General features: G+C 71.5%; 48 protein-coding genes (1 of these 48 running past the window's edge). 29 read left to right on the top strand and 19 right to left on the bottom strand.

The window, feature by feature from the left end:
* From ispG to VF092_17240, 3 genes are all read left to right on the top strand, one after another.
* A protein-coding gene (gene ispG / locus VF092_17250; protein ID HEX6749049.1) for a flavodoxin-dependent (E)-4-hydroxy-3-methylbut-2-enyl-diphosphate synthase crosses the window boundary here: on the top strand, window positions 1-999 show its 3' portion. 252 nt of this gene lie to the left of the window's left edge; only the last 999 of its 1,251 coding nucleotides appear in the window; its start codon lies beyond the left edge, outside the window; it ends in the stop codon at window positions 997-999.
* Between the two features lie 113 nt (window positions 1,000-1,112).
* Window positions 1,113-1,391 carry a hypothetical protein gene (locus tag VF092_17245; GenBank protein ID HEX6749048.1) on the top strand — a complete coding sequence of 93 codons (279 nt, stop codon included), beginning with the start codon at window positions 1,113-1,115 and terminating at the stop codon, window positions 1,389-1,391.
* Window positions 1,379-1,780: a PIN domain-containing protein gene (locus VF092_17240; protein HEX6749047.1), complete on the top strand. Its 402-nt coding sequence runs from the start codon at window positions 1,379-1,381 to the stop codon at window positions 1,778-1,780. Before VF092_17245 ends, VF092_17240 begins: the two co-directional genes overlap by 13 nt.
* 101 nt (window positions 1,781-1,881) lie before the next feature.
* Here VF092_17240 and VF092_17235 read toward each other — a convergent pair whose 3' ends face one another.
* Window positions 1,882-2,763, bottom strand: coding sequence for a hypothetical protein (locus VF092_17235; GenBank protein ID HEX6749046.1), 882 nt, complete (start codon window positions 2,761-2,763; stop codon window positions 1,882-1,884).
* Between the two features lie 345 nt (window positions 2,764-3,108).
* Between VF092_17235 and VF092_17230 the strand changes: the two genes are divergently transcribed.
* Complete coding sequence (locus VF092_17230) at window positions 3,109-4,089, top strand: HAMP domain-containing sensor histidine kinase (protein HEX6749045.1); 981 nt, start codon at window positions 3,109-3,111, stop codon at window positions 4,087-4,089.
* A complete protein-coding gene (locus VF092_17225) occupies window positions 4,086-4,487 on the top strand; it encodes a response regulator (protein ID HEX6749044.1) in 402 nt (133 codons plus the stop codon). The genes VF092_17230 and VF092_17225 overlap by 4 nt, the downstream gene beginning before the upstream one ends.
* Window positions 4,488-4,795: 308 nt before the next feature.
* Here VF092_17225 and VF092_17220 read toward each other — a convergent pair whose 3' ends face one another.
* A complete protein-coding gene (locus VF092_17220) occupies window positions 4,796-6,103 on the bottom strand; it encodes an erythromycin esterase family protein (GenBank protein ID HEX6749043.1) in 1,308 nt (435 codons plus the stop codon).
* A 408-nt stretch (window positions 6,104-6,511) separates the two neighbouring features.
* On the opposite strand from VF092_17220, the gene VF092_17215 reads away from it, so the two are divergent.
* Entirely contained in the window at window positions 6,512-7,795 is a 1,284-nt protein-coding gene (locus VF092_17215; protein ID HEX6749042.1) for a hypothetical protein, read from the top strand.
* Window positions 7,796-7,883: 88 nt separating this feature from the next.
* Here VF092_17215 and VF092_17210 read toward each other — a convergent pair whose 3' ends face one another.
* The gene (locus VF092_17210) at window positions 7,884-9,476 is read right to left on the bottom strand and encodes an alpha-amylase family glycosyl hydrolase (protein ID HEX6749041.1); all 1,593 of its coding nucleotides are present in this window, start codon (window positions 9,474-9,476) and stop codon (window positions 7,884-7,886) included.
* Between the two features lie 200 nt (window positions 9,477-9,676).
* Here VF092_17210 and VF092_17205 point away from each other — a divergent pair, with 200 nt between their 5' ends.
* Window positions 9,677-9,961 (top strand): hypothetical protein, encoded by a 285-nt coding sequence (locus tag VF092_17205; GenBank protein ID HEX6749040.1) that lies wholly within the window; start codon window positions 9,677-9,679, stop codon window positions 9,959-9,961.
* Between the two features lie 101 nt (window positions 9,962-10,062).
* Window positions 10,063-10,338, top strand: coding sequence for a hypothetical protein (locus tag VF092_17200; protein HEX6749039.1), 276 nt, complete (start codon window positions 10,063-10,065; stop codon window positions 10,336-10,338).
* 100 nt (window positions 10,339-10,438) lie between these two features.
* Here VF092_17200 and VF092_17195 read toward each other — a convergent pair whose 3' ends face one another.
* Together VF092_17195 and VF092_17190 are read right to left on the bottom strand one after the other, a co-directional pair.
* Window positions 10,439-12,184 (bottom strand): DEAD/DEAH box helicase, encoded by a 1,746-nt coding sequence (locus VF092_17195; protein ID HEX6749038.1) that lies wholly within the window; start codon window positions 12,182-12,184, stop codon window positions 10,439-10,441.
* Window positions 12,185-12,473: 289 nt separating this feature from the next.
* Window positions 12,474-13,013, bottom strand: coding sequence for a hypothetical protein (locus VF092_17190; GenBank protein ID HEX6749037.1), 540 nt, complete (start codon window positions 13,011-13,013; stop codon window positions 12,474-12,476).
* Window positions 13,014-13,808: 795 nt separating this feature from the next.
* On the opposite strand from VF092_17190, the gene VF092_17185 reads away from it, so the two are divergent.
* The 3 genes from VF092_17185 (at window position 13,809) to VF092_17175 (ending at window position 22,676) form a co-directional block, all read left to right on the top strand.
* Window positions 13,809-13,976: a hypothetical protein gene (locus tag VF092_17185; GenBank protein HEX6749036.1), complete on the top strand. Its 168-nt coding sequence runs from the start codon at window positions 13,809-13,811 to the stop codon at window positions 13,974-13,976.
* A gap of 199 nt (window positions 13,977-14,175) precedes the next feature.
* A complete protein-coding gene (locus tag VF092_17180) occupies window positions 14,176-17,319 on the top strand; it encodes a hypothetical protein (GenBank protein ID HEX6749035.1) in 3,144 nt (1,047 codons plus the stop codon).
* Window positions 17,320-17,792: 473 nt separating this feature from the next.
* Window positions 17,793-22,676 carry an NAD-glutamate dehydrogenase domain-containing protein gene (locus VF092_17175; GenBank protein HEX6749034.1) on the top strand — a complete coding sequence of 1,628 codons (4,884 nt, stop codon included), beginning with the start codon at window positions 17,793-17,795 and terminating at the stop codon, window positions 22,674-22,676.
* 217 nt (window positions 22,677-22,893) lie between these two features.
* Here the strand turns inward: VF092_17175 and VF092_17170 are convergent, their stop codons facing one another.
* On the bottom strand, window positions 22,894-23,583 hold the full coding sequence (locus VF092_17170) for a hypothetical protein (protein ID HEX6749033.1): 690 nt from the start codon (window positions 23,581-23,583) through the stop codon (window positions 22,894-22,896).
* Window positions 23,584-23,633: 50 nt separating this feature from the next.
* Window positions 23,634-24,224, bottom strand: coding sequence for a TetR/AcrR family transcriptional regulator (locus tag VF092_17165; protein HEX6749032.1), 591 nt, complete (start codon window positions 24,222-24,224; stop codon window positions 23,634-23,636).
* Window positions 24,225-24,355: 131 nt separating this feature from the next.
* On the opposite strand from VF092_17165, the gene VF092_17160 reads away from it, so the two are divergent.
* The 10 genes from VF092_17160 to VF092_17115 all read left to right on the top strand — a co-directional run bounded on the left by VF092_17160 (window position 24,356) and on the right by VF092_17115 (window position 39,482).
* On the top strand, window positions 24,356-25,234 hold the full coding sequence (locus VF092_17160; GenBank protein ID HEX6749031.1) for an NAD(P)-dependent oxidoreductase: 879 nt from the start codon (window positions 24,356-24,358) through the stop codon (window positions 25,232-25,234).
* Window positions 25,235-25,661: 427 nt separating this feature from the next.
* A complete protein-coding gene (locus VF092_17155) occupies window positions 25,662-26,948 on the top strand; it encodes a hypothetical protein (protein HEX6749030.1) in 1,287 nt (428 codons plus the stop codon).
* A gap of 21 nt (window positions 26,949-26,969) precedes the next feature.
* Window positions 26,970-27,494 (top strand): hypothetical protein, encoded by a 525-nt coding sequence (locus VF092_17150; GenBank protein HEX6749029.1) that lies wholly within the window; start codon window positions 26,970-26,972, stop codon window positions 27,492-27,494.
* Between the two features lie 17 nt (window positions 27,495-27,511).
* Window positions 27,512-29,044: a hypothetical protein gene (locus tag VF092_17145; GenBank protein HEX6749028.1), complete on the top strand. Its 1,533-nt coding sequence runs from the start codon at window positions 27,512-27,514 to the stop codon at window positions 29,042-29,044.
* Window positions 29,045-29,062: 18 nt separating this feature from the next.
* Window positions 29,063-32,470 (top strand): hypothetical protein, encoded by a 3,408-nt coding sequence (locus VF092_17140; GenBank protein HEX6749027.1) that lies wholly within the window; start codon window positions 29,063-29,065, stop codon window positions 32,468-32,470.
* Window positions 32,467-33,174 (top strand): hypothetical protein, encoded by a 708-nt coding sequence (locus tag VF092_17135; protein HEX6749026.1) that lies wholly within the window; start codon window positions 32,467-32,469, stop codon window positions 33,172-33,174. Before VF092_17140 ends, VF092_17135 begins: the two co-directional genes overlap by 4 nt.
* An 80-nt stretch (window positions 33,175-33,254) precedes the next feature.
* The gene (locus tag VF092_17130) at window positions 33,255-35,024 is read left to right on the top strand and encodes a hypothetical protein (GenBank protein HEX6749025.1); all 1,770 of its coding nucleotides are present in this window, start codon (window positions 33,255-33,257) and stop codon (window positions 35,022-35,024) included.
* A gap of 4 nt (window positions 35,025-35,028) precedes the next feature.
* The gene (locus tag VF092_17125; GenBank protein ID HEX6749024.1) at window positions 35,029-35,697 is read left to right on the top strand and encodes an OmpA family protein; all 669 of its coding nucleotides are present in this window, start codon (window positions 35,029-35,031) and stop codon (window positions 35,695-35,697) included.
* Window positions 35,694-37,877 carry a hypothetical protein gene (locus tag VF092_17120; protein ID HEX6749023.1) on the top strand — a complete coding sequence of 728 codons (2,184 nt, stop codon included), beginning with the start codon at window positions 35,694-35,696 and terminating at the stop codon, window positions 37,875-37,877. The genes VF092_17125 and VF092_17120 overlap by 4 nt, the downstream gene beginning before the upstream one ends.
* Before the next feature lie 204 nt (window positions 37,878-38,081).
* The gene (locus VF092_17115; GenBank protein ID HEX6749022.1) at window positions 38,082-39,482 is read left to right on the top strand and encodes an NAD-dependent succinate-semialdehyde dehydrogenase; all 1,401 of its coding nucleotides are present in this window, start codon (window positions 38,082-38,084) and stop codon (window positions 39,480-39,482) included.
* Window positions 39,483-39,570: 88 nt separating this feature from the next.
* On the opposite strand, the gene VF092_17110 is transcribed toward VF092_17115, so the two are convergent.
* Window positions 39,571-39,921, bottom strand: coding sequence for a hypothetical protein (locus VF092_17110; protein ID HEX6749021.1), 351 nt, complete (start codon window positions 39,919-39,921; stop codon window positions 39,571-39,573).
* Window position 39,922: 1 nt separating this feature from the next.
* The gene (locus tag VF092_17105) at window positions 39,923-40,414 is read right to left on the bottom strand and encodes a hypothetical protein (protein HEX6749020.1); all 492 of its coding nucleotides are present in this window, start codon (window positions 40,412-40,414) and stop codon (window positions 39,923-39,925) included.
* 281 nt (window positions 40,415-40,695) lie between these two features.
* Between VF092_17105 and VF092_17100 the strand changes: the two genes are divergently transcribed.
* Window positions 40,696-42,228, top strand: coding sequence for a PAS domain S-box protein (locus VF092_17100; GenBank protein ID HEX6749019.1), 1,533 nt, complete (start codon window positions 40,696-40,698; stop codon window positions 42,226-42,228).
* Between the two features lie 90 nt (window positions 42,229-42,318).
* On the opposite strand, the gene queD is transcribed toward VF092_17100, so the two are convergent.
* The 3 genes from queD to VF092_17085 all read right to left on the bottom strand — a co-directional run bounded on the left by queD (window position 42,319) and on the right by VF092_17085 (window position 44,914).
* Window positions 42,319-42,681, bottom strand: coding sequence for a 6-carboxytetrahydropterin synthase QueD (gene queD, locus VF092_17095; protein HEX6749018.1), 363 nt, complete (start codon window positions 42,679-42,681; stop codon window positions 42,319-42,321).
* A 258-nt stretch (window positions 42,682-42,939) separates the two neighbouring features.
* Window positions 42,940-44,439 (bottom strand): fused MFS/spermidine synthase, encoded by a 1,500-nt coding sequence (locus tag VF092_17090; GenBank protein HEX6749017.1) that lies wholly within the window; start codon window positions 44,437-44,439, stop codon window positions 42,940-42,942.
* Window positions 44,429-44,914 carry a flavin reductase family protein gene (locus VF092_17085; protein ID HEX6749016.1) on the bottom strand — a complete coding sequence of 162 codons (486 nt, stop codon included), beginning with the start codon at window positions 44,912-44,914 and terminating at the stop codon, window positions 44,429-44,431. The genes VF092_17090 and VF092_17085 overlap by 11 nt, the downstream gene beginning before the upstream one ends.
* A 150-nt stretch (window positions 44,915-45,064) precedes the next feature.
* Here VF092_17085 and VF092_17080 point away from each other — a divergent pair, with 150 nt between their 5' ends.
* On the top strand, window positions 45,065-46,054 hold the full coding sequence (locus VF092_17080) for a hypothetical protein (protein ID HEX6749015.1): 990 nt from the start codon (window positions 45,065-45,067) through the stop codon (window positions 46,052-46,054).
* A 209-nt stretch (window positions 46,055-46,263) separates the two neighbouring features.
* Window positions 46,264-47,157 carry an Hsp33 family molecular chaperone HslO gene (hslO, locus tag VF092_17075; GenBank protein ID HEX6749014.1) on the top strand — a complete coding sequence of 298 codons (894 nt, stop codon included), beginning with the start codon at window positions 46,264-46,266 and terminating at the stop codon, window positions 47,155-47,157.
* Between the two features lie 141 nt (window positions 47,158-47,298).
* On the opposite strand, the gene VF092_17070 is transcribed toward hslO, so the two are convergent.
* Window positions 47,299-47,772, bottom strand: coding sequence for a redoxin domain-containing protein (locus VF092_17070; protein HEX6749013.1), 474 nt, complete (start codon window positions 47,770-47,772; stop codon window positions 47,299-47,301).
* Between the two features lie 434 nt (window positions 47,773-48,206).
* A complete protein-coding gene (locus VF092_17065) occupies window positions 48,207-48,671 on the bottom strand; it encodes a hypothetical protein (GenBank protein HEX6749012.1) in 465 nt (154 codons plus the stop codon).
* 313 nt (window positions 48,672-48,984) lie between these two features.
* Here VF092_17065 and VF092_17060 point away from each other — a divergent pair, with 313 nt between their 5' ends.
* Window positions 48,985-49,128 carry a hypothetical protein gene (locus tag VF092_17060; protein ID HEX6749011.1) on the top strand — a complete coding sequence of 48 codons (144 nt, stop codon included), beginning with the start codon at window positions 48,985-48,987 and terminating at the stop codon, window positions 49,126-49,128.
* A 533-nt stretch (window positions 49,129-49,661) separates the two neighbouring features.
* The gene (locus VF092_17055) at window positions 49,662-50,435 is read left to right on the top strand and encodes a transglycosylase SLT domain-containing protein (protein ID HEX6749010.1); all 774 of its coding nucleotides are present in this window, start codon (window positions 49,662-49,664) and stop codon (window positions 50,433-50,435) included.
* A gap of 176 nt (window positions 50,436-50,611) precedes the next feature.
* Here the strand turns inward: VF092_17055 and VF092_17050 are convergent, their stop codons facing one another.
* The 4 genes from VF092_17050 to VF092_17035 all read right to left on the bottom strand — a co-directional run bounded on the left by VF092_17050 (window position 50,612) and on the right by VF092_17035 (window position 54,320).
* Window positions 50,612-50,848, bottom strand: a complete 237-nt coding sequence (locus VF092_17050; protein HEX6749009.1) for a ferredoxin — start codon at window positions 50,846-50,848, stop codon at window positions 50,612-50,614.
* A 118-nt stretch (window positions 50,849-50,966) separates the two neighbouring features.
* On the bottom strand, window positions 50,967-51,827 hold the full coding sequence (locus VF092_17045) for an alpha/beta fold hydrolase (protein ID HEX6749008.1): 861 nt from the start codon (window positions 51,825-51,827) through the stop codon (window positions 50,967-50,969).
* 131 nt (window positions 51,828-51,958) lie between these two features.
* Complete coding sequence (locus VF092_17040; protein ID HEX6749007.1) at window positions 51,959-52,258, bottom strand: hypothetical protein; 300 nt, start codon at window positions 52,256-52,258, stop codon at window positions 51,959-51,961.
* 229 nt (window positions 52,259-52,487) lie between these two features.
* On the bottom strand, window positions 52,488-54,320 hold the full coding sequence (locus VF092_17035; GenBank protein HEX6749006.1) for a DegV family protein: 1,833 nt from the start codon (window positions 54,318-54,320) through the stop codon (window positions 52,488-52,490).
* Between the two features lie 415 nt (window positions 54,321-54,735).
* Between VF092_17035 and VF092_17030 the strand changes: the two genes are divergently transcribed.
* The 3 genes from VF092_17030 (at window position 54,736) to VF092_17020 (ending at window position 56,927) form a co-directional block, all read left to right on the top strand.
* Entirely contained in the window at window positions 54,736-55,368 is a 633-nt protein-coding gene (locus VF092_17030) for a hypothetical protein (protein HEX6749005.1), read from the top strand.
* Between the two features lie 218 nt (window positions 55,369-55,586).
* Window positions 55,587-56,123 (top strand): outer membrane beta-barrel protein, encoded by a 537-nt coding sequence (locus VF092_17025; protein HEX6749004.1) that lies wholly within the window; start codon window positions 55,587-55,589, stop codon window positions 56,121-56,123.
* Window positions 56,124-56,390: 267 nt separating this feature from the next.
* Complete coding sequence (locus VF092_17020) at window positions 56,391-56,927, top strand: outer membrane beta-barrel protein (GenBank protein ID HEX6749003.1); 537 nt, start codon at window positions 56,391-56,393, stop codon at window positions 56,925-56,927.
* Between the two features lie 82 nt (window positions 56,928-57,009).
* On the opposite strand, the gene VF092_17015 is transcribed toward VF092_17020, so the two are convergent.
* The gene (locus tag VF092_17015) at window positions 57,010-57,372 is read right to left on the bottom strand and encodes a hypothetical protein (GenBank protein ID HEX6749002.1); all 363 of its coding nucleotides are present in this window, start codon (window positions 57,370-57,372) and stop codon (window positions 57,010-57,012) included.
* Between the last annotated feature and the right edge of the window lie 299 nt (window positions 57,373-57,671).

The following is a 57,671-nucleotide window of genomic DNA, read 5'->3' as shown; positions in this document are numbered from 1 at the left end:
ATCGTGGGCGACTTCCACTACAACGGCCACCTCCTGCTGGCCAGGTACCCGGACTGCGCGGCGGCGCTGGCCAAGTACCGCATCAACCCCGGCAACGTGGGGGCGAAGCGGCACGACGAGAACTTCGCCGCCATCATCGAGAAGGCGCTGGAGTTCGGGAAGCCGGTGCGCATCGGCGTCAACTGGGGCTCGCTGGACCAGGCGCTGCTGACGGAGATGATGGACGCCAACGCGCGCCGTCCCGAGGCCGAGCGCGAGGACGCGAAGACGGTGATGATGCAGGCGATGGTGGAAAGCGCCATGCGCTCCGCCGCGCTGGCCGAGCGGCTGGGGCTGCCGCACGACCGCATCATCCTGTCGGCGAAAGTCTCCGGCGTGCAGGACCTGGTAGCCGTCTACGGGATGCTGGCGCCGCTTTCCGATTACCCGCTCCACCTCGGCCTGACCGAGGCGGGGATGGGGACGAAGGGGATCGTGGCCTCCACCGCGGGGCTGTCCATCCTCCTGCAGCAGGGGATCGGCGACACCATCCGCGTCTCCCTCACCCCGAAGCCGGGCGGCGACCGGACCGAGGAGGTGCACGTCGCGCAGCAGATCCTGCAGTCGCTGGAGATCCGCTCGTTCACGCCGCAGGTCACCAGCTGCCCCGGCTGCGGCCGGACCACGTCGACCTACTTCCAGAAGCTGGCCGAGGAGATCCAGGGCTACCTGCGCGACCAGATGCCCGTGTGGCGCGAGACGCACCCCGGCGTGGAGGAGATGAAGGTGGCGGTGATGGGGTGCGTGGTGAACGGCCCCGGCGAGTCGAAGCACGCGAACCTGGGGATCTCGCTCCCCGGCACCTTCGAGGAGCCCAAGGCGCCGGTGTACGTCGACGGCGAGCACGCCGTCACCCTCCGCGGCGACCACATCGCCGAGGAGTTCAAGCGCATCCTGGACGATTACGTCGAAAGCCACTACCCGGCGAGGCAGCGGGAGCCGGTCGCGGCGGGCGTGTAGCGCGCATCGAAGCCATATGCTGGAGAAAAGCCTCGGGCGCGGTCGAGCCCGAGGCTTTTTCAGTAGACATCAGAGCGAAAATCTGATATTCTGATTAGCGAGAGGAGGATCTGATGTCGAAGAGCGCTTCGGTCACGGACGTCGCCCGCAACTTCTCCGACTACATCAACCGCGTCGCGCATCGTGGCGAGCGGTTCGTGCTGATGCGTGGAGGAAAGGCGGTTGCCGAGCTTCGGCCCGTGCCCACGGGTCGGCGAGTCAGCGAGCTCGCGGAGATCTTTGCCTCGTTGCCACGGCTTGGCGCAGACGAGGCGGAAGCGTTCGGGAGGGATATCGACGCGGCTCGCGAGGAGCAGAATTCCGTTCCCGTACGGGATCCGTGGGAATCCTGATCGATACGAGCGTCTTCATCAGGGCCGAGCGTGCGGGGATCGAGGTGCTCGACCCCCTGCGCTCGAATCCCGACGATACCCTGCTCCTTTCCGTGATCACGGCGAGCGAGCTGCTGCACGGCGTATGGAGGGCGACGGACGCGGGCGTTCGGGCGAAGCGGAATGCGTTCGTCGAGGCGGTGTTTCGCGAATTCCCGATGGTCGACATAGACGTAGCCGTCGCGCGCGTCCATGCGCAGATCTGGGCGGAGCAGATGGCCACGGGGCGCATGATCGGCACGCACGACCTCTGGCTGGCAGCCACGTGCATCGCGCACGGTTTCCGGATCGCTACCGCGAACGTACGCGAGTTCGCGCGCATCGGGGGCCTCGAGGTCCAGGCCTTGTAGATGGATTTTGCACGTGCCGTGGAGAGGACCAGCATTGCGCCCCCGCCGGCTCGGCCGGCGGGGGCGCTCGCATCCACAATCTGCCGTCGCCGCGGCGTGCGTCAGTCGGCGCGGCGGCGGACGGTGACGGGGCCGTCGAGGCGGATGGTGGCCGTGGCGCCGGGGTCGACCACCGTGTCGACCGTGGCCGTCGCTCCCGCCGTGGCGGCACCGGCGGCGGCGCCGATCACCGCGCCGACCACCGCGCCGCGGCGGTTGCGGCCGATCACGCGCCCGATCACCGCGCCCGCGGCGGCCGGCGCGGCCACCTTGGCGATCCGCTCGCCCCGGCTGTCCAGGTTCACCTGCCGCGTCACCGGGTTCGTCACCACGCTGGCGTCGATCGGGTAGTGCTCGCCGGCATAGGAGACGGAGGTGAACGCCAGCCCCAGGTGCCCGCGCTCGGCGCTGGTGATCCGCCCCGTCACCGTGGCCCCGGCGGGGATGACCGTGCGGCCGAGGTCGTCCACCAGCGCGTCGGTGAGCGTTGCGGTGAAGGTGGAGCCCACGCCGTCCGTCCGCGCGCTCACCTGCCGGTCGAAGCTGACCGCGAAGGTCTGCCCCGCGGCCGCGGTGCGCGTGACGTACTGCGGCGCGGCGGGCGCGGGCGCCTCGGCCACCGGCGCCGGCTCGGGCTCGCGCTCGGGCGGCGGCGGGGGCCGGCGCGTCTGCCGCTGCGGCCGGGTGGGCGCCGCGGGCTCCGGCTCGGGCGCGGGCGCCGGCGGGGTGGCGGCGGGCGGCTCGGCGGTCACCGGCACGTCGGCGATCTGCGCGGGCGCGGCGGGCGTGTCGGGGCGCAGCGCGATGTCGAGGTCGCGCTCCAGCGCGCGCTGCTCGATCTTCTGGCGGTCGGAAGTGTCCTCTCCGCGACGGTCGCAGGCGACCAGAAGAGTGGACGCCGGCAGCGCGACGAGCGCCGCGGCGGCGAGGGTGCGGATCTGCATGAGGGGGCTCCTGAGTGGCGTGACGCCTTGAATCTGCGGGTGCCGGGGGGCTTCCGTCCAGCCTTCCGCCCTCGCGCTCCGCATCCCGTAGAGGGGGCAACGCCCGTGCCGACCCTCAGAGCGCTCTCCGGCACTCTCCCGCATCCCGCCGCCCGCCGCGGAAACAGGTGACGCGGAGACGCCCGCGGTCGTCAGGGCCGAGGTCGTCGCCCGGCGATACGAGCCCATGGGACCGGGAGGCGCGGCAGCTCCCGGCGGAGCGGTGGAGGGGGAATGATCTCCTTGCAGCGGCCGGAGGCCGGGTCTAAGTTGTTTGATTCATCAGTTCCCGCATCGGCGTCCGTCATGACCGACCTTCGACTGCAGATCCACGGCGGCCGCGAAGCCGAGGCCCGGCTCCGCGAGGTGCTGGCCCGCGAGGGCTTCCGCATCGTAGAGCCGCCGAAGCCGGAGGCCGGCCAACCCGTGCTGGTGGTGGAGCCCGAGGGGCACCACCACCAGCACGCGCACGGCCGCCACGAGACGTCGCGGAAGATCGAGGAGCTCGAGCGCACGGTGCTGGAGCTGCGCAACCTCGACGTGGCCAAGAGCCAGTTCCTGACCAACGTCTCGCACGAGCTGCGCACCCCGCTCACGGCCATCGTCACCTACGGCGAGATCCTGCGCGACGGGATGCTGGGCGAGATCACGCCGCGCCAGCGCGAGGCCATCGAGAGCATGATCGGCTCGTGCCGGCAGCTCCTCGCCATGATCGAGGAGATCCTCACCTACGCCAGGACCAACGCGCAGGCCATCTCCATCCAGCCCTCCGCCTTCGCCATGGACGAGGTGGTGCGCTCGGTGTTCGAGATGAACGCCAGCCTGGTGGAGCGGAAGGGGCTCTCGTTCGAGACGGAGATGGCGCCGGAGCTGCCGCGCGCGTACGCCGACCGCGACAAGGTGGCGCACGTGCTGGGCAACCTGATCGGCAACGCCATCGACTTCACCCCCGACGCGGGGCTGGTGCGGGTGGTGGCGCGGCGCTCGGCGCAGGACGCGCGCTGGATCGAGGTGGGCGTGGAAGACACGGGGATCGGCATCGACCCCGCGCACCACGAGCTGATCTTCCAGGAGTTCGCGCAGGTCGACGCCAGCCGCGCGCGCATCCACCACGGCACGGGGCTGGGGCTGGCGATCGCGCGCCAGTTCGTGCGGCTGCACGGCGGCCGCATCTGGGTGGAGAGCGAGCTGGGCGAGGGGAGCCGCTTCTACTTCACGCTGCCCAGCGTGGAGGTCGGGAACGCCGAGGCGGCGCGGTCGCCGGTCGCGGAGGGCGCGGCGGCGTGACGGAGCCGGCGCGGCGCCTGGTGCTGGTGGTGGAGGACAGCGACGCGATCCGCACCGCCTTCACCATCCTGCTGGAAGAGAGCGGCTACGACGTGGCCGCCGCCCCCAACGGCGCCGAGGCGGTGAGGTTGGCCGCCGAGCGCACGCCCGACCTCGTTCTCCTCGACCTCGGCCTCCCCGACATTCCCGGCGTGGAGGTGGCGCGGCAGCTCAAGGCCGCGCCGCGGACGCAGAACACCCCCGTCGTGGCGCTCACCGGCCGCGACGACGACGGCGACCGCGAGGCGCTCCGCGCCGCCGGCTGCGCCGCCTACCTGGTCAAGCCCGTCGACACCCAGGCGCTCATCCGCGCCCTCCCCGGCTACATCGAAGCATCGAGCGCCGTCGCGGAGGGTTGAGCCCGCCGGCCGCGTCCCCGGACAGGCCGAATGAGGTTCGGCGAGGTGGGGGTGTATGCGAGTGAACTCGCGGCTACAACGACACACAGTCCGCCTTCGCGGACTTCGGAGGCGGGGCGGCATCGTCCCGTATCCCCGAACACCGGCAAACCAAGCCCCGCGGCGATGCTGCCGTGGGGCTTCTGCGTTTGGTCCGCACCGGGAAGTCCGCGAAGGCGGACTGCGTGTGGTTGTAGCCGCGGCTTCAGCCGCATCGTCCCACACGAAAATCCAGATCTCCCGCACGATTTTCCTTGCGGGAACGGACCTCACATCCCGCTCGGATACGTCTCCGGCACCTCGTGGTCGGGGACGGGGGCCATGTGCAGCGGGTGCAGCGCCTGGCTCCGGTCGATGTACAGCATGGCGTCGTAGCGGTAGGGCATCACCGTGGGCACGTAGTTGCCGTACGCCTCGCGCTCGGGGCGGTAGACCACGCCGATGGCTCGGTGGCCGCGGCGCTCCAGCGCGCCGGGCACCTCGTCGAACCCCTCCAGCATCAGCAGCTTGTCCTCCGCCGACGCGCGGTGGAAGAGGTCCTCCCAGCTCCCCGCCTTCGCCTGCGGCACGGCGATGCGCTCCATCGGCGCGCCCCACTGCTCGCCGGCGATCACGCTTCCCTCGTAGCTGCTGAACCCGGCGATCACCACCTCGTCGCCGTACGCCTCGCGCGCGAGCTGGCCGATGTTCACCATCCCCGCGCGCGCCATGTCGGTGGCGCGCGCGTCGCCCACGTGCGTGTTGTGCTCCCACACGATGGCCTTCGCACCGGGGCCGTGGTGGCGGAGGAGCCGGTCCAGCGTCTCCATCATGTGCGTGTCGCGCACGTTCCAGCTGGCCGCGCCGCCGCGGATCATCGCGCGGTAGTAGCGCTCGGCGTTCTGCGCCACCAGCGCGTTCTGCTCGGCGTTGAAGTACGCCTCGGGACCCTCGCGGCGGAAGTCGGGCCCCTTGCGCCGCAGCTCGGCGAGCGCGTGGATCACCTCCTCCTCGCAGTCGGTGGGGACCATGGCGGTGGCCCACGCGTACTCCTGCACGTCGTCCTCGTACGGGTCGAAGCAGCCGTACGCCCGCCGCGCGCGCTCGGCCAGCGCGGGGTCCACGCGCTCCAGGTAGCGGGTGACGACGTCGATCGACTCCCACAGCGAGTACACGTCCAGCCCGTAGAACCCCACGCGCTCGCCGTCCGGGCGCCCGTGATTGAACTCGCGCAGCCACTCGGCCAGCTCGGCCACCTCCTCGTTGGCCCACATCCAGGTGGGCCAGCGGCTGAAGGCGTGCAGCACCTCGCGCGCGTCGGCGCCGGGCGCGTCCCAGTCCTTGGCGTAGAGGTTGAGGGTGTAGCAGTCCGGCCAGTCGCCCTCCACGGCGATGAAGCCGAAGCCCTTCTCGGAGATCAGCCGGCGGGAGATGCGGTCGCGCCACGTGTAGTACTCGCTGGTGCCGTGGCTGGCCTCGCCCAGCAGCACCACGCGCGCGTCGCCGATGCGCTCCAGCAGCGGGTCGAGGTCGGATTCGTCCTCGAGCGGCAGCGCGCGCTCGCGCACGCCCTCCACCAGCCGGTCGTCGTCCGCCATCGCCATCCTCCCGTCTCGATCATCCAGCGAATCTCACGCGGAGACGCGGAGTCGCGGAGAACTCACCGCGCCACGCAACTCCTCCGCGTCTCCGCGGCTCCGCGTGAGACATCCCGTGCTCCACGCGCGAAATCCGCAGGTTCTACGCCGAACCGCGCCCGACCCGGACCGCGCGGGAGATGGAGGAACGCCTCGCCGCGATCGCGACGCGGAAATCCGTTGCGAGGAACACCCTTTCCCGACACTTGACGTAAATCATTTGATAGCATAGCTTTGCGGTCCACAATCGCACCTCCGTTCGTGCGAATCGGTACCCTTGCGACTTCCGGTGAACAGATGAAGACGTGGATGGCCCTGCTGGGTCTTGCCGTGTTTGCGGCCGGCTGTTCCGACGTCACGGAGCAGCCCATGGCGTCCTCGATCGAGAAGCCCCGCGCCGCTGTCTGGGGCGTGGACAACGACGGCGACGGGATCGACGATGGCGTCGAGGCCGACCTGGCCGACACCTACGCGCCGGTGCTGTACATGCCCAATCTCATCTCCCGCGCCGAGGCGGGGAGCGTGTGGGGCGACTGGACGTGGCCGGCCAACGTGGAGTGGTATCTGTCGAACGTGCAGATGCGCTTCCACCACAACAACTGCCCTGACCACCAGATCCTGAACCAGGGTACGATCACCGTCTCGAACGTGACCGCCCAGCGCCACCAGAGCACGGGCTCGTTCTGCCTGCACTCGGGCACTACCTACGGCTCCAACGGCGACGGCGGGTGGAACAAGGACCAGACGTTCTTCCTGCAGGCCACGAATGACGACGTGACGCACCCGGGCGTGCGCGACCCGTCGGGATGGAAGGTGTACACGCACGTGTACCGCAACAACCTGGGCGGATACAGCATCCAGTACTGGTTCTTCTACGCGTACAACGACTTCATCTCCGCCTACAACCACGAGGCGGACTGGGAGCACATCACCGTGCAGCTGAACGGCAGCCAGCAGCCGGTGACACTGATCTACGCGGCGCACTACAGCCCCAAGACGTGGCAGGCGTACCAGATCAGCTGGTACAACGGCAGGCACCCGCAGGTGTGGGTGGCCGACGGGTCGCACGCCAGCTACGCCAGCGAGGGCGAGTGCGACAGCGCCTACCCCGAGGGGACGAACGAGAGCTGCTGGACCAACCCGGACCAGCGCTGGTTCACCTGGAGCGGCGGCAAGGGCTACGACGCCGGGCTGCAGGGCGGCGGGCTGGTGAACGTGGGCGAGATGCCGGTATCGGGCACGAACCTGCGCCCGATGCCCGGGCAGGAGTGGCTCCGCTACGGGGGCCGGTGGGGCGAGATCGGCACCGAGGAGCTCGTGAAGGATGAGGACACCAGCGGGCCGCAGGGTCCTGGACAGCACGGTCCGGACTGGAACGGCGACATGGTCGGGGGGTGCGGCGAGGCGTCGTGCACGCCGGTGCAGGCCGCCTACATCAGCCACTTCACCGGCGCGGACTGCACGGGGACGGAGAGCTACTACACGGCGTACTTCAACTACGACGGCGTACGGCGCTCCTGGGACGGCAAGGGCCTGGCCGGCACCACGCTGCGCACGGTGACCAACCGCTCGTACAAGGACAGCAGCGGCGCGTGCTACAACGCTTGGCCGAGCGGCAACACCCTGTCGAACTTCGTCACCATCTACCGGTGATGTAGGGGACAGGGGACGGGGAGATGACGAGCGGGGGTGGGCGTCCGTCGGGGCGCCCACCCCCGCTTCTTCGTCCCGTGATGCCGATCTATCCGAGCCGCACGATCACCCCTTCGTCCCCGCGCAGTTCGATGCGGCCGCGCACGGGTGCGGCACGGCGATCCGGATCGGTGGCGAGGACGATTTCTCCGTCGCCATCGAAAGTGAGCGTGGCAGGGGACGGGCCGAGGTTGAGGGCGACGAGGAAGCACGACCCGTCGTGCTCGCGGAGGTAGGCAAGCACGTCACCCGCGGCGTCGACGGGCGACCACGCGCCGACGGAGAGGGCGGGCTCGGCGCGGCGCAGGGCGACCAGGCGCTGGTGCAGCGCCAGCAACGACGCGGGGTCGCAGCGCTGCGTCTCCACGTTGGTCTCGCGGTAGTCGGCGGCCACGGGGAGCCACGGCTCGGCGGCCGAGAAGCCGGCGTGCGGCGCGCCGCTCCACTGCATCGGCGTGCGCTCGGTGTCGCGGCCCAGGCCCAGGCCGGGGACGTTCTTCTCGAACGGGTCCTGCACGCGCCCGGGCGGGATCGGCACGTCCGCCATCCCGATCTCGTCGCCGTAGTAGATGGTGGGCGTGCCGCGCAGGGTCAGCAGCAGCATCGCCGCCACGCGCGCCTGCGCCGCGCCGACTCTCGTGGCCACGCGATGGCGGTCGTGGTTGCCGAGCACCCAGTTGGGCCACGCGCCGGGCGGCAGCATCTCCTCGTATCTCCGCACCGCCGCGTCGATCTCCCGCGCGCGCCAGGGAAGCTCAAGCAGCTGGAAGTTGTACGGGAAGTGGCATCCGGCGCCGCTGTCCCCGTAATACATCATCACCCGCTCCGGCCGGTTGTAGATCTCTCCGATCAGCACGCGGTCGTCGCCGTAGCCGTCCACCACGCGGCGCATGCGGGCGATGACGTCGTGCACCTCCGGCCGGTCGCCCGACCACTCGCGGAGCAGCGACAGGAAAGGGTCGTCGCCCTCGCGCCACGCGGGATTTGGCGGATTGTCGCGGAAGCGGTCGTCCTTGATGACGTTCTGCACCGCGTCCACCCGCAGCCCGTCGACGCCGCGATCGAGCCAGAAGCGCATCACCTCCAGCATCTCCGCCTCGACGGCGGGGTTGCGCCAGTTCAGGTCCGGCTGCTCGCGCAGGTAGGTGTGGAGATAGTACTGGCCGGTCGCGGGATCGAGCGTCCACGCGCTTCCGCCGAAGGTGCTCAGCCAGTTGTTCGGCGGCCCGCCGCCGGGCGCCGGGTCGCGCCAGACATACCAGTCGCGCCGCGGGCTCTGGCGCGACGAGCGCGATTCCACGAACCAGGGGTGGAGATCGGAGGTGTGGTTGGGGATGAAGTCGAGGATGACGCGCAGCCCGCGCGCGTGCGCCCCGGCCAGCAGCCGGTCGAAGTCGTCCAGCGTGCCGAAGAGCGGATCGACGCCGCGGTGATCGGTCACGTCGTACCCGAAGTCGCGCATCGGCGAGGGATAGAACGGCGAGATCCACACCGCGTCCACGCCGAGCCGCCGCAGGTGGTCCAGCTTCGCGGCGATCCCCGGCAGGTCGCCCACGCCGTCACCGTCGGCGTCGAAGAACGAGCGGGGATACACCTGGTACATCACCGCCCGCTGCCACCAGCGAAGTCCATCCATCGTCATCATCATTCATCCCGAACAGATAAGCCTCACGCAGAGGCCGCAGAGGTCGCAGAGAACTCATCGCCACACACTGTTTTCTCTGCGTCCCCTGCGCCCTCTGCGTGAGATTTCAACGGACCTGTCCCCGCGCGAATCCTTCGGACGCGCTTGCCCGTAGAGGCATCGCCCGCAGACCACCACCCCCGCGCAGGAGCATGATCGTGCCGCCGAACGGACCGCCACCCTGGTTCTTCCTCGCCCTGTTCCCCGTGCTGGCCGTGAGCGTGGGCATCGTGATCCGCAGCGTCGGCGCCGCCATCGCGCACGTGCGCGGACCGCGGCAGCCGGTGCAGCTCGCGCCGCCGCCGGCGCCCGCGCTGCCGGACCCGCAGGTGGCGCGGCTGCAGGCGGAGGTCGACGAGCTGCGCGGCCAGCTGGAGCGCCTGCGCGACGCCGAATCGTTCTACGCGCAGCTGAACGCGCCGTCCGCATCCGCGCGCGACTGACATCGGACTCCCCGCCGCGGCGGCGGGCGAGCTATCTTGCTCCGTCACCGGGCCGCCGCACGGCCGCCCGCGGCGGAGCGCACCTTTTCCCCGATCGCCCCATGCTGAGCGGTATCGAGTTCCTGTTCGTGGCCATCGGCGTGTCGATGGTGGTGCGCGCCGTCCGCGGCGGCGGCCGCCAGCGCAACCGCGACCTCCCCCCGCATCCGCAGCAGCCAATGCGGCTGGAGGACCCGCGCGTGGCCCAGCTGCAGACCGAGGTCGAGGAGCTCCGCACGCAGGTGGAGCGCCTGAAGGACGCCGAGACCTTCTACGCCCAGCTCAACGCGCCGTCGCCGCACCGCCCGTCGTCCGAGCCGCCGCCCGGCGACGGATAGAAACAGATTTGGCCTCACGCAGAGAAGCAGAGGCAGCGGAGTTGGTTCTCTGCTGCCTCTGCTCCTCTGCGTGAGACTTTTCAGTTTTCCTGCCCCGCGGTCACCCCTCGCGCGCCGGGCGGACGCTCACCGGGCGGCCCTTGATCGTCGCGTTGCGCATCGCGCGGAGAACCTGCTCGGCGAACTCCTCGGCCACCTCCACGATGGTGAACTGGTCGGCGATCTCGATGGCGCCGATCCCCTCGCCGGGGATGCGCGCCTCGCCCGCGATGGCGCCCACGATGTCGCCCGGGCGGATGCCGCGCCGCCGGCCCACGCCGATGAACAGCCGCGTCATCCCCCGCCCGTCGCGGCCGCGGCGCGGCGGGCCACCCCCGCCACCGCGGTCGAAGCGCTCCTGGCGCCCGCGCGGGCCGCGCATCTCCCGGTCGCGCGGCGGGCGGCGCTCCTCGAACTGCGGGATCTCCACCTCGCTGTCGGGCTCCTCGCCGCGCGTGGCGTCGGCCGCCAGCTTGGCCGCCGCCGCCGCGATGTCGAGCGGATCGAACTCCTCGGCCAGCGGCAGCACCACGTTGTCGCGGTACGCCTCGTAGTCCTCGCCCTCCAGCGTCTCCACCAGCGCGGCGCGCATCAGCTCCAGCCGCCGCGCGCGCAGGTCGGCCACCGTGGGCACGCGCGCGCGCTCGATCGGCCGCCCTACCTCGCGCTCGATCCCGCGGAGGAGGAACTGCTCGCGCGGCTGGGCGAGGGTGACCGCCGTTCCCTCGCGCCCCGCGCGCCCCGTCCGCCCGATGCGGTGGACGTACACCTCGGGCGTCTGCGGGATGTCGTAGTTGATCACGTGGCTCACGTGCTCCACGTCCAGCCCGCGCGCGGCCACGTCGGTGGCGATGAGGAGATCGGCGGTGCCGTCGCGGAACTTCTTCATCACCCGGTCGCGCTGCGCCTGGTTGAGGCCGCCGTGCAGCGCCTCGGGGCGGTAGCCGCGCACCTGCAGCGCCTCGGTCAGCTCGTCGACCTCGTTGCGCGTGCGGCAGAAGAGGATGGCCGAGGTGGGCGCCTCGAGGTCGAGGATGCGGGTGAGCGCCTCGAGCTTGTAGGGCCGGGGGACGACGTAGGCCACCTGGCGGACCAGCGGCGTCTCGAGCTTGTCCTGGCGCACGGTCACGCGCGCCGGCTCGCGCATGTGCTTGTCGGCCAACTCCTGGATGCGCGGCGGGAACGTCGCGGAGAAGAGCGCCGTCTGCCGCTCGGGCGGGGTCTCGTCGAGGATGGTGTCGATGTCCTCGATGAACCCCATGTCCAGCATCTCGTCGGCCTCGTCGAGCACCACGTAGTTCACGCGCGACAGGTCCAGCGAGCGCCGGCGGATGTGGTCCAGGATGCGCCCCGGCGTGCCGACGACGACGTGGACGCCGCGCCGCAGCTCGCGCAGCTGCCGGTCGATGGCCTGCCCGCCGTAGACCGCGAGCACGCGCACGCCGAGCCGCGAGCCGTAGCGGTGCGTGGCCTCGGCCACCTGCACGGCCAGCTCGCGGGTGGGCGCCAGGATCAGCGCCTGCACCCCGCCCTCGGGATCGATGCGCTGGACGAGGGGAAGGGCGAACGCCGCCGTCTTTCCCGTTCCCGTGGCCGCGCGGCCGATCACGTCGCGGCCGGAGAGGAGGAGCGGGATGGCCTCCACCTGGATCGGCGTCGGCTCCTCGTAACCCAGCACCTCCAGCGCCGCCAGCACCTCCGGCGCCAGCCCCAGGTCGCCGAACCCGGTGGCCTGCGTCGTATCGTCCATCGCCGCCGCCGTCTCGCCCGATGCGACGGTATCCTCCTGCGCCTCCGCGCGATCCATCTCCTCCGCCACGTCCCGTCTCCGGCTGAATAGCTGTCTGTGGATCCCGAATCGAATCCCCGCCCGCTTCACCCCCCGGCGAGGGGCGGACAATCTCGCGCCGCGCGCCCGCGGTAACAACGGCGACGAGGATCGCCGGCCGGTGGGTTGAATTCGCCGGTGGGGTTGAAACCCACCGCTGGAACATCAAGAAGTCCGCCTTCGCGGACTCACACAGCGCGAATCCGGTCGTCAGTGCGGATCCGCGGCATCATCGTCGCGCGACTCATCCCTTGCTGTCCCCCGTCCCCTAGAATCCGTACAGCCCCACGTCGGGCTCGCGCGCGTAGGCGCGGAAGGCCTCCACGGGGTCCGCGTGGCGCTCCAGCATGGCGCGCATGCGGCGGAACGAGAAGCGCAGCATCCGCTCGCGCAGCACGTCGTCCGGCGCCGACGCAGGAAGGAGCCAGGTGGGATAGTACTTGTCGCTCGCCGGCTGGTCGGCCGCGTTGGCCACGCCCTCGGGCGGCGGGGCCACGCCCAGCCCGCTGCGCACCAGCTCGTGCGCCAGCGCGGGGTCCAGGCCCTCCTCCCGCGCCACGTCGTACATCATCTCCGCCAGCTCGGGCGACATCCCCTCCGCCTGCGCCTCGGCCACCACGTCCATCCGCCGCCGCGCCAGCGCCTCCGGGTCCAGCGCGTGGTCCTCCGCGGCCAGCAGGCACTCGGCGCTGCCGAACCAGGTGTCGTCCGCGCGCCGGCGCCGCCGCCGCTCGCGGAATGCCTCCAGCGCGTGCTGCGCCCGCTCCTCGCGCTCCGCCATCGCCCGTTCGTCCGTGGTCGCGTCCAAGGTCCGGTCTCCCTGCCTCTTGCCTCGCCGCGGGACGCGCTCGTTCCGCCCCGCTACACGCCCGTGGGGGGCGAGCAAGCCGCGAGCCACCCCGGTCGACGAGCCCTTCTCCGCGCGCATCCCCCTCCTGCTGAAGCGCTCTTTGAAGCAGATGAACAGCGGGATTCGGGCGTGTTTGGCGCTGAGACGCCAAACCGGGCTGCGCGCGCCGTAGGCCACGATACTACTGTGGCCAACGGCGCCGGGCCCCCGCCGCGCCGAGCATCCACGCGAACCCGCGGCGACGGCGCACGCGCGGCGGTGTCCCGGCCCTCCGGGCGCGCATCCCTCACGCAAGTGCCCGCCCCCGCGCTGAGTTCCCCCCTCCCCTGCGCAGCGGGGGAGGGGCCGGGGGAGGGGGCCAGCCCGCCGCCGCGCGAATCCCCGCCGCCCGCGCCGATGTCCTCAACCCTACCCCGCCCGGTACGGGAGGGGTGGCGAGCCTAAGGCGAGCCGGGGAGGGCGCCGCGGGAGGGCCCCCGTAGGGTGCCGCGCCCCCTCGCGTGTCAGTGGATGTGTGGGGGCCCTTCCCCGCGCCTCGCATGCCGGTTCCGGGCATGCGGAACGGTTGGGCTCCCACGGCCAGAGGACGGGGTTGGCGGTCGTTTTCGCTGGCGCGGCAAAGGTTCCGCACAGGGCACGATCCGTGCGTTCCCAGCGGCGTCATCCGGCGCCGCCTCGGCGATGCCGGACACGACGGTCGTGCGGCGGTTTTCGAAGCGGAATTGCAGGGACCCGGAGACGAGGAGCCGCGAGGTGGCCGAACCCGCAGCGGAGGTCCGCAGGCCCGGCGCATGGCCGTGGTTCGCCGGCGTGGTGGTGCTGGCGCTGCTGCTGTGGGGGCTCACCCGGCTGCTCGACGGCGGCGCCCCCGTGGCGGCCGAGCCGGCCGCGCCGCCGGCGGCCGCCCCCCCGGCGCCCTGAACGCGAGGGATCGAACGGGGCTCGACGCGAGCAAACGCCTGACGAATGGCCGCGCGGGCGCGTCAGAAGCCCCCTCCGATAGACGTTGTGACGAGCAGGTGCGGACCGGACGCCCGCCCCTGCCCCGGCCCCCAGGTCGCGGGCCGACGTTTCCCATGGACGTCCAAACCACACGCCGGCCGGGGTGGAAGGAGCTTCGATGTCCCCCATCGTCCGCAGGTCCGCGCTGTTGGCCGCCGCGCTCGCGGCCCTGTTCGCGGCGCCGCAGGCGCACGCCCAGTACTTCGGGCAGAACAAGGTCCAGTACCGGACCTTCGACTTCCGCATCCTGCGGACGCCCCACTTCGACCTCTACTACTATCCCGAAGAGGAATCCGCCACGCGCGACGCCTCGCGCATGGCCGAGCGCTGGTACGCCCGGCTGTCGCGCGTGCTTTCGCACGACTTCGAGGCGCGCCAGCCGGTGATCCTCTACGGCAGCCACCCCGAGTTCCAGCAGACCTCCGCGCTGCAGGGCGAGGTGGGCGAGGGCACGGGCGGCGTGACCGAGGTCTTCAAGCAGCGCGTGATCCTGCCCTTCGCCGGGCCGTACGCCGAGACCGACCACGTCCTGGGCCACGAGCTGGTGCACGCCTTCCAGTACGACATCACCGGGCTGGGGCGCGCGGGCGGCGGGCTCGAGGCGGCGGCCGCGCGCTTCAACGCCCCGCTCTGGTTCACCGAGGGGATGGCCGAGTACCTCTCCATCGGCCCGGTCGACCCCAACACCAGCATGTGGCTGCGCGACGCCGCGCTCACCAACACCCTTCCCAACCAGGCGCAGCTGAACTACGACCCGCGCTTCTTCCCCTACCGCTGGGGGCAGGCGCTGTGGGCGTACGTGGGCGGGCGCTGGGGCGACGCGGCCATCGGGCAGATCCTCAAGCAGGTGGGGCAAGGCGTGCCCTACCAGGACGCGTTCGAGCGCATCCTGAACTCGGACCTCGACCAGATCATCAAGGACTGGCACGACTCCATCCGCCGCACCTACCTGCCGCTGCTGACCGAGCAGCGCGAGGCGCGCGAGATCGCCACCCCGCTGGTCATCAACCGCGACCGGCGCGGCGGCTACAACGTGTCGCCGTCGGTGTCGCCCGACGGGCGGCAGTTCGCCTTCCTCAGCACGCTGAACCTGCTCGACATCCAGCTGTACCTGGGCGACGCCGAGACGGGGCGGGTGCAGCGCCGGCTGGTGAAGGGCACGGCGCTCGACGCGCACTTCGGCTCCCTGCGCTTCATCAACTCGGCGGGGGCGTGGTCGCCCGACCAGCGGCGCTTCGCCTTCTCGGCGCTGCGCAAGGCGCACGACGTGGTGGTGGTGCTCGACGTGCAGTCGGCGCGCATCCTCCGCGAGTACGGCATCCCCGGCGTGGGCGAGATCAGCAACCCCACCTTCACCGCCGACGGCAACACCATCGTGGTCTCGGGGCTGAAGGGCGGGATCAGCGACCTGTACGCCATCGACCTGGGCAACGGGCAGACGCGGCAGCTGACCAACGACAAGGTGGCCCAGCTGCAGCCCGCCTTCAGCCCCGACGGGCGCACGCTGGCGTTCGTGACCGACGCCGGCACCGACCTCGCGCAGCTGACCTTCGGCAACTACCGCCTGGCGGTGATGGACTGGAACGATGGCTCGGGCGGGCCGGTGCGCCTCCTGGCCGGGACCGACGCGGGGAAGAACATCAACCCGCAGTGGACCCGCGACGGCTCGGCGCTCTTCTTCGTCAGCGACCGCACCGGCATCCCCAACGTGTACCGCGTGGGCGCGGCCGGCGGCGGGGTCACGCAGGTGACCAAGCTGTTCACGGGCGTCAGCGGCATCACGGGCCTCAGCCCGGCCATCTCGTCGGCATCGCGCGCCGACCGGCTGCTGATCACCGTGTACGAGCGCAACTCGTACAACCTGTACGCGATCAACGCCCCGGCGCAGCTGGCCGGCTCGGCGCCCGAGACGCCGCAGCTGGCGTCGAACGGCGAGCCGCTGCCGGCGCTCCTGCCGCCCAGCCCGCGGCCGGCGGAGGCCGCGTACAACCGCGTCTACGCGTCGCTGCACGACCCCAACTTCGGGCGTCCCGAGCCCGAGGCGCCGGCCTCGTACGCGGTGGCACCGTACCGGCCGCGGCTGTCGCTGGACTACCTGGGCCAGCCCTCGATCGGCGCGGCGGCGGCCACCGGGCCGTACGCGCGCGGCGGGGTGTACGGCGGCGTGGGCGGCATCTTCAGCGACGTGCTGGGCTACCACACCATCTACGGCACCATCCAGGCGCAGGGGCAGCTCGACGAGATCGGCGGCAACCTGGTCTATCTCAACCAGCAGCACCGCTGGAACTGGGGGGCCAGCGTGCAGCGGCTGCCGTACGTGGCCGCGGGAATCCAGACGGGGCGCGACGGCAGCGGCAACATCCACGACCAGCTGCTGATCTACCGCTACTTCGACAACAGCGCCTACGGGATCGTGCAGTACCCGTTCTCGCGGGTGCAACGGGTGGAGCTGGCGGGCGGGGTGCGGCGGATCTCGCAGGACCTGCGCATCCGCGACTACACCTACGACCCCTCGGGCACGGCGCTGCTGTCGTTCGAGGAGACCAAGCAGAGCCTGGGGAGCTGGAACCTGGCCGAGGCCACGGCGGCGCTGGTGTACGACAACGCGCTGAACGGCTACACCAGCCCCATCGCCGGGCAGCGCTACCGCTTCGAGGTGGCGCCCACGGTGGGCGACCTGCAGTTCAACTCCGTCACCGGCGACTTCCGCAAGTACTTCCTGTTCCGGCCGGTGACGCTGGCGTTCCGCGCGCTGCACTTCGGGCGCTACGGGCGCGACGAGGCGATTCCCAGCCCCGTGTTCGTGGGCTATCCCTCGCTGCTGCGCGGCTACGGCTACTCGAGCGTGCAGAACGACTGCCTGGCGGAGCTCGAGACGGCGGCCAACGGCAAGGACTGCGTGATCTTCCAGGACCTGTTCGGCAGCCGCGTGGCGGTGGGCAACCTGGAGCTGCGCGTGCCGCTGATCAACAATCCGGTGCGCGGGTCGGTGCAGGTGCCGCCGGTGGAGATCTTCACCTTCCTCGACGCGGGCGCGGCGTGGGGCAAGCTGCAGCTGAACGACGGCACCACGCTCGACACCAAGCTCAACTTCGAGCGCGGGGTGGGCGACGACATCACGCAGCGCGGGTTCCTGACCAGCGGCGGCGTGGGCGCCCGCGTGAACCTGTTCGGCTACATCATCATCGAGGCCGACTACGTGAACGCCTTCGACCGGCCCACGAACTGGCACTGGCAGTTCAGCTTCCAGCCCGGCTTCTGATCGTCGGCGAAGCCCGAATTGGTCGAATGCGGGGGTGCGGAGACGCGCCCCCGCAGTTTCTTTCCGAGAAAAAGATCGAGATGGCCTCACGCGGAGCCGCGGAGTCGCGGAGAACTCACCGCGGCGATGAGTTCTCCGCGTCTCCGCGTCTCCGCGTGAGGCAAAAGCAGTCTTTGGAAACGCAGGGCGATCCGACGAAGAGCACGGAGCGTCGATCCGCAGTTCTCCGTGCCTCCGTGACCTCCGTGCCCTCCGTGTGAGAATCAGGATCGCCGACGCCGAACGAGATTATGGGGATTCGGGGTGATGTCATTCCGCCAGGCTTTGCGGCGCTTCCTCCGATTTCTTTCGGAATCCGCGGTGGTAGTTTCCACTCCACCGGTCCGGTGCTCCTCCGGACGTGCCAAAGCGCGCCCGACGCGCTACATTGGCGCGCCCCGGACCCTGTGTATGAACCCGACGAGCACGGCTGAATGAGTACCATCGCCCCCGCCTCGCCGGCCGCCGCCCAGGAGGCGGTCACGGTCGACGAGCTCTGCGCCCACATCGGCACCCTCTCCCGCGCGGACGAGCAGCTGGCCTGCGACTTCGCGCGGATCTTCTTCGCCCGCATCCCGCGCACGCTGCTTGAGGAGCGCTCGCCGCAGGAGCTGGCCGCCATGACCCTGGGCGCCTGGGAGTTCCTCAAGCGCGACCGCCCCGACCAGGTGAGCGTGGAGGTGGCCGACCCCCGCGACGAGGGATGGAAGGCGCCCGTCACCGTCATCCGCACCGAGGTGGGCGACCGGCCGTTCATCGTGGACACCATCCGCGAGTACCTGAACGCCGAGAACATCCCCATCCTCCACTACGTCTATCCCGTCCTGCGGGTGGAGCGCGGCCCCGACGGCGCCATCACCGCGGTCGGCGGCGGCACCGGCGGCGCCGAGGGCCTCGTGGCGCTCGGCCACGTGGAGATCCCGCACGTGGCCCGCCGCGAGCGCGCCGCCGAGATCGGCGAGGAGGTGCGCCGCCGCCTGACCGACGTGGTGGAGGCCACCCGCGACTTCCACGCGATGGTGGAGCAGGTCGAGCGCGTGCAGGCCGCGGTCGCCGGCTACCTGCGCCGCTTTCCCGACCGCGCGCGCGAGTACGGCGAGTACCTGGAGTTCCTGGGCTGGCTGCGCGCGGGGAACTTCGTGTTCCTGGGCTCGCGCGCCTACGAGATCACCGGCGAGGGCGACGCCGCCGCGGTGGGCGTGCAGGCGGGGAGCGGGCTGGGGATCCTGGCCGACGAGGAGCGCTCGCAGTACGCGGCGCCGCAGCGGCTGGCCGACATGCCCGCCGAGCTGCGCGAGCGCGTGGTGGCCGGGCCGCTGCTGATCGTCAGCAAGGCCAACCGCGAGAGCACGGTGCACCGCCGCGCGCCGCTCGACTACATCGGCGTCAAGCGGCTCGACGAGCAGGGGAACGTGGTGGGCGAGTGGCGCTTCCTGGGCCTCTTCACCAGCCAGGCCTACGCGCAGAGCCCGGCCGACATCCCCGTGCTGCGCCAGAAGGCGGACAGCATCCTGGCGCAGAGCGGCGCGCGGAAGGGGAGCCACGACTACAAGGAGATCGTCTCGGCGCTGCACGAGATGCCCAAGGAGGAGCTGTTCCAGGCCACCACCGAGCAGCTGCGCGAGGAGGTGGGCGCCGTCCTGGCCCACCTGTTCAGCGACGAGGTGCGCGTGGTGCTGCGCCCCGACACGCTGCGCAGCGAGGTGGCGGTGATGGTGATCCTCCCCCGCGGCCGCTTCAGCAACCGGGTGAAGAAGGAGATCGGCGCGCTGCTGCAGGACCGCCTGGGCGGCTCGCTCCGCTCCAGCGCCACGGCGGGCGCGGCCGAGCAGGCGCGCATCCACTACTATCTCACCGGCCGCCGCGCCGCCGCCCCCGCCGACGGCGACGTGGCCGCCGGCGAGCGCGAGCTGGAGCGCGAGATCACCCAGCTGCTGCGCGCGTGGGAAGACGTGCTCGAGGAGCGGCTGGGCGAGAGCGTCGACGGCGAGGAGGCGCGGCGGCTGGCGCAGGCGTACGGGCAGGTGGTGGGCGCCGACTACCGCGCCGCCAACAATCCCGCCGCCGCGGTGCCCGACGTGCTGCGCATGGACGAGATGCTGCGCGGCGGCCACTCCGTCTCCCTTCTCCTCCGTCCCCCCGTCGACGGCGAGACGGTGGCGCCGGGGGCCACGGTGCTGCGCCTGTACCTGGCCGGCGAGCGGCTGGTCCTCTCCGACTTCATGCCCATCCTCGAGGACCACGGGATCAAGGTGCTGGAGGTCGACACCTTCGAGTTCCAGCCCAGCGACTCGCTCCCGCACCTGATGACGTACTCGTTCCACGTGCAGACGCGCGCGGGCGAGCCCATTCCCGCCGAGCTCTATTCGGCGCTGGCGGAGAGCCTCCTCGCGTCCCGTTCCGGTGATGCGCAGAAGGACCCGTACGCGCAGCTCACCCTCCTCTCGGGGCTGCGCTGGCGCGAGGTCGACGTCGTCCGCACCTACGCCAACTACGCGTCGCAGATCGGCGCGGTGCCCAACCGGCTGGCGCCGGTACGCGCGTTCACCACCTACCCCCACTTCGGCCGGCTCCTGATCGACCTCTTCCACGCCCGCCTGTCGCCCGAGCGCAAGGCGAGCAAGGCGGAGCTGCAGGAAATGCGGAAGACGGTGACCGCGGCGCTGGAGAAGGTGACCTCGCTGGCCGACGACCGCGCGTTGCGGCGGATGGCCAACCTGGTGGAGGCCACCGTCCGCACCAACTACTACCGCCACGGCGGCGCGGACCCCTCGTTCCGCTCGGGCGGGGTGCCGTACATCTCCATCAAGGTGCGCTCGGCCGACGTGGAGGAGCTGAAGAAGACCCGCCTCCTCTACGAGATCTACGTCCACTCCGCGCGGATGGAGGGGGTGCACCTGCGCGGCGCCCCCGTCTCGCGCGGCGGCATCCGCTGGAGCGACCGGCCGGACGACTTCCGCACCGAGGTGCTGGGGCTGGTGCAGACCCAGGTGGTGAAGAACGCCACCATCGTCCCCAGCGGATCGAAGGGCGGCTTCATCACCAAGCGGCAGTTCTCCGACCGCGACGCACAGCTGGAGGAGCGGCGGCAGCAGTACATGACGCTGATGCGCGGCCTTCTCGACGTCACCGACAACCTGGTGGACGGCAAGGTCGTCCCCCCGCCGGGCGTGGTGCGCCACGACGGTGACGACCCCTACCTCGTGGTCGCCGCGGACAAGGGGACGGCGGACCTCTCCGACACGGCCAACGCGGTAGCGGCGGAGTACGGCTTCTGGCTCGACGACGCCTTCGCCAGCGGAGGCAGCCAGGGGTACGACCACAAGAAGGAGGGGATCACCGCGCGCGGCGCCTGGGAGTGCGTCAAGCGCCACTTCCGCGAGATGGGGAAGGACATCCAGACGGAGCCCTTCACCGTCAGCGGGATCGGCGACATGAGCGGCGACGTCTTCGGCAACGGGATGCTGCTGTCGCCGGTGATCCGCCTGGTCGCGGCGTTCGACCATCGCCACATCTTCATCGACCCCGACCCCGATCCGGCGCGCTCGTTCGCCGAGCGGAAGCGGATGTTCGACCTTCCCCGCAGCAGCTGGGACGACTACGACCGCGCGGCGCTGTCGGAAGGGGCCATGATCGTCCCCCGCGCCAGCAAGGAGATCGAGCTCACCCCGCAGGCGCGCGCCGCGCTGGGGCTGGGTGAGGACGTCGAGAGACTGGACGGCGAGGGGCTGGTGCGCGCGGTGCTGAAGGCGCCGGTGGAGCTGTTCTGGAATGGCGGGATCGGCACCTACGTGAAGTCCAGCGACGAGACGCACGCCGACGTGGGCGACACGACGAACGACCCCGTGCGCATCGACGCCGCCGAGCTGCGCTGCCAGGTGGTGGGCGAGGGCGGCAACCTGGGGTTCACGCAGAAGGGGCGGATCGAGTTCGCGCTGCGCGGCGGGCGCATCAACACCGACGCGCTCGACAACTCGGCGGGCGTGGACATGTCGGACCACGAGGTGAACCTGAAGATCCTCCTGGGCCGCGTGGTGCGCGACGGCGAGCTGGACGAGGAGGGGCGCAACGAGCTGCTGCGCTCGATGACCGACGAGGTGAACCGCCTGGTGCTGCGCAACAACTTCGGCCAGTCGCTGGCGGTCTCGCTCGACGAGGGGCGGTCGAAGGAGGCGCTGGACGACTTCGTCTCGTTCATCGACGCCCGCGCGCGCGACGGGCGGCTGGACCCCGCGGCCGAGGGGATGCCCGACGCCGAGGAGCTGCGCGCCCGGCGGCAGGCGCGCCTCGGCCTCACCCGGCCGACGCTGTGCGTGCTCCTGGCCCATGCCAAGCTGCAGGCCAAGGGCGCGCTGCTGGAGAGCACGGTGCCCGACGACGCCGCTACCGACGAGTACCTGGTGGAGTACTTCCCCCGCGCGGCCGTGCAGGTGGCGGGCGACGCGCGCCTGCGCGAGCACCGGCTGCGGCGCGAGATCGTGACCACCGAGCTGGTGAACGACCTGGTGAACCTGATGGGGTCGTCCTTCCTCCACCGCGTGAGCCGCGACAGCGGGCGGGGGATCGCCGAGGTGGTGCGGGCGTGGCTGGTAGCCAGCCGCATCGCCGGGGCGGAGGAGATCCGCGCCGACATGGCCGCCGCCGAGGGGCGCTTCCCCGCGGAGACCATCTACCGCTGGCTGAATGGGCTGGCGCGGGTGCTGGAGCAGACCACGCAGTGGCTCCTGGCCAACCTCCCCGCGAACGCCGACACCCGCGCGGTGATCGAGGAGGCGCGCGGCGGGCTGGCCACGCTCCGCGGCAGCTTCGCCAAGTTCGTCGCGGGCGAGGACCGCAACGTCTTCCTGCAGCGCCTGGGCGAGCTGCAGGACCTGGGGGTGGAAAAGACGCTGGGCGAGCGGCTGATCACCCTGCGCTTCCTCCCGCAGCTGCTGGAGATCGTGAACGTGGCGCGCGGCTCGCGGACGGAGGAGATCCGCACCGCCAGGGCGTTCTACACGGTGTCGGAGAAGCTGGGGACCGCGCGGATGCGCGAGGGGCTGCGCGTGGCCGCGGGGAACGACCCGTGGGAGCGGCGCTACGCCGGTACGCTGGGCGACGACCTGACCGCCGCGCAGCGCGCAGTGGTCGCCGCCGTCCTCCGCGACGGCGAGGACCCGGCGCGCACGCTGGCGGCGCTGGAGAAGGCGCATCCGCAGGCGTTCCGGGCCTACCGCGACTTGGCCGCCGAGCTGAGCCGCGGCGAGTGCCCGCTGGCCGCCTTCGCGCTGGCCGTGCGCCAGCTCCAGAGCGTAGCCGCCGCCGTCCAGTCCAGCTGACGACCTCTCGCTTCGCGAGAGATGGAGAAGAGGCGCGGGCCGGCAGCGATGCCGGCCCCGCGCCTTTTCGTCTGCGCTCTGATCGAATCCGGAAAAGAATTTCACACGGAGGGAACGGAGGAAACGGAGGACTGACCTGAGTTCCTCCGTTCCCTCCGTTTCCTCCGTGTGAAATCAAGATCGCCTGATCACCGAGCGATCGTTGCAGATTCGCTATTCAGGTCGCCCCGGCGAGCGCGCCGTACGGCGGAGATTCCGCCTTCGTGCGCCCGGAGAGAATCCCCACCAGCACGAGGGTGACGGCGATCTGCGCGGCGATCAGCGTCACCACCGTCAGCGGGTGCCCGGCGAGGAGCGCCTCCGGCCCCGGCACGGCGGCGGAGAGGAGCGACAGGTTCGCCAGGTTGCCGATCACCACCAGCGCCAGTAGCCCGCGGCCGCCGCGGTACACGCGCCAGCAGAGGACGCCGTACGCCATCTCCACCAGGAACGCGAGGAACGGCGCGGAATCGTACAGCCCCAGCCCAACCTTCGGCGCCGCCAGCCCCGGCCACAGCGCGATGTCGTGCGCGTGCGTCAGCAGGTCCAGCACCAGGTGCGACGCGATCCCCAGCCCCACCGCGCGGCCCAGCAGCGGCTTGCGGAAGCCGAACTCCAGCGCGAGCCACGCGACGATCGCCGCGCCCAGCGCCGTGGCCACGGAGTGGGACCAGGGGATGTACGACAGGTGGATGTCGGCCACGCTGCGCACGCTCGGTTCCGTCGTCGTGCGCTCGACGCCCAGGTAGTTGAGCACGACCCACGCGAGCTCCATCGCCTGCACGGAGAGCAGAAGCGGAAGCATGGAGACGGACGGGTAGCGGCGCTTCAGCAGCAGCGCGGTCGCCGCGTGATCGATCGCGAACATCGGCACATCTCCTTCCGTTAGCAATTGCTAACTCCGGGGACACGAAAAAATCAGCCGAGCGCCTTCCGGAGAAGCGCCACGGTCCGATCCCTCCAGGCGCGCGCCGGGCCGGGCACCACGCCCACCTCGATCATCCGCCCCAGCTCGGACAGTGCACCCTGCACGGTCGCCGCGGCGGCGTCGGCTTCGAGCCCGTCGGCTATCCCCGGCGCTTGGAGAACCAGCGAGCGGACGAGGCCGATCACCGTGCGCCAGCGGACGGAGGCGCCCGCGCGGGGCCAGAGGACGCGGGCGCTGTCGGACAGGAAGTTCATCACCGCGGGATCGTCATCCCTCAGCCCCAGCCAGCAGCCGACGTACGCGTCCAGCTTCGCGTCGAACCCGCTCGCCGAATCCAGCGCGGCGGCCAGGCTGGTCCACACGCGCGCGTGGCAGGTCTCGAAGAGGTGCAGCGCCAGCGCGTCCTTGCTCTCGAAATGGCGGTAGAGCGCGGGGTTGGTGTAGCCGCTCTCTCCCGCGATGTCGCGGATGCTGGTGGCCGCCAGCCCGCGCTCGCTGAAGAGAGAGAGGGCCGCGCGCAGGATCTCGCGCTTCGCCGGCGGATCGTCTTCGCGGATGTAGAACGGCAGCGGAGTCGGCATGATCAGATGTTAGCGATCGCTAACGGATCCGTCAAGACCTCCGTTGCGACACATCCTATCTTGTCGCCAGGCCGGAACGGCACCTGCGTGCGACACGATAGCTGTTCGAACAGGACTTCGGGAGGAGGGGGATGAAGATCGCGTTCCTGGGGACGGGGCACATGGGGCTGCCGATGGCCCGCAACCTGGCCGCGGCGGGGCACGACGTCGCCGCGTGGAACCGCACGCGCGAGAAGGCGGAGCCGCTGGCGGAGCACGGCGTCCGCGTCGTCGAGACGCCGGCCGAGGCCGCGCGGGACGCCGAGATCGCCGTCACCATGCTCGCCGACAACCGCGCGGTGGCCGCTACGGTGTTCGACGACGAGGGAATCTACGTGGCGCTGCCGCAGGGCGCCGTCCACGTCTCCTGCAGCACCATCGGCGTGGCGTTCTCGCGCACGCTGGCCGACGCGCACGATTCGCAGCGGCAGGGCTACGTGGCCGCCCCTGTCTTCGGCCGCCCGGAAGCGGCGGAGGCGCGGAAGCTCAAGATCGTCGCCGCCGGCGCGGCGGATGCCATCGAGCGGGCGCGGCCGGTGCTCGACGCCATCGGCGAGCGCACCTTCGTGGTCGGCGACGAGCCGGCGCTCGCCAACGTGGTGAAGCTGTGCGGCAACTTCATCATTGCGTCGATGATCGAGACGCTGGGCGAGTCCTTCGCCCTGGCGCGCAAGAGCGGCGTGGGCGAGGACATGTTCCTCGAGGTGCTGAACGGCACCTTCTTCTCCTCTCCCATCTTCGCCGGCTACGCGAAGGCGATCGCGGAGAAGAAGTTCCAGCCCGCGGGGTTCAAGCTGGCGCTCGGATTGAAGGACGTGCGGCTCGCGCTCGCCGCCGCGGACGCCGCGGAGGTGCCGATGCCCGCCGCCAGCCTGCTGCACGACCGCTTCCTGTCGGGCGTCGCCACCGGCCGCGGCGACCACGACTGGTCCGCCATCGCCGCGCTCGTCGCGGAGTCGGCGGGGCTATGACTGCGGGAGATCGGGGAGGACTGCGAAACGCTCGGATGCAGCCCGTCCAAACGAAGACGAAGAAGCGCTGAAACCGTAGCCGGCAACGGGTCGTACGTCGGCCAGGATCTATCGCGGACACCCGGGATGTCGTGCCGTTGCGCAACTTGTGCCTGCAAGTGCATGTCGGATAGATTGGGCGAATTGTCCTCCTCGCGCCGCCGGATTCCATCGGGATCGGGAGACGCGGCGGCTCGGGAGGATCCCGCATTTTGTTTATAAACTTGCCCGCTCCAGTGGGCGTCCATAGAGTGTCACGGACGCCGGTCTCCGGTCAGCCCGGCCGATCTCCCTGCCGACCTGTCCCCGCACGTTCGTTTCGTCAAGGTATCGCCACATGGTGCCGTCTCACCGACCCGCTCGCAGTGTCTGGCCGCTGATCCTGGCGATGATCGTGCTCGCCGGTGCGAAGTGCGGTGATGGGGCCGAGCCGCCGCGTACGGGTACCGAGCCAGGTGACATGGCGGTCGCGGAGTCCCTGGCGACCTCGCCAGCGCTGCACGCGTGGCCAGCAGAGGCGGGTTCGAAGCCCGTGATCCTGTACGTCGACCGCAGCGGAAGCATGCGCGGGTTCCTCGACCCCGAATATCACACCCGCGTACGCACAGACTACCGCTCGGTAATCGACGGGCTGGTAGTTGGCCTAAAGCCCGACTCGGCGTTCGGATTCGGCACCCGCATCACGTCGATCTCGCCGTCGCTGGGAACTCTCGGAGACAGGACCGTCTACTCGGACAACAACACCGAGTTGGAGAGCGCGCTCGATTTGATTGCGCTCGACATCGGGCTCGGAAAGTCGCATGTGCTCGTGGGAGACGGTCGCCGCTCGAATCCCAACGCGGCTAACGAGCAGTACGTGCGCATCCGTACGCTGGCCGACACATGGGTCCGCTCCGGCGGCACCTTCATGGTGGCGGCTTCGCTGGCGCCCTTCCGCCCCGTGCCCGACGATCCCTCGGGGTGCCGCCGCGCCGGCAACGGCGAAGAGGAAGAAAACGAGGACAACCCGGAGGAGGCCGGTGAGCACGGCACCTGCCCGCTGTACGCCTTCGCTTTCGTGGCTCCGGGGGAGCAGACCCGCATCGCGTCGGTGCTGGGCGACCGGTTCCAGCACCTGTTTGTGTGGCCGGTTCCCGCAGTACCGTCGGCCGGCACCGTCGCCGCGGCCGAGGGCGCCGCGAGCGACGTGCAGTTCGAGCGCGCCTGGTCGCGCGCGGCCGACGGCACGCCGATCCTGCGCACGCGCGGTCCGCAGTTCAGCAACCGCCCCCTGCGGATCCGGCTGGCATTGAAGGACACCACCTCGCCAGCGGGGGTCGCGGCCAACGCAGCGCTTCGCGGCCAGGGGCTGCGCAGCGATCTCTCCGTCAAGCCACTGGACGGCGCGGGCCGCGACTGGGGATCGAGCGCGGCGCAGGGCGGGCTGCTGCGGCAGGTTCCCGGCGAGCCGCTGGCGTTCGAGGCGCTGACCCGCGGGGCCGACCAGCCGCGCTACCTGTACCGCATCGAACTCTACCCCAACGGGGTACCGGGCTGGCTGGACGAGTTCGACGCGGAGAACGCGGGCGACGCGCTGCGCACCTACGGGCTCGGCCGCCTGTTCGAGCTCTTCCGCACCCGGGGCGGACAGCCCGGCGTGCCGCCCGCCGCCCGCGTCTACGTGGTCGCCAACTGAACCCGATTCGAGACCGCCGCAATGCCCGTGTTCCTGCAGACCCTGCTGGGGCTGGCGCCCGACAACGTGGCGCTGACGCCCTGCCCGCCGCCGCCGCCCGGCGACCCCATCGACCCCGGCGGCTTCTACGACCCCTCCAGCGTGTCGAGCGCCTACATGGCGGCCGGCCTGGCCACGGTGGGGCTGGTGCTGCTGCTGGTCGTGCTGGTCTACCTCTGGAACTCCACCGCGCTGGGGCCCCGCTTCGTGCGCCGCTGGTGGTGGACGGGGATCGCCGCGGTGCTGCTGGCCGGCCTGCTGGGCGGGCTGGTGATCGGGCTGTGGCCCACGCACGCGCTGGCCGGCTCGTGCGAGACCAATCCCACCGCCTTCGCGCGGCACCTTCCCTTCCGGCTGGCGCTCAACCGCGGCGTAGCCGGGCTGCTGTGGGGGCTGGTGCTGTACCCGGTGGTGTCGCTGATCCTCACCCGCTCCGTGGGCTACCTTCCGGCCGCGCGGAACGGCTTCTTCCACAACCGCGGCTGCCCCGTGCCCCGCTGGCGCTGAACCCTGGCTGACGAACCATGAGCTCCGAGCTGCTTTCCCCCGGCCTGGCCGGGCGGACGCTGACGTACTTCGGGCTGGGCGGCAGCGGGATCCGCGCCGTGGAGCCGCTGCTGCACCTGTGCGCGCTGGGGCTGGGCCCCGCGCAGCTGCGCCTGGTGCTGATCGACCCCGACGAGGCCAACGCCGCCGTCACCCGCACCCGCCGCCTGATCGACCTGTACCGGCAGGCGTGGGCGGCGCTGAAGGGCGCGGGAACCCCGGAGGGGTACTTCCGCACCCAGGTGGTGGACGCCATCCCCGGCTCCCTCCTCTGGTCGCCCATCGCCGACGACCGCAACCTCCCCGACGCCCGCTTCGCCGCGCGCGTGGACGCCTCGCTCCTGCACGGGCAGCGCACCTCGTCGCTCGGGCACCTGTTCGACCTGCTCTTCGCCTCGCGCTTCCAGGAGATGGACCTGGGGATGGGGTTCCGCGGCGTCCCCTCCATCGGCACCGTGTTCATGAACCGGCTGCGCGACCAGCAGTTCTTCGAGCAGCTGCTGACCGACGCGCAGCAGCAGGCCGACTCGGTGTTCTTCGCCGCCGGCTCCATCTTCGGCGGCACCGGCGCGGCGGCCTTCCCCGTGGTGGGACGGGCGCTCACCGACGGGCTGCGGGGGATGGAGGGGCGCCCCGAGATCCCCGGCGTGGCGCGGCGGCGGGTGAGCGGCGCCATCCTCCTTCCCTACTTCACCCTTCCCGCGCCCGCGGGGCGCGAGGGCGACGCCGGCCCCCGCCCCGAGACGGCGCTGTTCGCGCAGAACGCGGCCGCGGCCATCCCCGCCTACACGCAGGACCAGGCCGGCTACGGCAGCTACTACGTGCTGGGCGACGGCGAGCCGCGCGAGCAGGAGCACAACGAGGTGGGCGGCGAGCGCCAGGCCAACCGCGCGCACTACGTGGAGCTGTTCGCCGCGCTGGCCGCGCTCGACTTCGCCGCGCACGGGGGCGAGAAGCCCGAGCAGGCGCTCCCCGTGTTCCGCACCATCGCGGTGCGCGGCCAGAACGTGTCCTGGCCCGACCTGCCGATGGACGAGGCGTCGCGGCGGCGGCTGATGGGGGGGATCGTGGCGGCGCACACCTTCCTGCGCGTGTTCCGCCCCGACGGGCGCCCGCGCGCCGGGCTGGCCCCGCTGCTGAAGGGCGCCACCTGGCTGGAGGAGCTGAAGATGAGCTCGGCCGAGCTGCAGGCCGGCTCGCGCGCGCTGGACCTGATGGGCGAGTTCTATCTCCAGACCTGGAACTGGCTGGAGGAGATGCGCGGGTCGCGCCCGGCGCTGCAGCTTGCCTGCACCAACAGCCGCCCGCCCACCGCGGTGCGCCTCGACGAGGTGATCGACGGGCGCCGGGGGAGCGGGCGCACCGCCCCCGTGAACGACGACTTCGAGATCTTCCGCCACTGGAACCTGGCGGCGCGCGACCGGCGGCGCACGGGGTTCGGCGGGTTCCTGGAGGTGCTGCGCGAGGGGAGCGAACGCTTCGTGGACGCGCGCTTCAACGAAGCGGCCTGAACCGGGAGAGAGACCAGCATGCCCCGCAACCTCCTGCCCCGCCTGCGCTCGGCCGCCAACATCAAGGTCGCGCAGGAAGGCGCCTGGACCATCATCCCCTCGCCCGCCGAGCTGGCCCGGCTGGAGTACGCCGCCGACGACGCCGGCGAGCTGCGCACGCGCATCCAGTCCATCCCCAGCCCCTGGGCCCGCCTCCTCCTCTTCCGCGCCGCGCTGGGCGACCCCGACCACCCGGCGCGGGTGCTGGTGGAGAACGAGATCCTCGACGCGCTGGAGCTGCTCTGGTCGTCGGAGTCGCTGAAGGGCGTGACCCTCGACTTCCGCCGCGTGCCGATGGCCGACCTGCCGCGCCTCGCCGCGCAGTCGGGCTCGGAGCGGGTGGAGGGGCTCTCCGACGCGCTGGTGCGGCTGGCCCCGCGCCGCCCCACGGGCGAGCCGGCCATGGCCTCGCTGGTGGTGGCGGTCCTCAACCAGCAGCGCCCCGTGGTGGGCTCGTCGCCCTACACCCTGGTGTTCACCTCCGAGGACGCCGCCAACCCCGGCTCGCCCCGCCTCTTCCGCTACGCGCAGGGCGAGAAGCGCCGCGAGTTGGTGGAGCGCTCGTTCGGCTTCCAGGCGTACGTGGCGCGGGTCCTCCTCCCCCAGCTGGCCGCGCTCCCCCCCGGCCCCGACGTGGAGGCCACCACCGTCCAGACGCTCCTCCTTCCCTGGCTGCGTGGGCAGGTGGCGCGCTGCGAGGCCGCGGCGGGAACGCGGGCGGCGCAGGTGGCCGAGCCCGATCCCAACCAGCCGTGGGACTGGCACGCCGCCGCCGCCGACCTGGGGCTGCAGCCCATCGAGCAGCCGTTCGCGGGCGTCACCCTCTTCCGCCGGGTGCGCGGGCGCGAGCTGGAGGAGAGCCCCTGGCAGCTGGTGTCGAGCAAGGTCACCCGGCAGCGGCCGCTGGTGATCGACCCCGGCCTCTTCGACGGCGTCTACTTCGACGGCGCCGCGCCGGTGCCGCTTCCCGACTCGCTGCGCGGGCTTGACCGCGAGGTCCTTCCCGGGCTGGGGATGAGCCACCCCTGGGTGAGCCCCGCGGTGGACTGGCTGACCGACCAGCTGCTGCTGCTGAACGAGCCGCTGCAGCAGGAGAACGTGCACGGGCTGCGCGGCTACCGCTGGCACGGCCCCGCCGACGACCCCCGCTTCGGGCTCCCCCGGCTGGCGCTGCCGCTGCGGCGCGAGTTCTTCCGCTACTTCACGGCGGAAGAGCTCGACGACATGCTGTCGATCGAGGTTCTTCCCGGCGGCCGCATCGAGGTGACGCTGCGGCTGAAGGTGGGCAACCCGTCGTCGCCGCGCGCGCTCACCATCCGCCGCGCCTACACCGACGCCGACGTGCGCCGCGAGCCGGGGCCGGCGCTGGCGCTGTGGCCGTCGTTCCGGCACCCCGACTGGACCGACTACGTGGTGTTCCGGGCCGACAGCAGCACGCAGCTGGCCCGCTTCTACCGCGTGGATCCGGTGCTCGACGGGCAGACGCTGGCCAACGAGGTGGTGTCGCGGCTGCCCCTGCTGCACATCGCCACGGCCGACCGGGCGCCCGAGGCGCTGGAGATCCTCAACACCATGAGCGGCGAGGGCGCGCAGGCGCTCTCGCTGGGCGTGGTGGTGCCGCGCTACCGGCCCACCCCCGGCGTCACGCAGACCTCGTGGCAGGTGGGCGTCGACTTCGGCACCTCGAACACCGTGCTGTCGCTGCGCGAGAACGACGAGACCGCGGGCGAGGTGTTCGCCATCTCCGGCCTCACGCTGGCGCTGACCGAGCCGGCGCCGGGGACGCAGCAGCTGATGGAGGCGTACTACTTCCCCTTCACCGTGGAGCGGCGCCCCTTCGGCACCGCCGTGGTGCACCTGAAGGCGCTGCCCACGCTGCACCTGGAGCAGGAGCCGCTGGGTGGGCGGGTGAACGTGCCGTTCAGCGGCTACGTGCGCGAGTACGAGTCCAACGCCATCGCCGGCGAGCTGAAGTGGTCCGACGCGCCGCACGCGTACTTCCTCTCCGCCTCGTTCCTGCGCCACCTGGTCGCGGCGGTGCTGGCGAACGCGATCCAGAACGGCGTGTCGCCCGCGCGCGTGACCTTCACCTGGGCCTATCCCCGCTCGTTCCTCCCCAGCCAGGTGTCGCAGCTGGAGTCGATGTGGGACAACATCGTGCGGCTCTTCTCGAAGCTGGGGGTGCGACCCGACGCGGCGCAGGAGCGGACGGACGAGAGCCGCAGCGTGCTGCGCTACTTCTTCAACACCGCGGTGGTCTCGCCCGCGGGCGACGAGAAGGTGATCCTGGACGTGGGCGGCGGCACCACCGACATCGCGGTGTACGGCCGCGGGCGCGTGCTCCTGCTCGACTCGGTGATCCTGGGCGGGCGCAACCTGGCGGGGCCGCGGCGCAACGCGGCCACCCGCGAGGCGCAGACCAACCCGTTCGTCGAGGCGTTCGTCAACTGGGCCAACAAGGAGGGGAACCTTCCCGCGCAGGACGCCGACGCGCTGCGCGCCTACCTGGCCGACCGGCAGATCCACCTGGCCTTCAACTATCTGGTCACCACCCGCTGGTTCCAGGAAGGGAAGGCGGCGCTCTTCGCGGCGCGCCGCGAGTTCCACGACTTCCAGGCGCTGATCTTCTACCTCTTCTCGGCGCTCTTCTACTACGCCGGCCTGACCTTCCGGGGAATGGCGGAGCGCGACGGGAACGCGGCCGACGGCGGGGCCGCGGCCGGGGGCGACGGCGGCGTCCGGCTTCCCCGCTCGGTGGTGGTGGCGGGGAACGGAAGCCGCTTCCTGGGATGGCTGACCGATCTCAAGACCCCGCGAGAGAACCCCTTCCACCGCGCGCTGGCCGGCGTGCTGGCGGCCGGCGCCGGAGTGAAGGCCGACGCGCCGCGTCCCGGCGTGGTGCCCAGCGAGAACCCCAAGCTCGAGGTGGCGCTGGGGCTGATCGCCAAGGTGGACCCCGCGGGGCTGAACGAGGCGGGCGCCGTCACCACCCCCGTGGTGGGCGAGGCGGTGCAGCTGCGCACGGGCGACGAGGGCACGGCGCGCACCTATTCGCCCGCCGCCTGCTACGGCGCGGGCGAGCGCATCAAGCCGGCGTACGTGCGCGAGGCGAGGTGGGAGGACGGCGAGCTCGAGGTGCAGCGCTTCCACCGCGCGGTGATCGACGCGGCGCGCGAGGTGGCCGGCCATGGGCGCCAGTGGAGCGAGCTTCCCGACCGCTACCGCCGCGTGTTCGCCGAGGTGGAGCCCGAGATCCGCGACCTGGCCAAGAGCCGGCTGGAGTACCTGGTGCAGCACGACGGCGAGTTCGCCGGCTCCATCTTCGTGCTGGAGTGCTCGGTGGTGCTCGACCGGCTCCTCGACGCCTTCTTCTCGAAGCGCGCATGAGCCTCTTCGTCCTCGTCCTGATCGTGCTGGCCGCGGTGCCGGGCGTCTTTGCGCTGGCGCTGGTGATCCGCCGCCGGCCGATCCCCCCCCCGCCGCCGGTGGACCGCGAGCCCGCCCGCAACCAGCGGACGGTGGTGGACCCCGACGAGGCGCAGGCGCGCACGCTGGTGCCGGCGCTCGAGCGGCGGCTGCTGGCGGTGGAGAAGGAGGCGGCGGAGCTGAGGCAGCTGCTCGGCGCCATGCAGGAGGACGTGCGCGACCTGGCCGAGAACGCCCGCGCCGCCGCACCGCCGCGAAACGAGCGCGAGTGGGACCGGGGGTCTCCCCCGCGGCCGGTGGAGCGGCCGCTCCGCGGCGCCGGGGCGATGGAGGACTACGACTACGGGACGCACATGGTGGACCTGGGCGGGACGGAGCCGGGCGGCCGGGGCGTGGACCTGGAGGGCGGGCAGCTGGTACTCTCGCGCTCGCTCGAGGCGGTTGCCACGCTGGCGGGCGGCGGCGACGGGCGCCCGGCGCGGCTGTCGCTGAACGAGAGCATCGAGATCGACCACATGGCGCTCGACCGCTGGAAGGAATTCTTCGATTTCGAGGGCGGCGCCGCATACCGGCGCTACCGGACCACGAAGGCCGCCCTGGTGGACTGGAACGAGTCGGCCGGGCGCGGCCGGCTCATCGAGAAGGGCGTGGCGAAGCAGCTGTGAGCATCACCGAACCTGCCCCGACGGGCGCGTCTCCATCTCCCCCCGCTTCATCTCCCCCAGCATCGCGCGGACCGGCACCCGTGCGGCGTGCCGAGATGCTCGACCTGCCGCAGCGCGGCGACCGGATCGCGCTGCGCTGGTGGGGCGTGGGCGTGGCCGCCTACCTGGGGCTGTCGCTCGTCTTCGTGGTGACGCTGCTCAGCCAGGGCGGGCGCGCGCCCGCCGCGGGCGCCGACTCCGCCGCCGTGCGCGCCGACACCCTCCGCCGCGGGTTCGGCGAGATCGTGGGGCTGGGGCACGACCCCAACTACACCGTGGCCGCGCTGGTCATCGCGGGGATCGCGCTGGTGGCGGTGACCCTCGTCCTGGTGCTGCAGGAGATCTACGAGCCGCGCATCGGGCTGCGCGACGAGGAGCAGGACGTGGAGTGGGTGCGCCGCCACGGGCGCGAGGGGCTGGGGCTGGTCTTCGCCGTGCCCGCCGAGCGCGACCGCCTCTTCGCCGCGGGCGAGCGCTCCATACCGCACGAGAAGCAGACGGTGGAGACGCTGGTGGACGACCGGGTCTGGCACGTGATCCAGGCGCGGCGCAACCCCGCCGCGTCGGGCGTGTCGCCCGAGGAGCTGCGCGGGATCGCGCAGCAGCGCACGCTCCGCTTCGGCTCCTTCGCGCGCTACGCCAGCTCGCTCCTGCTGCTCCTGGCGGTGCTGGGGACCTTCGCGGGGGTCAAGACGGCGCTTCCCGAGCTGATCACCGCGCTCTCCACGGCGGGCACCGACACCGGGAGCGTGGTGGCGCCGCTGCAGAAGGTGGCCGACGCCTTCGGCGGCAACGCGCTGGCGCTGATCGGCGCCATCGCGGTGGGACTGGCCGGGCACGGGATGGCCGTGGGGCGCCGCCACTTCCTGGAGCGGCTGGAGATCGTATCCGTCAAATACATCTACGGAGACGAGAGCGCCCAGACCACCGACACGCTGCAGGCGGCCGTGCACGCGCTGCGGCGCACCGCCGACGAGTTCAAGTCGTCCAACGGCGCGCTGCTGGGGATCGAGGCCAGCCTGGAGACGCTGGGGAGCGACTTCAAGTCGGCCATCTCCACCCTCGACGACCGCATCGTGCAGGCGCTGACCCAGCAGGAAAAGGGGATGTACGAGCGCACCTCCACCCGGCTGCAGGAGGTGGAGAAGTACGTGGGCGAGCTGGCCGACGCCGTGCGCGGGAACGCGCTGCAGTACACGGCGCTGATCGACCAGGTGGGCGCGCGGGCGAGCGAGTCGCGCGGCGCGCTGGGCGAGATGCAGCGCGCCAACGAGCGGCTGACCCAGGCGCTGGAGGGGCTGCTGGCGCTGGGCACCGCGTCGAAGGAGGCGTCGGACGAGGTGCGCACCAACGTGCGGGTGCTGGTGGAGGGGACCGCGGCCGTGCAGGAGCGGATCGACGCGCTCACCTCCGGCATCACCGTGGCGCAGCCGGCCATCGACCAGCTCGACGGCGCCCTGCGCGCCGCCGTGGGATCGCTGGAGGGAATGGAGCGGCGCGCGCAGGAAAGCTGGGGGCGCGTGGGCGACCAGCTCGTGCAGCGCCTGGGCGAGGGGCTGCGGGCGCTGGCCCCCGCGGCGCCGGCGCCCATGCCCGTCGTGCACGACCGTCCGGGGGTGGTGGAGGGCGGGGCGGCGAATCCCGAGACGGTGAGCCTGCTGCGCCGCATCGCCGCCGCGCTCGACGACCAGCGCGAGCGCGAGGCGCGGCGCTGGCGCATCGCCACGCGCGTGGGGATCGTCGCCGCGGCGGGCGGTCTGGTGGCGGTGGCGGCGGCACAGGGGTGGCTGGCCGCGCTCTGGCCCTGGTGAGCGCATGGCCGAGATCGAGCACGACCCGGAGGAGCACAGCCCCTGGCCCGCCTTCGCCGACCTGCTGGCGGCCACCTCGCTCCTCTTCCTGATCCTCTTCGCCGCCACCACGGTGCCCGCCATCGGCCGCAACCGCGCGCGGGAAAGCACCCTGGCGCGGATCGACTCCGCGCTCACCCGCACCGCCGAGCGCCACCGGGTAAGCGTGAGCCGCCCGGGCGACTACCTGCTGCTGCGCATCGAGGGCGACGCCACCTTTCCCCAGCGCCGCTCGGAGCTGGCGGACCTGAGGCCCGAGGGGCGGCGGATCCTGCGCGCGTTCGGCACGTACCTGCGGTCCGACAGCGGGCTGATCGCCTCGATCGACCAGATCCAGGTAGTGGGGCACACCAGCCGCGAGGGCGCCGACTCCACCAACTGGCGGCTGTCGGCGGCGCGCGCGGCGTCGGTGGCGCTCTTCCTGATCGACTCGGTGCACATCCTCCCCTGCCAGGTCACCGCGCTGGGGCGCAGCCGCTACTATCCCCGCAGCCCCGAGCGCGCCCGCGCCAGCCGCGACCCCGACCCCGCCGACCGGCGCATCGAGATCGAGATCCGCCCGCGCATCCCCGGCGACGCCGAGCAGGAGCGGCAGCGCGGCCGCTGCGTGCAGGACACGCAGAGGCCGCGGTGACGCAGGTCTCTCCGCTGCTCGCCGAGGCGCTCGCCGACGCGCTGGCGGTGCCTCCCGGGCTGGTGGCCTACCTTGCCCGCGCCGAGCGCGACCTGCGCGCGGCGCTCGACCGTCTCCAGGCGCTCCCCTCCCCCGCGCTTCCCCTGGTCGAGGAGCTGCGCGCCGAGGTGGCGCGCGCGCTGGACGACCGCGAGCACGGCGCCCTCCCGCGCATCCTGCGCCGCCCCCTCTGGCAGCTCGACACGAAGAGCCCGGCGATCCGCGCGTTCGGGAAGTATCTCCGCGATCTCTCGGAGCGGGTGGAGGCGGCGGCGCTCCTGCAGGCGCATGCTGATCGCGCCGCTGAAGCGCTCGCCGCGCTGCACGACCGCTTCGCCCCGCGGCTTCCCACGCTCACCGCCCGGCTCCTCGGCGAGGCCGGGGTGTCGGGCGACGACCTGCGCCGCGTGCGCAAGCCCGCCGACGTGCGGGTGTTCCTGGCGCGCCTGGAGCACGTGTCGGCGCGGCTGGCGGAGCTGGCGGCGGACCTTCCCGAGCAGGCGGAGCTCCTCCCCGCGCGGGCGGAGGACGGGCCCACGGTGGAGGAGCTCTGGGTGCTGCTGCGCGCCCGCCGGCGGCTGCGCGAGCGGGCGCAGGCGCGCCCCGCCCGGGCCGTGGCCGCGCGGGACGAGACGGCGCGGCAGGTGCACGCACTCTCCGCCGCGGCCGCGGGCGAAGCGGCGGAGGCGCACGGCGGCCAGCTGGCGATGGAGCAGCTCGCCGGCAGCGCGCTGGGCGAGCCGGGCTTCGTTCCCGCCGGGCTCGAGGTGCCGCTGTGGACGGCGCTGGTCGCCAGGGCCGCGGCGGCGGTGCATCGCGCGGGGGCGCGGCCGGCGTGGCGCCCCGCGGTGCGCCTTCCCGCGCCGCCCGCGGAGCCGCTCCGCACGCAGTCCACCCTCTTCGTGATCCCCATCGACCGCGAGTGGGCCTGGATCACCCCCGACACCCCGTCTCCCGTCCGCCTCCGCGCGCTCTCGGCCGAGGCGGGAAAGGCGGTTCAGGCGCGGGTGTTCGCGCCCGAGCGCGCCGAGGTGGGCTCGCGGATGGCGGAGCTGGACGTGGCGCCGCTGTTCGACGGGACCGACGCGGCGATCCCGGCCTGGTACGTCACCGCCGATCCGGCGCGGCTGCGGGTGGCGGCGGCGTTCCGGGGGGGATGGTTCGCGCGGGTGGAGAAGCGCGGGTCGGTGCGGCGGATCGACACCCCCGCCTGGTCCGAGCAGGTGGCGGAGCCCGGCGCGCTGCGCCTCCTTCCCCCACCCGACCAGATCGACGCGCCCGGCGGGATCGAGGTGGGCCCCGCGCCGCTCCCCGGCCACGCCTTCCTGGGGCTGCGCACGCGCGTGGTGCACGCCCCCTTCCACCGCCATCCCACGGCCTGGCTGCGCGGCGGCGACGGGTCGGCGGCGGTGGACGAGGCGCTGGAGCACGAGCGCGAGCTGTTCGCGGCGCTGGAGCGGCGCTCGGGGGCGCGGGGGCTGCGCTACCTGGCGCGCGCGGCGACGCCCGGCGGGGCCGAGCGGGGGATCCTGTACGCCGCGCCCTTCGCGCTGCGTGCCGACGGCTCGCCGGTGGTGGCCGCGTGGCTGCGCGAGCGGCCGCTCTCCTTCGTGCGCGCGGTGGCCGAGGCGCTGGTGGCGGTGCACGACACCGGCTGGGTGCTGGGCGTGTGCCACCGCTCGATGTTCGCGTTCTCGGCGGGATACGGCGGGCGCGAGGCCGACGTGCGGCCGCGCGCCCTGCTCTGCTACGCGCCCTTCGCCGTGCCGGCCGGGCGCTACTTTGCCGCCGACACCGGCGCACGCGGATACGCGGAATACGAGCAGCTCGGCTACGGCGCCATGCTGCCGTGGCTGACCGGCGCCGAGGTCGCGCTCCCGGAGATCGACGCGCTCGCCTTCGCCGTGTTCGCGCTGGACCTGCTTCCCCGCCGCCCGCCCGCCGACACCCGCCGCCACCGCTCGTGGGCCGACCTCGTCGCCTACGCCGCCATGGCACCCTCCGAGGCGTTCGAGCACCCCCGGCTCGCCACGCCGTTCCTCGCCGCCCTGCGCGACACCTCACAGGCCGGCGCGGTGCTCGAGATCATGCGCGGCCTCGCCGGTGAGAGTCGGGCGGGCGTCGCGGTGGCGGACGGATGACGCTCGCGATCCGGTCAGGAGGAGGAGCGGAAGCGATTCATCATCGAACGATCAGTGACTTGCGGGATCGAGGCCGGACGTGCGTCCCGATGCGCGTCCGGCCTTCGCTTTCCACGCGGACTGCGCTGCGCGGGCCCGCGCCCGATGCTTGCGTGCGATCGCGAGCGGATCCCACGTCTCTCGTACGATCTCACCCGGAACCCGATGCCCATCACCACCATCAATCCCGCCACGGGCGAGGAGCAGCCGACGGGGCTGGAGAAGCACACGCCCGACGAGGTCGAGCGCAGGCTGGCGCTGGCCGACGAGGCGTTCCGCGCGCACCGCCGCACCTCCATCTCCGACCGCGCGGCGAAGATGGCGCGCGCCGGCGAGATCCTGGAGCGCGAGAAGCTCGATCTCGCCCGGACGATGACGACGGAGATGGGGAAGACGCTCAAGTCGGCGATCGCCGAGGCGGAGAAGTGCGCCTGGTCGTGCCGCTACTACGCCGAGAACGCCGCGCGCTTCCTGGCCGACGACGCGGTGGAGACGAAGGCCAGGCGCTCGTACGTGCGCCATCTCCCCCTCGGCCCCGTGCTGGCGGTGATGCCGTGGAACTTCCCCTTCTGGCAGGTCTTCCGCTTCGCCGCGCCGGGGCTGATGGCGGGGAACGTCGGCCTCCTCAAGCACGCGTCCAACGTCCCCCGCTGCGCGATGGCGATCGAGGACGTCCTGCGCCGCGCGGGCTTCGCCGAGGGCGTGTTCCAGACGCTGCTGGTGGGCGCGGACGCGGTCGCGGGGATCATCGACGACCCGCGGGTAAAGGCGGCCACGCTCACCGGCAGCACGCCAGCGGGGAGCAGCGTGGCCGAGCGCGCGGGGAAGCGGTTGAAGAAGACGGTGCTGGAGCTGGGCGGGAGCGATCCCTTCATCGTCCTCCCCAGCGCCGACCTCGACGCGGCGGCGGAGACGGCGGCGAAGGCGCGATGCATCAACAACGGCCAGAGCTGCATCGCCGCCAAGCGCTTCATCGTGCACGCGGACGTCTACGACGCGTTCACCGAGCGCTTCGTCCGCGCGATGGAGGCGCAGAAGGTGGGAGATCCGATGCGGGACGAGACGGACGTCGGTCCGCTGGCGATGGAGAGTACGCGCGACGACGTGGAGCGGCAGGTGCGCGACTCCGTGGCCGCGGGCGCGAAGGTGCTGACCGGCGGCGAGCGGATCGAGGGGCCGGGATGGTTCTATCGCCCCACCATCCTGGCGGAGATCCCGGAGGACGCGCCGGCATACCGCGAGGAGGTGTTCGGCCCCGTGGCCCTCCTCTTCCGCGCTGCGGGCGCGGACGACGCGATCCGCATCGGCAACGACAGCGACTTCGGCCTGGGGAGCAGCGTGTGGACGCGCGACGAGGCCGAGGCGCGGCGCTTCGTGGACGAGCTGGAGGCGGGGATGACGTTCGTGAACGCGATTGTGGCGTCGGACCCGCGGCTGCCGTTCGGCGGCGTGAAGCAGAGCGGCTACGGCCGCGAGCTGGGCCGCGTCGGCATCCACGAGTTCATGAACCTCAAGACCGTCTGGATGGAGGACGAGGGCCCGGCCGAGCACCCGGCGTCGGAGTAGGTCCGGTCAGATCCGACGTACGCGATGGACGCGAAACGGCCGCCCGACGCAGGCGGCCGTTTGTCCTTCTGGTGATCACGAGGGGATCTCAAGCCGCGTCGCTCGCCAACCCGGTGCTCACGCTCTCGAAGAGCTTGGCCAGGTAGTTCTTGCGGCCAGTCTCGGAGGGCTGCTGGATGACCTGCCGCAGATCGCGGCGCTCGTCGGGGCGCAGCGTCCGGAGGTTGCGAAGCACGGCGCGGTGGATTGCCTCGAGTTCGCGTTCGCTCGGCTCGAGAAGGCCGGTCGGATGCAACTCACGCGAGAGCTCGCGGTCGGCTTTCAGCCGGTCGATCAGTTTCGCTTCGGCCCTGTGCAGGCGCCACACGGAGTAGATCGAGAGAATGGCCAGCGCGGTACCGGTCAGGACGCTGAAGACCATCAGGACGTCTTGCCACATCCTACCCATCCTCCTCGGGAAGGAACTCCAGGAACGATGCCCTTCCGGCCACGTGCCGCATGTACCGTTCTCCAGCATGTGCCGCGCCGAACACGAGCAGCGCCCACACCGGCGCCGAATCCAGCGGCCCGCGGCTGGTGGGCCCGTGCTGCGCGGCTGCTGGCGGCACGCCCGATGTCTCACGGCTCACGGCGTTTCCATAGATTGCCGCGAAGATCAGGCCCGTTACCAGACTGGCGCCGAAGAACAGCCGGCTCGCCGATGACACACCGATTCCAATTATATAGAAGGACGCGCCCAGCAGAAGGGAAGACGTTCTCACCCGGCCGGTGAACGCCAGCTCGAATCCAAGCGGGAGCAGCGGTACCAGCAGGTGGAACAGGAGGCACAGGACATAGTTCTCCCAGTACCACGGCAGGAAGCCCTTGAACGGCTTCGGTCGACCGGCAGGGGGCACGCCGGGAACGTTGGTCCCTGGAACGTTTGTCGCCACGGATCATTCATCGGTGGGTATTCTGTACCGTTTTTGGAATAGTACGACCCCTTTCGCGTGCAGGCAAGGCGGTACGAGTCCGACGTGGCGATCTCCTTGTCGAGGAGCGAAGGGGTGTCTTCGGCAGGGTGAAATTCCTTCCATGGTGTCTCGCACGCGGGCGCTGTTTCCCGGGGATCCCGTTCAAATTCCCTCCAAACCTCTGGCGCCGCCCGGACATTTTCTGTAACTCTGAGATCCCCGCCCGGTTCGGTCATCCCGTCATCGCCCCGCCCTCCGCCATGCCCGAACGCCGCCGCAAATCCATCCCCGACCCGCTGCCGCCGGCGCCGCCCTCGCGCGACGAGCTGTACCGGCTGCTGGTGGAGCACGTCACCGACTACGCCATCCTCATGCTGAGCCCCGACGGCCGCGTGGCCACGTGGACCGAGGGCGCCGGACGGATGCTGGGGTGGAGCGAGGCGGAGGTCGTCGGCCGGCCCGTCTCCGTCCTCTATCCCCCCGAGGACGCGGAGCGCGGAGCGCCGGAGCGCGACCTGCGCATCGCTGAGTCGCAGGGGAGGTGCGAGGCGGTGGCGTGGCGCGTCCGCCGCGACGGCTCGCGCCTGTGGGCCAGCGTCGTGCTCACCGCCGTCAGCGACGAGGAGGGGCGGATGGTGGGGTTCGGCGTGCTGATGCGCGACCTGACCGAGCGCCGCGAGGTGGCGCGCCGCTACGAGGAGAGCCGCCAGCGCTACCGCTCGCTCTTCGAGAACAACCCCGACGCCGTCTGCTCGTTCGACCTGGACGGCGGCCTGCGCACCGCGAATCCCGCCGCCGAGGCGCTCACCGGCTACGCGGCCGACGACCTGGTCGGCGAGCCGTTCTGGACGCTGGTCGTCCCCGGCGCGCGGGCGTCGGCGCGCGAGTTCTTCACCGCCGCGGCGCGGGGCGAGCCGCAGTACACCGAGACGGCGCTGACGCACTGCGGCGGCACGCGCGTGGACGTCAGCCTCCGCCTCCTCCCCATTGTGGTGGACGAGGCGATCCTCGGCGTGTACTGCATCGCCGAGGACATCACCCAGCGCAAGCGCGCCGAGGCCGAGCGCGAGACGCTGCTCCTGCGCGAGCGCATCGCGCGCGCCGAGGCCGAGGCCGCCGCGGCCGCGAAGGGCGACTTCCTGGCCGTGGTCACGCACGAGCTGAAGACGCCGCTGAACGTGATCACCGGCTTCGCCGAGCTGCTGCGCGACGGCGAGGCGGGGCCGCTCACCGATGCACAGGCGCGCCACCTGGACCGCATCCGCGCGGGCGCCCGGCAGCTGCTGGGGATGATCGACGACGTGCTGGCCTATGCGCGAATGGACGCGGGCGAGCCGCTGCGCCTGGACGCCACCGACGTGCAGGCACTGGTGGGCGACGCGGCCGCCGGCGTGCGCGGCGACGCCGAGGCGCGGGGGATCGAGGTGGCGGTGGAGATGAACGGCGCGTGCATGGCCGAGACGGATGCCACGCGGCTGCGGCAGATCGTCTGTCATCTCCTCGGCAACGCGGTGAAGTTCACCGAGCGCGGCCGGGTGAGCGCGCGTACCCACCGCGAGCCGGGCGCCTTCGCCGTGGTCGTGGAGGACACGGGGATCGGGATCGATCCCGAGCACCTGGAGCGGATCTGGGAGCCGTTCTGGCAGGCCGAGCACCCGCTCGTGCGGCGCGCCGGCGGCACGGGGATGGGCCTCGCCGTGGCGCGGCGCATGGCCCGCCTCATGGGCGGCGACATCGAAGCGCAATCCGCCCCCGGCGAGGGGAGCACCTTCACCGTGCGCCTGCCGGGGTGAAACGAATCTCACGCAGAGGCCGCAGAGGACGCAGAGAACGGACGGCCGACTCCGTCCTACTCTGCGACCTCTGCGGCCTCTGCGTGAGACCTATTCGTCCTCGCCCTGGTAGGTGCAGCCGGAGGTGCAGGTCTCGCGGACGACGATGCGGGTGAGGCCGGGAAGGGTGGGGATCAGGCGCGTCCAGAGCCAGCGGGCCAGCACCTCGCTGGTCGGGTTATCCAGCCCGGGGATCTCGTTGAGATAGTAGTGGTCGAGCTCGGCGATCACGGGCTTCACCGCGGCCTTCAGGTCGGCGAAGTCCATCACCCACCCCAGCCGCGGGTCCAGCCCGCCGCGCACGTGCACCTCCACGCGGAACGAGTGCCCGTGCAGCCGCGCGCACTTGTGCCCCTCCGGCACGTTCGGCAGCCGGTGCGCCGCCTCGAACCCGAACTCCTTGAAGATCTCCATCCCGCCTCCAGACTCCGAATACGACTGGCGCACGATTCTGTCATTCCGAGGGCGGCCAGACCGATCCCGCGTCCGCTCCGATGGCTGCAGCCCGAGGAATCTTTGGCCAGCGTACGAGCGACAGGCCGCCTATCGCTCCTGTGCGGAGTATAGATTCCTCACGGAGCCGCCGACCGCCGGTGCGATGGAAAGGCCGGTGCAGCGGCTCCGTTCGGAATGACATCCTTCCGGGACGCGCTGCTCATCGCCCGAAACGGCTCACTCCCCGAAATCCGGCTCCACGCCGCGCTGCTCGCGCTCGGGGAAGAGGACGCGCTCGGGGCGGTCGCCGGAGTGCAGCGGGGCGCGCTTTTCCTGCGGGTCGGCGAAGCGGTCGCGGAACACCACCGTTCCCGACAGCCGCGGCCACTCCGCCTCCGGCCACGGCTCGAACGTCCCCGCCGTGTCGGGGAGCGCCACCCCGCCGCCCGGCGCGGCGGCCACGAGGAAGTTCTGCCGGTCGGGGAAGTCGCGGCTCAGGTGGTAATAGAGGCGCACGCTCCCGAACGCCTCGCGCGCCGTCCGCGCCGTCGACCAGAAGCGCCGGTCGCCCTCGCCCTGCGCCACGCCGATCACGTTCACCACGATCACCCCGCCGGGGCGCAGCAGCCGCGCCAGCCCGTGCAGCGCCTCCAGCGTCACCAGGTGATAGGGGACCGCCTCGGTGCCGTCGTACACGTCCACGAACAGGCGGTCGTACGCGGCGTCGGGAAGCCCGTCGGCCACCAGCCGCGCGTCGCCGTGGATGGTGTGCACGCCGTGCTCGGGGCGCAGCCCGAACCAGCGGTAGGCCGCGCGCGTGACCTCGGGGTCCAGCTCGACCACCGTGATCCGCGCCTGCGGGTCGCGCTCGGCGATGCGCCGGGGGAGCGTGTACGCGCCGCCGCCCAGGAAGAGCCAGCTCAGCCCGGGGCGCTCCACCGCCTGGAAGAGCCGCTCCGCCGCCGCGATGTAGGCGAAGGTCGGCGCGCCGGTGCGCACCAGCTCGCCCGACTCGATCTCGCCGTTCTGGTAGAGGCGCCGCTCGGGCTGCCGCTTCCCCGGGTAGACGATCTCCATCACCTGCAGCGTGCCGAACGGCGTCTGCTCCTCCATCAGCAGCGTGCGCTCGGTGCTCGTCCCCCGCAGCGTGCGCGGATAGGCCAGCGGGAAGGCGAGCACCGCGGCCGCGCCCAGCAGCAGCGTCCCCGGCGCGAAGCGGGGGAGGAGGAAGAGGCCGCAGAGCGCCGCGCCGATCGCCACGCCCGCCATCACCGCCGTCACGAACGTCGTGGAGGTGATGCCGGGATCGACATCTCCATCCTCTTCCTCGTCCGACGCCGACTCCCACGCCAGCAGGCCGGGAAGGAGGTAGCCGGCCGCGTAGACGGGGATGCCGATGACGAACAGCAGCCCCAGCGCGCGCGCCGGGCCGCCCATCCGCTCCCCCTCCCACAGCCGCCACGCCGTGGCGATGACGCCCGCGATGCCGAGCGAGATGGCCGCCAGCACCCAGCGGCCGGCGGGCGGGCGCTCGGGATCGTCCACCGGCGCGCCGGCCCACAGCCCCGCCGCCAGCGCCGCCGCGAAGGTGGCCACCAGCCCGCCGGCCGCGGCCAGCGCGCCGCGCGCCTCGTACAGCATCAGGCTGCCGCCGGCGAAGGCGACCACGGCCAGCGCCACGCCCACCAGCAGCGGGCGCGCGGGTGCGGCCAGGCGGCGGATCAGCTCACGGGACAAAGCGGCCGTACCCTCCCCGGTAGTACAGCAGCGGCGTGCCCTCGCCGGCGTCCGCCGCCTTCACCTCGCCCATGAACACCGTGTGGTCTCCCGCTTCGACCGATTCCGTCACCTCGCAGTCCAGCCACGCCAGCGCGTCGTCGAGCACGGGCGCGCCGGTGCGCTCGGAACGCCAGGCGATTCCCGTGAACTTCTCCGCCGGCCCCGCGTCCGTGTCCGAGAAGCGGCGGGCCAGCGTCTCGCCCTTTCCCTCGGCCAGCACGTTCACCGCGAAGAAGCCGCTCGTCACGATGCAGGCGTGCGTGTCGGAGCTCTTCTCCACGCAGACGAGGAGGAGGGTGGGCTGCAGCGAGAGCGACGCTACCGCACTGGCCGTCAGGCCGCACGGGCCGCCGTCGGGCCGGCACGTGGTGACCACCGTGACGCCCGAGGCGAAGTGGCCGATCACGCGGCGGAACTCGCTGGTGTCGATCATCTGGCAGGGATCGGGGGATTTCCTTAAGCTACCGCGCCACGGGCCGCCGTCGGGTGGCCGGTTCCTTGCTGGTGCGGGCCCCCGCAACCAGCGGACCGGCGCCGCGCCATGGGCGCCGCCGGTCCGTTCCAACACGCTTCCGGATTGTGTATGCGCGCACAGCCAGCCCGCGCCGTCTGCGCCGCGGCCGCCCTGATTCTAACCGGTCTCTCCGGCTGCGAAAAGGTACAGTGGGGCGGCGCCGAGGTCCGCATCGTCAAGCCGCCGCCGCCCGAGGGCGCCACCGCGGGCACGCCGACGCCCACCGAGCAGACCGACCTGGGCCTCCCGCGCGGCAACGTGGTCTTCCACGTGGTGCGCAGCGCGGGGCAGGACCGCATCGTTCCCGTGGCCGAGATCTCGGGCGACTCGCTGCGCGCGCTGCAGCGGCCGGCGGGCGTGTCGCCGCAGGCGTTCGAGCAGCGCTTCCGCCAGGCCGTGCTCCCGCCCAACGCGCAGTACGTGCTCTTCCGACGTGGCGCAAAGGTGGGGACGTTCACGCTGGCCGGGCCCGCGGGGCTGTCGAGCTGCGGCGTGCCGATCGGCGCCGGGCAGGCCACCACGGTGGCGGCGGCGGCGGCGGACCAGGAGTTCCTGGCCTTCCGCAAGGGGCTGGAGCCCGACGTGGTGGGCGAGTTCAGCCCGCCGCAGGTGGACGGACCCATCCGCCGCTACGCGCCTCTCGTCGCCGAGCGGCAGATCCTGACGGCCGGCCTCCCGCGTCCCGGAAGCTGGACGCGCGCCCAGCGCGACCTGCAGGCGATGGACCTGGTGCGCGGCGGCACGGCGGAGATGGCCACCACCTTCCTCTCCGGCGACAACCTGGCCGTGGGAGCGGGCGACAAGGAAGGGTGGAGCGTGTTCTACGTGGCCGCGTACGAGCAGCGCACGGGCTACAACCCCATCTACAGCGAGGTGGCCGACTACCGCCGCGTGCCCAAGCGTGCGCCGCACGCGGTCGACTACCTGAACTGGAACGGCAAGGGGGGCAACGAGCTGCTGATCCAGGTCTTCGGCCCCACCGACGCCTGGTACGAGGCCATCTCCGCCGACCGCGGCGGCCGCTGGGTGAAGGTGTGGGAGGGCAAGGCCTGCCGGTGACGGGTTGAGCGGGATCGATGGAGATCGAAGTCAATCGAGCCCCATCTCCGCGGCGACGGAGATGGGGCTCGGTGCGTCGATGGAGGGGCGATCCGCGCGACGCGGCCAGGTCCGCGCGCGGAACCCCATCCCCCGCTCGTTGTAACAGATTCCAGCATTCACGCCGCGGCCGACAGCACTCCGGCCGCGGTTCGTATTGGAGGGAAAAGATGACGCTGAGCGGAGACTACATGGTGCGCGCGACGGCGCTGGACGGCCGAGTGCGCGCCTTCGCGCTGAACGCCACCGGCGTGGTGGCCGAGCTGCAGCGGCGGCACGACACCTGGCCCGCGGTGAGCGCCGCCGTGGGCCGCACGGCCATGGGCGCGCTGCTGCTGGCCGCATCGGCGCTCAAGGAACAGGACCAGTCGCTCACCGTGGAGATCAAGGGCGGCGGGCCCGCGGGGCGCATCCTGGCCACCGCCAACGGCCGCGGCGAGGTCCGCGCGCTGGCCGGCAACCCGCACGCGCACGAGCAGAGCGTCAACGGCAAGCTGAACGTGGCGGGCGTCGTCGGCGCCACCGGCTACCTCTCCGTCACCCGCGACCTGGGGATGCGCGAGACCTACCAGGGCACCGTGGAGCTGCAGTCCGGCGAGATCGGGCTGGACCTGGCGTACTACCTCACCAAGAGCGAGCAGAGCCCGTCCGGGCTGGCGGTGGGCGTGTTCGTGCGCCCCGACGGCAGCGTGGACGCGGCCGGCGGCTACCTGGTGCAGCTCCTCCCCGGGCTCGACGACGACGAGATCGCGCAGATCGAGCGCGCGCTGGCCTCGCTGCCGCATCCCACGGCGCTGGTGCACGAAGGCGTGACGCCCGAGCAGGTGCTGGAGCGCGTCTTCCCCGGTGGCTTCGAGCTGCTGGACCGCTATCCCGTGCGCTTCCACTGCCCGTGCTCGCGCGAGCGCTTCGAGAGCGGCATCGTCAGCCTGGGCCACGACGAGATCCGGCGGATCATCGAGGAGGAAGAGAACGAGTACACCGAGGTGGTCTGCCACTTCTGCAACGAGGCGTACCACTTCACCCCCACGGACATGGAAGCGATCCTCGACGCATCGCGCTGAGATCAGATCCGTAGAAACAACTTGGCCTCACGCAGAGCAGCAGAGGCAGCAGAGAACTCACCTCTGCTCCCTCTGCTGCTCTGCGTGAGGCCAAGTCTTTTTCGGGATCTGGTATGAGGGATCGCGTATCTGGACATCGCGTCAGGCGGATGCGAGCGCGGACTTGATCTCGTCGAACGGGGGGAGGAGCCAGGGCCGCGTCTCGTGCCACGCGTACTTCACCGTCCCGTCGCGGTCGACGACGAAGGCGGCGCGGTCGCTGGCGTTCAGCAGGCCGGGGCCGACGGGCGCGGTGCGCAGCACGTCGAAGGCCTGGCTGGCCTCGCGGTTGAAGTCGGAGAGGAAGGGGAAGTCGGCGCCGATGTCCTCGCGGTAGCGCTTCAGCACGTACGGCGAGTCCACGCTGATGGCCGCCACGCGCCCGTTCACCCCCGTGTACGCGCCGATGTCGTCGCGCACGGTGCACAGCTCCTCGGTGCAGGTGCTGCTGAACGCCAGCGGAAAGAACAGCAGCGCCACCGGCCCGTCCTGCCACAGCGACGACAACTGCGTCTGCTCGCCCTCGTGCGACGGCAGCGTCACGTCCGGCGCGCGGTCCCCCACCTTCAACCCCATGTTCGTCCCTCCAGTCGTGAGGATGCCTACTCAACTGATTGAACAGCGGATTCGGGCGTGTTGGGCGCTGAGACGCCCAAACGGGCTGCGCGCGCCGTAGGCCACGATACAACTGTGGCCAACGGCGCCGGGCCCCCACCGCGCCGGCCATCCGCGCCTGACGCGGCGACGGTGCGCGCGCGGTGGTGTCCCGGCCCTCCGGGCGCGCATCCCTCACGCAAGTGCTGACGCCGCGCTGAGTTCTCCCCTCCCCTGGGCAGCGGGGGAGGTGCCGGGGGAGGGGGCCACTCCGCGTCCGCGCGAATCCATGTCACCCGCGCGGACGTCCTCACCCCTACCTCTCCCGGTACGGGAGAGGTGGCGAGCCTAGGCGAGCCGGAGAGGGCGCCGCGCCGGCGAGAGCGCCGATGCCGGCAACACGTACCCACCCCCCTCTACTCCCCCCCGATCTCCCCCGCGCCCAGGATCCGCAGCGTCCCCAGCGCCTCGCGCACGGCCTCGCGCTCGCGCGCCTCCTGGCCCGCGGGGCAGAAGTACGTGGCGAAGACCAGGCGCCCCGGCGCGGCCGCCACCCCGACGATCCAGAACAGGCTCTCGCCGCTCTCCTCGTCCTCGGTCAGGTACTCGCACAGCGCCATCTCCGCGCCGCCCTCCAGCGGCACGTCGTCGACCTCGTCCTCCTCCAGCTCCACGTCCTGCTCGGCCAGGAACGCGTACAGCTCCTCGCCGGGGTCGGGAAAGTCGTCGTCCCCGGGCGCGAACGAGATCAGGTGCAGCGTTCCCGCCCCCTCGTCGCTCCACACCTCCAGCCCGTCGCCGTCCTCGTCGGGCGCCGCCTGCCACCCGGCGGGCGCCCGCAGCTCGAACCGGCCCTCGGGGTCGCGTGCCGTCTCGCTCATCCGCCCCCTTCACATTGCTGAAATCACAGGTCGCGCAAGATGCACGACATTGCAGCAGCCGGCAAGGCCGTCCATCCCGCGCCCACCGTCCTCCCCAGAGGGCACTCAGCCCCCTTCGCGCCGGTGCGGAAGTCCAATCCCGACGCGGAAAAACGCCGTCGCGAAGCTGTCATGGAATTGTGGTTTCAGACGTTACAGGGTCAGGACCGCGTTGGGCACGCAAGCTGCTTAACGTACCGGTGGCGCCTCGTCCGATGCGCTGCGTTCATCCTCCATGTGGGAGGCGCTTATCCGCACCTTGGGTGTCAGTCTCGTGGCCGTAGCAGCCATCGTGGCCAGCCTCACCCTCGTCCGCCAGCGCCACGACGTACCGGCGCATCCGAGGGCCAAGAGGCCCGAGCACTCACCGGCTGCAGTGGACCTGGACCTGGAGCATCTTCGCGCCGCGGGGTTCTAGCCGCACGCGATCCGGTCCGCGAAGAAGAGTGCGCGGAAGACGTGGCGCGGATGTCCCAATCGGGGCGTCCGCGCCCGTGTCGTTTCGTCCCCACACGCCTCCCCATCCCCGCCCTGATCCCCTTCCACCGCCCGGAATTCCGACGCTTCGGCCGTGCGGCTCCGCGCATCTTCATCCCCCCGCAGCTCGAGGTCCGTCTCGCGTCGCCGGCCGTGCAATTCGCATGATGTTTCCGGTACGGACGTCATATGCGAAGCAATGGACCGGCAGATGCTTTGATCCATGGTATTCTGCTACTTATTCGGTGCGTGTTCGGTCGCCCCACTGCGATAAACATACGGATCACCGGGCCGGAAGTGCAGAGTTGATGCGGATTTTCGCGGTGAACGGACGTATCAAATCGCTAAGTAGGGTTGACACAACGCGTTACGGGTTTTATCATGATAGGCAATGTTGAATGCCGAAACGGCGTGGTGCGGCGGCTGGCCTGGCGCCGCATCTTTGCTTGCGTAGACAGGAGACATCCTATTCCGATGAAGAAAGCTGCGAACCCCCCTGCGCGCAGGCGCACGCGGCTTCGTAACGACACGCGCTCGCTCCTCCGCTCGCGCCCGCTGCAGGCGGTGCTGCTGGCGGTGGCGGGAATGCAGGTGGTGGCGGTGGGCTCGGGGAAGGCGCTGCACGACGGCGCGCCGGGCTCGCTGGCCGAGATGGCCCGACGCTTCCAGACCGCGCCCGTGCAGGTGATGTCGCCCGTCGTGGTGGCCCCGCCCGCGCGGGTGGCGCTGAAGGAGGCGGCCGAGTCGCGCCGCACCGCGAAGAAGGCGGAGTCGTCGGTCAAGAAGGCGCGCAGCGAGCGCAACCGCACGGCCGAGGAGCTGGCCGGCAAGTACCGCGACCGCGGCTACAAGGTGTCGCCGTCGCTGGCCAGCGCCATCACGGCCGCGGCCGCCGCCAACCGCATCCCGGCGGAGGTCGCGTTCGGCCTGGTGCGCACCGAGAGCGGCTTCCGCAACAGCGCCACCAGCCCCGTGGGCGCCATCGGCCTGACGCAGCTGATGCCGTCGACCGCGCGGCTGTTCAAGCGCGGCGTGACGCAGCGGCAGCTGCGCGACCCGGAACTCAACCTGCGCATCGGCTTCCGCTACCTGCGCGAGCTGATGGACAAGTACGAGGGCGACACCGAGCTGGCGCTGACCGCGTACAACCGCGGCCCCGGCACCGTCGACCGCGTGCTGAAGCGTGGCGGCGACCCCGACAACGGCTACGCCGACATGGTCCTCGGCCGCCGCACCCGGCACCGCTGACCGCATCGCCTGGATCCTGAAAAGGGTCTCACGCAGAGGAGCAGAGGCAGCAGAGAAACCGATCGGTTCTCCGCTTCCTCTGCTCCTCTGCGTGAGGCCCCTCAGTTTTCTGTAAACGAAACCGGCCGCGGCGAGGAGATCTCTCGCCGCGGCCGGTTTGCGTCGCACACCCCCGCCTACTTGTCCGACAGAGCGCGGTTCTTCTCGATGTAGCTGGTCCACTCCGGCGGCACGTCGGTGTCGGGGAAGATGGCCTGCACCGGGCACTCCGGCTCGCACGCCCCGCAGTCGATGCACTCGTCGGGGTTGATGTAGTACTGGTCGTCCGCCTCGTAGATGCAGTCCACGGGGCAGACCTCCACGCAGCTCGCGTCCTTCGTGCCGATGCAGGGTTCGGCGATCACGTACGGCATATGGGTGCTCCGCCAGCGGTTCTCGGGGATCGTTTCACACGTTCGGGTGCGGCCGGGGCGATACGATAGCAGGCGCGCCCCGCCTTGTCTACCCTCTCTGGAACGAACGTTCGAACGCCTACGCAAGATGCGTGTCGAACCACTCCAGCGTGGCCTCGGCGGCGGTGCGCAGGTCGTCGCTGGGACCGCCGTACGGGTGGCGGACGCCGAACACGTGGTCGGTGCCCTCCATCACCATCAGCTCGGCGTTGTCGCCCGCGGCGGCGAAGAGCGCGTGGGCGTCGTCCACCGGCACCGAGGTGTCGGCGTCGCCGTGGACGATGAGCCAGGGAACCGCCACGCGCGCGGCCGCGGCGGCGATGTCGAGGCGCTCGCGGTTCTGCTGCAGGTCCACCCAGTACTCCGGGCCGATCGGCATCATCTGCTTGGTGCGCACGTTCTCGATGGCCACGTCGTCGCCGCGGCGCCAGGCGGCCACCTGCGCCTGCGTCCAGCGCCCGGGGATGTCGGCGATGGCCGCCCAGGTCACCAGCGCGTTCACCCGATCGTCTTCCGCCGCCACGATCACCGATCCCCCGCCGCCGCGCGAGTGGCCCAGCAGGCCGATGCGGCGGACGCGCTTCCCCGTCAGCGACCCATCCTCCAGGGCGGAGACGACGGCGCGGATCTCGTCCAGCTCGCGCGTCTGCGTGTTCTCGCGGAACAGGTCCAGCCGCGAGAACTCGCCGTCGTCGCCCACGCCGTTGTGGCTGAAGTCGAAGCTCACCGCCGCGAAGCCGCGCAGCGCCAGCGCGCGGGCCAGCGGCGGCCACGGGCCCCACTCCCGGAAGCCCTTGAAGCCGTGCACGATCACCACCGCGCTCTTCGGCTTCGTCCCCTCCGCCACGCGCACGTCGCCGCGCAGGGGCGGGCCGCCGTCCGCGGGGCGGATCTCGAAGGTCGACCGGGTGATCCTGCGCGCCTCGCCGCCGTCGCTCATCGTCTGCGGTTCCGTCTCGATCGAAAGAAAAGAAGGCCTCACGCGGAGACGCGGAGGACGCGGAGCGCGCGGCGTCCCCGCCACGTTCCTCCACGCCTCCGCGTCAGTCTATCGATCCCGCCCCGCCACGGCTATGCGGCGGAGGCCTGCGTCTGCGGCTCGGGGAGCACCAGGTCGCCGGGGAGGGCGATGGAGTCGCGGTTCTCCACCTGGAAGTAGAGGTTGCGGCTCACGTGGCCCACGTACGTCTCGATGAAGGCCTTCACGTCGCGCACCGACTCGGCCTCCCACAGGCAGACGGCGTGCGTGCCGTCGGGGGTGGGAAAGACGTGATGCAGCCGCAGGTGCGGGGGGAGCGCGCCGACGGCGTAGCGCACGTCGGACCAGAACGTCACCGGGTCGGAGATGTAGTGCTGCACCAGGACGTACATGACCGCCTCCCAGGGTCGGGGCGCCGCGCGGCATGGGCGGCGGACGCGCCCCTGCGGCGGGGTGTTGCGGGTTCGTCTGGACGGGTATGGAGGCGTGCTTTGCAAGTCGCACGCCCCGTGCGGTCGATTGCTTCCCGCGCCGCGGCGGCCGTCCGGACGTCATCCACGAGTGTGACGATCGGACGGCCCGCCGCGTTTCACTCCACCGCCGCCGCGAATCGCGACGGCGTCAGTCCTCGATCATCCAGGACAGCCCCCACGCCCCCTCGCCCGCGTGCGTGGCGATGATCGGCGTCCCCGGCGCGGTCAGGATCTCCACGTCTTCCCCGTAGCGCGCGCGCAGCTCCGTTGACACCTCGTCGAGGATCTCGGGGATGGCCACGTGGAAGACGCCGAAGCGCACCTTCTTCGCGTCCTTCGGCACGCGCCTGGCCAGGAGCTCCATCATCTTCCCCAGCACCTGCTTCTTCCCGCGCACCTTGGCGACGGGATTGAGCTTGCCCGCGTCGTCGACCTCGAGGATCGGCTTGATGTCGAGGATGCTCCCCAGCCACGCGCGACCCCGGCCGACGCGCCCCGAGGCCAGCGCGCGCTCGAAGGTGTCGAGCACCACCAGGATCCCCGTGCGCGCGCGGATCCGCTCCAGCTCGCCCACGATCTTCTCCGGCGCCCACCCCAGCTCGCCCAGCTCCGAGGCCTTGATCGCCAGCAACCCCTGCATCACCGAGCCGCCGCGGCTGTCGAAGAGGTGGACGCGGACGGAGTCGTGGCTGTGCTGCTTCGCCGCCGCCTGCGCGCTGGCGAAGGTGCCGGAGAGGCCGGAGGAGAGGATGATGCCGATCACCGCCTCGCCCTCGTCGGCGGCGCGGCGGAAGGCGTCGAGGAAGAGCGCCGGCGGCGGCTGCGAGGTGCCGGGATGCGCGCCGTTCTTCAGCTCCTCGGCGAACTGGTCGGCGGTGATGTCGAAGCGGTCGCGCAGCACCCGGTCGCCGAAGACGAGGGAGAGGGGGACCAGGTGGATGCCGTGCGCGCGCACGATCTCGTCGGGGAGGTCGCAGGCGGTGTCGGCGACGATGGAGACCGGGCGCCGCGCCAGCGTCATGTGCCCGGCCGCGGCCGCGCGCTCGACGGTGGCGTGCTGGGCGCGCATGTCCTCGGCCTTGTGCGTGGCCAGCCGCCCCAGCGTGCGGAGATAGGCGAAGACGTCGTCGGGCTCGTCGGTGTGGATGTGCACCTTGAGCAGGTCGGCGGTGCGGATCACCACCAGCGAGTCGCCCTTCTCGCGCAGCACCGCGCGCACCGCGTCGGCCTCGGGGATCTTCGCGCCGCGCACCAGCGCCTCGGTGCAGAAGCGGAAGTTCTCCTCCCCGGTGGGATACTCGACCGCCGCGGCGGCGAACGCGGGCTCGGCCTCCCACTCGGGCGCCTCGTCCAGCGCGACGAGGGGATCGCCGGCGACGAAGGAGGAGATCCCCTCGAGCAGGTGGACGAAGCCCTTCGCCCCGGCGTCGACCACGCCGGCGGCCTTCAGCGCGGGGAGGAGGTCGGGGGTGCTGGCCAGCGCCTCGCGCGCCTTGACCAGCAGCCGCTCGAAGAGCACCACGAAGTCGCCGTGCTGCAGCCGCTCGGCCTCGTCGGCGATGGCGCGCATGATGGTGATCATGGTGCCCTCGACCGGCTTTTCCAGCGCGCGGTACACGTGCTCGCTCGCCTTGCGCAGCACGTCGCCGAACTCGCTCACGCCGATGCGCGCGCGCTCGCCGATGGCGTCGCTGAAGCCCAGCAGGAAGTGCGACAGGATCATCCCGCAGTTGCCGCGGGCGCCCATGATGGCGGCCTCGGAGGCCTGCCGCGCCACGGCCGAGAGCGACGACTCGCTGCCGCCGCGCAGCCGGTCGGCGATGGAGCTTACGGTGAGCGCCAGGTTGGTTCCCGTGTCGCCGTCGGGGACGGGGAACACGTTGATGCGGTTCAGGTCGGCGCGGTGACGCTGCACGTACTCGTTGGCGGTGAGCAGCGCGCCGCGCAGGCCGGCGCCGTCCAGGTGCGTGGGTCCGTTCATCGGGTTCGGTGGGGTGCGCCGCCGGCCGGCGGGCGACAGGCCCGGGGCGGGTTCAGTGCGGTGTGGGCGTCCGGCGCAGACGTACGGGGTTGGTACAACACTACGCCCGCACATGGGCTACGCAAGAGGCGCGCACGCCCTCGCCCGTGGACGCCCTTGCCCCTTCCGGCGGACGCCGCCGGGATGCGTTCCCCGCGAATTGTCCCGTCGAGACCCCCTGTCATACTACACATGTTCCTCGACCAAGTATATATGCGCATGGGATTTGCGATTCGTCCGCCGTCCGCTTCCGGCGCGTGTTGACGCGCGTGCCGGAGGCGGGCATGTTTCCGGCGCTCCCGGCGGGCGCCCCGCGGCGGCACGGTGCGGGGCATTCCTGGAGCACGACCTCTCACGGAGGAAAACAAGGATGAAGATGAAGAAGACGACGTGCGGCGTCCTGGCCGCGATGGCGGTGATGGCGACTGCGGGCGCGGCCAGCGCCCAGGTGTGCGCCGGCTTCCCCACGCACGACAACCAGGGCGAGATCCACGGGGTGGCGAACTTCCCGCCCGACGTCGACCAGTTCGGCGTGGAGGGATCGTTCAACTTCAACGGGCCGCTCTCCCTCAACGGCGGGGTCCTCTTCGCCAGCGACGACGACGACGACCTGACCACCTTCCGCGCCGGCGCGGCGTTCGACCTCACGCCCTACATCGCCGCGGCGTCGCCCTCGCTGTCGATCTGCCCCAACGTCCGCGCCGACTTCGCCTCGCAGGGCGACGTGGACGTCATCCAGGTGCCGATCGGGGTGGGGCTGGGCGCCACCCTGCCGCTGGGCGACCAGAGCCTGACGCTGACGCCGTTCGTGATCCCCGCGCTGGTCATCACCCGCTTCAGCATCGACGACCCCATCCTGGGCGAGGGGAGCGAAACCGAGACCGACTTCGGGATCCGCGGCGGCGCGGACGTGAACTTCGACCGCTTCTTCCTGGGCGGCACGGTGGAGTGGGTCGACAACCCGGGCGCCGACCCGGTGTTCGGCGTGCGCGCGGGCATCAAGTTCTGATTGCCCGATCGCCCCTGGCTGACGATCAGCTAGGTGCGAAAGTGCGAGAGTGCGAGAGTGCGAGAGTACCCTTCGCACCCTCGCACTTTCGCACTTTCGCACTTTTGGGGGGCCGGACGCGTTCCAGGGGAGATCTCCCTTTCCACGCGGCGTGGCGGGGTGTATCGTGCCGCCAGTCCCCGTCGCATCGTCTCGTCCCCTCCCCTCGACACCCACCCATGAAGAGGACCCTCGCGGGGCTGCTGGCGCTGGCCGCCGCCCTGTCGCTTCCCGCGGCCGCGCGGGCGCAGGTGACGCCGTTCTCCATCGAGCCGCGCATCGGCGTGGCGGCGCCCGTCGCGACGACGGCGGACGACGAGCAGACGGGGCTGGCCATCGGCGGCGACGTGATCTTCCGCATCACCCCGCTGGTCTCCATCTACGGCGGCTACGAGTGGCAGCGCGCCAACGCGGCCGGGGCGGACAGCGTGGACCTCTCGTTCTACGGCTGGGAGGGCGGGATCCGGCTGACGTTCAGCCCCATCGGCCCGTACACGCCCTTCGTGCGCGGCGGCCTGGTCTACAAGCGGGGAAAGGCGGAGACGGACGGCGGCCAGGTGCTCACCGGCGACCAGGCCACGGGGTTCGAGGTGGGCGTGGGGACGGAGATCGGCATCCCCCGCGTTCCCGTCGCGCTCACGCCGCAGGTGGGGTTCAGCACGGTGCAGAACGACCAGTGGGCCTACGTGCAGGTGGGGCTTCACATCCGGATCTGATCGAACGAAGAAGAGAATCTCACGCAGAGGCCGCAGAGGTCGCAGAGGGATCGACACTACTCCTCTGCGACCTCTGCGGCCTCTGCGTGAGATCCATCGGTGCCCTGTCCGCGACGGAATCGTGGAAGAAGATGAAACCCGCGGCGGCGCGGTTGCGTTCTCCTTTCGCGTCCGCCGCGGCGGGCGTTATCGTGCTGCCGCGCCGGCAGAGGGTTTCGCCGGCGCGGCTGTATCACCCTGACTGACGACTCCTGAGGAGGGATGGAGATGAAGAAGCTTTCCGTCGGCATTGCCGCCCTGGCGGGCGTGGCGCTGCTGGCCGGCCCGGCGCGCGCGCAGATCCCGCACATCACGCCGTTCTCCTTCGAGGCGCGCGCGGGCGTGGCGCTGCCGCAGGGCGACTTCAACGACGCCGCGAACCCCGGCTTCACCGTGGGCGGCAGCGTGACCTACCACGCCATCCCGGTGATCGGCATCTACGGCGGCTACAGCTACGCGCAGTTCGACGCCGAGGGCTCGAGCGGCGAGTTCAAGGACAGCGGTTTCGACGCGGGGGTGCGCGTGGGGATCCCCACGCCGCTGATCCCCATCGATCCGTGGATCAAGGGCGGCGTGGTGGTGCACAACCTGGAGGTGTCGGGCACCGCCACGAGCATCGACGACGGCTGGAGCACGGGCGTGGAGGTGGGCGCCGGGCTGGGCTTCGGCTTCGGACCGCTGTCGCTGACCCCCGGCGTCAGCTGGGTGCATCACGGCGACGCCAGCTACGTGCGCGGCGACGTGGGCGTGCGCATCCGCCTCTGAGGAGAGTGCGAGGGTGCGAAAGTGCGAGGGTGCGAGAGTGCGCAGGGTACTCTCGCACCTTCGCACTTTCGCACTCTCGCACCTAGTTGATCGTCAATTCCAGCGTATCCCCCTCGTTCACGGGGAGATTGTAGGTGCTGGAGACGGCGTCGCTGCCGATGGGGTCGGCCACGAAGCGCATGTTGCTGACGCCCACCACCATCCCCGCGGGGATGACGAAGGTGGCCGACGACGCGGGCTGCACCACGCCCAGGCGGCGGCGCTCGGTGCCGTTGACGGCGTAGATGGTGAAGGCGCTGAAGTTGGTGTTCCGCACCACCACCGTGGTGCGCGGGCGCGCGCCCGAGGAGGCGGTGCCGGCGTCGTTCTGTCCCGCGGTGGCGCAGGCGGAGACGAGCAGGAGCGCCACCAGGACGGCGCGGCGGCGGAGCGAATGCACGTTCATCGGCTGATCATGCGGTGAAAAGGATGGCGGGAGGCGCATCCGCGCCTCCCGCCGTCTGGGATTTGCACGAAGGGCGCCACACCGGTGACACCTGGTGCGAAGGTGCGAAGGTGCGAAAGTGCGAGAGTATCCGTGCACCTTCGCACTCTCGCACCTTCGCACTCTCGCACTCTCGCACTCTCGCACTCTCGCACTCTCGCACTCTCGCACTCTCGCACTCTCGCACTCTCGCACTCTCGCACTCTCGCACTCTCGCACTCTCGCACTCTCGCACTCTCGCACTCTCGCACTCTCGCACT

Origin of the sequence: Longimicrobium sp. (assembly GCA_036377595.1) — a bacterium.
In the GTDB taxonomy this organism is placed as follows: domain Bacteria; phylum Gemmatimonadota; class Gemmatimonadetes; order Longimicrobiales; family Longimicrobiaceae; genus Longimicrobium.
This window is presented reverse-complemented; position numbering and strand designations above follow the sequence as displayed.

Bases quoted from the DNA above. Each gene is read 5' to 3' on its own strand.
- VF092_17195 (HEX6749038.1), bottom strand. From the start codon at position 12,184: ATGGATCGCGCGGAGGCGCAGGAGGATACCGTCGCATCGGGCGAGACG.
- VF092_17150 (HEX6749029.1), top strand. From the start codon at position 26,970: ATGCCCGTGTTCCTGCAGACCCTGCTGGGGCTGGCGCCCGACAACGTG.
- VF092_17160 (HEX6749031.1), top strand. From the start codon at position 24,356: ATGAAGATCGCGTTCCTGGGGACGGGGCACATGGGGCTGCCGATGGCC.
- VF092_17180 (HEX6749035.1), top strand. From the start codon at position 14,176: ATGTCCCCCATCGTCCGCAGGTCCGCGCTGTTGGCCGCCGCGCTCGCG.
- VF092_17165 (HEX6749032.1), bottom strand. From the start codon at position 24,224: ATGCCGACTCCGCTGCCGTTCTACATCCGCGAAGACGATCCGCCGGCG.
- VF092_17145 (HEX6749028.1), top strand. From the start codon at position 27,512: ATGAGCTCCGAGCTGCTTTCCCCCGGCCTGGCCGGGCGGACGCTGACG.
- VF092_17230 (HEX6749045.1), top strand. From the start codon at position 3,109: ATGACCGACCTTCGACTGCAGATCCACGGCGGCCGCGAAGCCGAGGCC.
- VF092_17200 (HEX6749039.1), top strand. From the start codon at position 10,063: ATGCTGAGCGGTATCGAGTTCCTGTTCGTGGCCATCGGCGTGTCGATG.
- VF092_17025 (HEX6749004.1), top strand. From the start codon at position 55,587: ATGAAGAGGACCCTCGCGGGGCTGCTGGCGCTGGCCGCCGCCCTGTCG.
- queD (HEX6749018.1), bottom strand. From the start codon at position 42,681: ATGGAGATCTTCAAGGAGTTCGGGTTCGAGGCGGCGCACCGGCTGCCG.
- VF092_17140 (HEX6749027.1), top strand. From the start codon at position 29,063: ATGCCCCGCAACCTCCTGCCCCGCCTGCGCTCGGCCGCCAACATCAAG.
- VF092_17220 (HEX6749043.1), bottom strand. From the start codon at position 6,103: ATGGCGGACGACGACCGGCTGGTGGAGGGCGTGCGCGAGCGCGCGCTG.
- VF092_17020 (HEX6749003.1), top strand. From the start codon at position 56,391: ATGAAGAAGCTTTCCGTCGGCATTGCCGCCCTGGCGGGCGTGGCGCTG.
- VF092_17215 (HEX6749042.1), top strand. From the start codon at position 6,512: ATGGCGTCCTCGATCGAGAAGCCCCGCGCCGCTGTCTGGGGCGTGGAC.
- VF092_17115 (HEX6749022.1), top strand. From the start codon at position 38,082: ATGCCCATCACCACCATCAATCCCGCCACGGGCGAGGAGCAGCCGACG.
- VF092_17235 (HEX6749046.1), bottom strand. From the start codon at position 2,763: ATGCAGATCCGCACCCTCGCCGCCGCGGCGCTCGTCGCGCTGCCGGCG.
- VF092_17245 (HEX6749048.1), top strand. From the start codon at position 1,113: ATGTCGAAGAGCGCTTCGGTCACGGACGTCGCCCGCAACTTCTCCGAC.
- VF092_17065 (HEX6749012.1), bottom strand. From the start codon at position 48,671: ATGAGCGAGACGGCACGCGACCCCGAGGGCCGGTTCGAGCTGCGGGCG.
- hslO (HEX6749014.1), top strand. From the start codon at position 46,264: ATGACGCTGAGCGGAGACTACATGGTGCGCGCGACGGCGCTGGACGGC.
- VF092_17085 (HEX6749016.1), bottom strand. From the start codon at position 44,914: ATGATCGACACCAGCGAGTTCCGCCGCGTGATCGGCCACTTCGCCTCG.
- VF092_17135 (HEX6749026.1), top strand. From the start codon at position 32,467: ATGAGCCTCTTCGTCCTCGTCCTGATCGTGCTGGCCGCGGTGCCGGGC.
- VF092_17155 (HEX6749030.1), top strand. From the start codon at position 25,662: ATGATCGTGCTCGCCGGTGCGAAGTGCGGTGATGGGGCCGAGCCGCCG.
- VF092_17045 (HEX6749008.1), bottom strand. From the start codon at position 51,827: ATGAGCGACGGCGGCGAGGCGCGCAGGATCACCCGGTCGACCTTCGAG.
- VF092_17175 (HEX6749034.1), top strand. From the start codon at position 17,793: ATGAGTACCATCGCCCCCGCCTCGCCGGCCGCCGCCCAGGAGGCGGTC.
- VF092_17080 (HEX6749015.1), top strand. From the start codon at position 45,065: ATGCGCGCACAGCCAGCCCGCGCCGTCTGCGCCGCGGCCGCCCTGATT.
- VF092_17030 (HEX6749005.1), top strand. From the start codon at position 54,736: ATGAAGAAGACGACGTGCGGCGTCCTGGCCGCGATGGCGGTGATGGCG.
- VF092_17035 (HEX6749006.1), bottom strand. From the start codon at position 54,320: ATGAACGGACCCACGCACCTGGACGGCGCCGGCCTGCGCGGCGCGCTG.
- VF092_17170 (HEX6749033.1), bottom strand. From the start codon at position 23,583: ATGTTCGCGATCGATCACGCGGCGACCGCGCTGCTGCTGAAGCGCCGC.
- VF092_17210 (HEX6749041.1), bottom strand. From the start codon at position 9,476: ATGACGATGGATGGACTTCGCTGGTGGCAGCGGGCGGTGATGTACCAG.
- VF092_17110 (HEX6749021.1), bottom strand. From the start codon at position 39,921: ATGTGGCAAGACGTCCTGATGGTCTTCAGCGTCCTGACCGGTACCGCG.
- VF092_17055 (HEX6749010.1), top strand. From the start codon at position 49,662: ATGAAGAAAGCTGCGAACCCCCCTGCGCGCAGGCGCACGCGGCTTCGT.
- VF092_17070 (HEX6749013.1), bottom strand. From the start codon at position 47,772: ATGGGGTTGAAGGTGGGGGACCGCGCGCCGGACGTGACGCTGCCGTCG.
- VF092_17125 (HEX6749024.1), top strand. From the start codon at position 35,029: ATGGCCGAGATCGAGCACGACCCGGAGGAGCACAGCCCCTGGCCCGCC.
- VF092_17015 (HEX6749002.1), bottom strand. From the start codon at position 57,372: ATGAACGTGCATTCGCTCCGCCGCCGCGCCGTCCTGGTGGCGCTCCTG.
- VF092_17040 (HEX6749007.1), bottom strand. From the start codon at position 52,258: ATGTACGTCCTGGTGCAGCACTACATCTCCGACCCGGTGACGTTCTGG.
- VF092_17050 (HEX6749009.1), bottom strand. From the start codon at position 50,848: ATGCCGTACGTGATCGCCGAACCCTGCATCGGCACGAAGGACGCGAGC.
- VF092_17100 (HEX6749019.1), top strand. From the start codon at position 40,696: ATGCCCGAACGCCGCCGCAAATCCATCCCCGACCCGCTGCCGCCGGCG.